We start from the raw sequence: 56,011 nt of genomic DNA, 5'->3' as shown, positions 1-56,011 counted from the left end.
CGCCAATTCGTGTGGCCCCCAATGAGTCGCCGGCAATGCTGTTCACTTCGATGTCTACCGGACGCCCCGCATCGAGCGAGGTGTGCAGGGTGGCAGCTCCGGTCGGCTCGACGGCTACCACGTGATCTTCGGGGCGAGCCGCCGCCACGATTCCGGAGACCAATCCACCACCACCGACCGCGATGCAATACGTGATCGGCCCGGACACCTCGTCTTCGATCTCGAGAGCGATGGTGCCGGCCCCACTGACGATGTCGGGCAGGTCGTAGGCGTGTAGTTCGAGCGCACCACTGGTGCGTGCGATGTCCGCAGCAGCGGCAGCAGCGAGTGCATACCGGTCGCCGACCTTGTGAACGGTTGCACCCAACTCCCCGAGTGCCTTCACCTTTGCTTCGGGCGCCGTCTCCGGCACCACCACTGTGCAGGTGAGTCCCCGCCGTCGTGCTGCCCACGCAGCGCCGATCGCAGCATTGCCGCCGGACGCGATCACCACGCCGGCATCGGGCATGGTGCCGTTGGCTACAGCTCGTTCCACTGCATTGAGACTGCCGCGCACCTTGAAGGAACCGCCGTGTTGGAGGTACTCGAGCTTGAACAGAACCGATACCTCACCGTGTGGCGTCGGCACCGCAGTTCGGAAGATCGGGGTTCGCCGCGCCAGCCCTGCGATACGAGTTCGCGCGGCTTCGACATCCGAGCGCTCAATTGCCAGTGGACCTGCATTGTTGTCGGCGGTGAGAGTCATACACCAACCCTACGGTTCGCAACTTCGACCCGAAGCAGTCGGCCTGCCGTCGTTGGAATGTCTGTTTTTCACCAAAGAGTGCCCGCATCTGACCGAGACAATGACCATCGGGGTGAATAAATTTACTACTACAAGAACAACAGCGTCATCAAGGAAAGGCACACCCCATGTCGAAGATCGCAGTATTCGGTGGAAACGGTTTTGCAGGAAGCGCAATCGCGAAGGAAGCCGCTTCACGCGGCCACGAGGTAACCGTCGTCGCTCGCAGCGCGCAGTCCGGAACCGAGACGAATGTCGTGCAGGGTTCTGTTCACGACAACACGATCGTGGAGCAGATCACGGCAGACAACGACGTCGTCGTCGTTGCCATCCCCGCTCGCGAGATCGACGGCAAGCGCCTGCTCGACGCCGTCACTCCCCTCGCAGATGCCGCAGCACGCAACGGCGCCCGCATTGCAGTGGTCGGTGGAGCCGGCAGCCTGTTGGTCGCCGAGGGCGGTCCGCGCGTCGTCGATACTCCCGATTTCCCGGACGCGTACAAGGGTGAGGCGCTCGCTCACGCCGACGTCCTCGACGCGCTCCGCGCAACTGACAGCAATGTCGACTGGTTCTACGTGAGCCCGGCCGCAGCATTCGGCGCCCATGCCGGCGTCGCTCCGAAGGGATCCTTTCAGGTGGGTGGCGACATTCTGCTGACGGACGCCGAGGGGAACTCCGCCATCGCGGGCGAAGATTACGCACACGCTTTCGTCGACGAGATCGAGACTCCGGCACACCGTCGCCAGCGTTTCACCGTCGCACACTGAACATGAGCAACCTTCGTAGGCGCGCAGCCTGGATGACCGTTCCCGCTGCCGCCGCCCTCCTGCTCACCGCGTGCTCCAACGACGCGGAATCCGCAACGCCCAGCAGTTCTACGACGTCCACGAGCGTTGTCGCCGAACAGGGCGATCAACTCGAATCAAACAAGACCATCGTCACGGATTTCTACGAACTGGCGTTCAACGGCCGTCAGGTTCAGCAAGCCGCAGACCGGTACCTTGGCGACGTCTACATCCAACACAATCCGACCGCCGCCGATGGGGCAGCCGGATTCGTGAGCGGCATAGGTGGTTACGTCGCGGCCACACCCGGATTGCATGTCGAGATCACTCGCGTTTTCGCCGAGGGCGATCTGGTTGCCCTCCAGTCTCACACCACGTCTGCTCCCGGCGACCGCGGCCAGGCCGTATTCGACATCTTCCGCGTCGACAACGGCAAGATCGTCGAACACTGGGATGCCATTCAAGACGTGCCGGAAACGTCCGCGAATCCGAACACGATGTTCGACGGACCCACCTCGTCGCCGTCCAGGACGTCAGAAGTTCTGGAGCGCAACACGGCCAACGCGTTGACGTTCCTGCAGCTCGCCTTCAACGAAGGCAAAGCCGCCGAGGCTGCCGACCAGTTGATCGGCCCGACCTACACGCAGCACAACCCCTCGTTCGCGGACGGTAGGGATGCGTTTGTCACGGCTCTGGCCGGGATCGAACCTGCTACCGGAGACAAGGCCACCACGTTTCCGCGAACGGTAGCCGAGGGCGACTTCGTCTTCGTTCAGACCTTCGCTTCGTCCGGTGAGGGAACGGCCGGCAGCGGCTCGATGGACATCTTCCGATTCGACGAGAACGGCAAGATCGTCGAACACTGGGACGCCGTCCAGGACTACCCGTCGACGACTGCAAGCGGCAACACCGTGTGGGACGACGGTCGCTGAGACGACAACTCCGCACAGTTCAGAGAGGGCTGCGCGATCAGCCGACGTTGATTCGTTCCAGATCGCCGTCGTAGTAGTCCAACAAGCGCTGATCCATCACCCGGCGCCACAGCGGTGGTATCCACGCGATCACGATCATCACTGCGTAGCCGGCCGGGAGTTGCGGGGCTTCGGCTGCGCTGCGCAGGCTTTGGTACCGCAACTTCGGGTTGGCGTGATGGTCGCTGTGCCGCTGCAGTTGGTAGAGAAACAGATTGCTCACGACGTGATCGCTGTTCCAACTGTCAGCGGGGCTGCAGCGAACGTACGAGCCGTCGGCACGCTTGCCGCGCAGCAGACCGTAATGCTCGAGGTAGTTCGCCGCTTCGAGGAAGGTGAATCCGGCAACTGCCTGCAGCAGGAGCCAGGGTGCAACCTCCCAACCGAAGATGCCGATCAGCGTCGCGAAGAGGACAACGCTCATCGCCCACGCGTTGAGGACGTTGTTCTCGAGGCTCCAGGTTCGCTTGCCTTTACGCTGGAGTCGAGCGCTCTCGATGCGCCAGGCAGAACGCAGTCCGCCGAACACACTTCGTGGCAAGAACCACCAAAAGCTCTCGCCGAACCGTGAGCTGGCGGGGTCCTGCGGGGTAGCTACACGCACATGGTGGCCGAAGTTGTGTTCGACGTAGAAGTGCCCGTACAGAGACTGTGCAAGCGCCACTTTCGCGAGCCACTGCTCGACCTTCTCGCTCTTGTGCCCGAGTTCGTGGGCCGCGTTGATACCGACGCCGGCGACTACGCCCACCGTGAACGACATCGCGATCTTCTCCGCGATTCCCATCGGAGCGTTGATCCAGCACCAGCAGGCGAAGACCAGACCGGCGTATTGCAAGGGGAGGAACGCGTAAGTGCACCAACGGTAGTAGCGGTCCTTCTGCAGCCCTGGGATCGCATCGTCCGGCGGACTTTCGCCGTCTTCACCGGCCAGCATGTCGATGATCGGGATGACGATGACCAGCAACCACGCACCGGTCGCCCAGAACAATCCGAGACGGAGGTTGTCGACGAGAAACCAGGAGATGAACGGGCTGAGTGGAATCAGCAATCCGAGCGGCCACAGGTACCTCTTGCGGTCGCGCCAGCGCGGATTTTCGCCGGACGGCGAGTCGGTGTTCTGGACAGCCTTCGATCCGGTATGCCGTGCGTCGGAAGTAGCTGTCATTCGCCGATCTCGCCTTTCATCCCCTCGAACGATTCGCCCCACGCACCGTTCACGCTCAGCAAACCACGACTCACGCGCTGACGGATGTGGCCGCGAACGCACGGTGCTCTACTGGAAACCGACCGGGACACATGTCCGGCACGCGCTCTCCCCCGAGAAGCGACTGTTCACCCCGACAGCTGATCCGGACAAAATACCCCATCGATCTGCGGCAATCGACACCGACACAGCCTTTCGCTGCGCGTCGAAACGTCAAGGGTTTGGCAAGATCAGCCCAGATCCGCCTCAACGAGTAACGGTAACCACCAGTGACAGAAATCATAAGCAGGGGACAGGATCCTCGTCCCAGATAGCAACCAAAAAGACTGCGCGCCCTCAACTGGTCGGTTGCGGGCGCGCAGTCCAAAGGTGAGCAAGCGTCAGAGCGTTGCAAACACCTTCGTTTTCACTTCGTTCAGCCAACCGTTCGCGGTCACGAAATCTGTGACGCTCGACTGCAATCCGAAGACGTGCCCAGCCTGCGCCGCCGGCAGCCTCGTGAAGAGGTTGTCGTCGAGGACCGCCTGAACCGCCGCGCTGGTCGACCCGTCCGCGTTCAGCGGGTACAGCACGACCGTCACACCGTTCATGATGTCGGCCAACTGCTCCATCGGGTAGGACTCGTATCCGGCATCGGTGTAATTGGTCGGAACACCGGGCCCATACACCAATCCGAGTTCGTTGACGACCAAATTGCCGATCGCACCGGTGGGCTGCTGAACCGAGAACGCGCCGGGTGCGTCTCCGAGTGAAATGTGAATCCACTTGTTGTTCGCGATCACGTCCGCGTACTCGCCGCGAACACGTTCGAGATTCGTTTCGTAAGCAGTGCGCGTCGACTCGAGCACGTCGGTCTTGCCGATCGCCTCCGCGATCTCGGTGGTGATCGTCTTCCAGTCGCCCCGGCTCTCGCCCTTGACGATGACAGTGGGCGCAATGCCCGACAGACGGTCGAACGCCGCTTGGTCCACCTCGTCGGCGTCACCGACGATGATGTCGGGATCCGCCGCAGCGATCGCTTCGAAGTTCATTTCCCCGAAAGGCCCGATGGTCGGGAGCCCGTCGACGAAGGCCTGTTGCTCCGGCGTGAATTCACTGATCCACTTGCCGTAGTCCTGCACAGCAGCCGGTTTCACTCCGAGGGACATCAGCTGCCAAGGAGTGTCGTACGACGCGGCGACGACGCGCTGCGGTGAAACCGGAACCTCGATGTCCCCGTACGCCGACGCGACGGTCCGGACGTCAGTCTGCTCGGAATCGGCCGACGACGAGGAACATCCGGTCATCAGCATCGCACCGACAACGGCTGCTGCCGCCGCTGCGATGACTCTGGAACCGAAAGAAGATGATCGAATTGCGCGCACGCAGAACTCCTACAGGGTGATTGTTTAGCCAACCCTAAGTTGATTCTCGGGCGCTACACAAGTCCGATCGAGGCCCTTTGAGTCGCTGTTCGGACTAGTCCTGTAGCCAATCGGCCATCGGCGTGCGCGGATGATCGATCAGGCTTGCGAACTCGCCCGGAGTCACACCCATCGTTCGACGGAATGCCGCGCCGAACGCGCTTTCGGAACGAAAACCCGTCTTCCGCGCCACAAACGAGATGCTTCGACCGAGTGCCAGAAGTTGCATCGCGTGATGAGCCCGCAGTCGCATACGCCATTCCGAGAAGGTCAGTCCCGTCTCAACCGGAAACCTTCGCGTGAGGGTCCTCGTGCTGACTTTCGCGTCGGCGGCCCACTCCTCCACCGATCGGGTGTCGGCCGGGCTGGCAACCAACTGATCTGCGATCTGCCGAAGCCACGGCGTCGTCGGCAGCGGTACATCGAAAATCAGTCGCGGAACGGGTTCGACGAGGTCGATGGCAAACGCCTCGGCTCGCCGACGCTCCGCGTCCGTCAGGTCGTCTCGGGTGAGGTGATCGAGTACTTGTTCGAGCAGCGGCGGGGTGGACAAGGCCACCACACGATCCAACCCGGTCACATCGGATGCCACCAACCACGTGCACGACAATTCGGTGCCGCTGCGCGCCGTCACCTCGTGGGGAACAAAGGAGGGGATCCACAGACTGACCCCGCTCGGCACGGTGTACACGGTCTCCGGAGTACGGACCTCGAGAACACCATCGATCGCCCACAGCAATTCGTGATCGCTGTGGCGGTGCATGTCCCAGGTGTAGTCGGAATCGACCGCCAGCCGATTGGTCGCCAACCGCAGGTAACCGTCGGCGCTGACACGCAGCGGTCGCACCACGCGTTGCCACTCGGACAGTTCGTCGAGTGGACTGCTGAGCGGGTAGTCGATCTGCTCGCTCACCGCAGAGTCGACAGTTCGGGGTGGCCGAACAGGCCGGGTAACCCACCGGTGTGCAGGAAGACCGTTTTTGATCCCGCCGTGATGGCCTTGTCCTTCACGAGTTGGATCAATCCCGCAAAGCCTCGGCCGGTGTACGTCGGGTCGAGGAAGATGCCCTCCGTACGAGCCAAACATCTGATCGCGCCGGCTGATGCTTCCGTAAGCGTCGAATAGCCTTGGCCAACTTGGTTTCGGACGATCTGAAGATCCTCGGCTCGCACAGTAGACCCGGGCATCTCGTCCACTAACCCAGCGACAGTCGACACTGGATCGGCAACAGCCCCGACATCGACGCCGACAACCCTGTCGACGCCCAGATGGGCGACAAGGCCAGCCATCGTTCCGCCCGATCCGAGCACAACCACGACGCGATCCACTCCGGGGAGTTGCTGCTCGATCTCGCGTGCGCAGTCGACGTAGCCCTGCGCGGCCACCGCGCTGGTGCCACCGAAGGGAATGACAAAAGGAACTCCGCCCGAGTCAGCGACGGCCTGCACCGCGGCGTCGACCGCGGATGCCGTGTCCCCACCGGCCCAGACGATCTCAGCGCCCGCGAGTGCATCCAGAACGAGATTTCCCTGCACGGATTCCGGCTCGGCACCACCGAGCACCAGCACACAACGCAATCCCAACCGAGCTGCTGCCGCTGCAGTCAACCGAGCGTGATTGCTTTGCGGTGCACCGGTAGTGATCAGAGTCGTCGCGCCGACCGCCAAAGCCTGAGCGCAGGTGTACTGCAGCTTTCGGATCTTGTTGCCGCCGCCGCCCAGGCCGGTGGCGTCGTCACGTTTGATCCACAGGTCTTCCGGCCCCAATCCGAGTGCCTTCGCGCAACGCGCCAAAGGTTCGACGGGCGTCGGCCAACTGCCCAGGCTGATCGGCTGTACGGCGGAACTGAACATTCGACGAGTCTAGTTCGACCGTGCACCTACAGGCTGTGCTCGAATACAGTCCGTGCTCGCATACAGTCGGGACATGGGAACTTTCACGACGACCACACGTGACGTACCGCTGACCGTCAGCCGACCGGATTCGCCGAGTGAACCGAGACATGCGGTAGTAGTTCTCCAAGAAGCGTGGGGCGTGAACCAACACATCGAGAGCATCCTCGAACGCCTCGCCGACGCCGGCTACCTTGCCGTCGCCCCGCATCTCTACCACCGCGGCGCACAGACCTCCTTCACCGACTTCCCGTCCGCGAAGGATGCGCTCATGGCACTCGACAGCACAAGCATCGGCCACGACGTACGTGCCGCCGTCGACTACAGCCGATCCGAGGGAGCCGACAGAGTCGGCTCCCTCGGATTCTGCATGGGCGGCACCGCGTCACTGTGGTGTGCCGCGGTACCCCTCGTCGATTCCGCTGTCACGTACTACGGCGGAGGTGTCGCCGAGGCCCGGTGGGACGGAATCGCGGCAGGCACCGAACTTGCAGCGCAACTGCAGGTCCCGTGGCTCGGTCACTACGGCGACCTCGATCCGAGTATCCCGCCGGAGAGCGTCGTGCAATTGCGCGCAACCGCGTCCGATCTCGCCCGGGTGTACCGCTATGCCGACGCCGGCCACGCGTTCAACAACGACACTTCGACCAGCCACTACGCCCCGGATTCTGCTGCCCTCGCCTGGACCCGCACTATGGAGTTCTTCACCGAAACCTTATGATTGCCAACGTAAGTCAGGGAACTCGCTTGACCACCGTGCCGGTGATCTCGTCCTGAACCTGTTCAGCCGTTACCGCTCGACTCTGCGCCCGACGTGATCGGGTGAAGTAGTAGATGCCGATCACGGCAAGAACAAACGGCACCCCGAACACCAAGGTCATCTTGAAATCCTCGACCCACAATGTCGTGACGAGGATCGCGACCATGAGGACACCACCCAGTATCGTCCCCACCGGGAAGAACGGAATCGTGAACGAGAGGGTTCGTCCTTCGCTTGCCATCCGCTTGCGAAAGAACCAGTGCGTCACGAAGATCAGCAGCCACGTCGCCATCGCTCCGAACATCGACAACGAGATCATCAACGTGAATGCCTGCTCGGGAAAGAGAACGTAGACGATGGTCGCGACGGCGATGCCCGACGTCGACAGCAGCAAGGCGTTGACCGGCGAGCCGTTGGCCCTGACCTTTCCGAGAACAGCCGGCGCGTCACCAGCACGCGAGAGCGAGAACATCATTCGCGAAGACACGTACAGTTGACTGTTCATCGCAGACAGTGCAGCGATGATCACCACGAAGTTCAGCACGCTGTCTGCGCCCGGAATCTTCACGACCTGCATCACCGTGACGAAAGGGCTTCCACCGCTCAAGATCTTGTCCATCGGAGCAATTGCCAGAATCAAAGCAAGGGTTGCGATGTAGAAGACGAACAGTCGGACGATCGTCACACGGAACGCCTTCTTCACCGCTACCGCCGGGTTCTCCGCCTCACCGGCCGCAATGGCGATCATCTCGATGCTCAAGTAGCTGAAGATCGATACGATCACGGCAAACCACATGCCGGACAGACCATTCGGAAAGAATCCGCCACCGGCTGTGTAATTGTGAAATCCGTAGTCCGGGTTTCCGCTACCGAACACGACGTACGCTGCCATCACGATGAACGCCACGATCGCGAAGACCTTGATCGTCGAGAACCAGTACTCCATCGTTCCGAAGGCCTTGACGTTGAACATGTTCACGCCGATCAACACTCCGGAGAACAACACGATCCACAGCCACGACGGTACGTCGGCGAACCAGAACTGCATGTATTCACCGATCGCGGTGACCTCGGTACCGACCGCGAGGACGATGCATGACCAGTAGAGATAGCGAACGAGGAAGCCGATCAACGGTCCGACGTAGAACTCGGCGTACGCACCGAACGAACCCGATGTCGCATGTGCGACGGTCATTTCGGCGAGGGCACCCATCAGCAGCAGGGCGATCAGCCCGCCGATCGCGTAACTGATGATGACGCTCGGGCCGGCAAATCCGATGGCGAACTTACTGCCGAGGAAGAGTCCGGTGCCGATTGCACCACCGAGCGCGATCATGCTCATCTGCTTGGGGCCGAGTTCGCGTTTGAGACCTGATTCTCGCTGCTGAATGTTTTTGAAATCACTCATGAAAGCTCCTTACGAAAGGCGGTACCTCCCGGTCCGCGGAAACTTGGAAGAATCAGGTGACTGCGTCGCGCTCGCGGAATTCGGGGCGATCCCAGGACTTGTTCTCGAGGATGTCTCGCAACACGTCGACGGCGTTCCACACGTCGGCATATCCGAGATAGAGCGGAGTGATACCGAACCTCAGCACTCCTGGTTCGCGGTAGTCGCCGATCACGCCCCGCGCGATGAGAGCCTTCATGATCGAATAGCCCTCGGGATGAACAAAACTCACGTGCGAGCCACGACGCTCGTGCTCGCGAGGCGTGATCAACTCCAAACCGTAGGCCGCGCAACGCTCCTCGACGAGATCGATGAAGAGATCGGCCAGCGCGAGCGACTTGCTCCGGATGTCGGCCATGTCAGCTTTGAGCGCGACGTCGAGACCACACTCGACGAGCGACAACGACGTGATGGGCTGAGTACCACTCAGAAACCGTCGTATTCCCGCGCCCGGTTCGTAGGCCGACTCCATCGCAAACGGTCGCGCGTGCCCCCACCACCCGGACAGCGGCTGGATTCCGGTGTTCTGATGGCGACGGTTGACCCAGATGAATGCAGGTGAACCCGGACCACCATTGAGGTACTTGTACGTACACCCGACCGCGAAGTCGGCGTCGGCGCCGCCCAGGTCGACTGTCACGGCGCCAGCAGAGTGTGCGAGGTCCCAGATCATGAGCGCGCCACATTCCTGCACTGCTGCAGTGACTTCCGCCATCGCATACAGGTTTCCGGTGCGGTAGTTGACGTGCGACAACATCACCACGGCGGTGTCCGGCCCTACCGCCTCGGCGAGGTCGCCCGGTTTGTCGATCAGGCGTAGTTCGTATCCCTGATCGAGCAGCGAGATGATGCCCTCCGCAATGTAGAGGTCAGTGGGGAAATTGTCGCGCTCGGAGACGATCACCTTCCGGCCGGGATCCTGTGCGGCCGCGATGGACAGCGCGGAGGCCAATGCCTTGAACAGGTTGATCGACGTCGAATCCGTTACTACCACTTCGCCTTCACCTGCTCCCAGCAACGGCGCAAGTTTGTCACCGAGGCGGACCGGGAGGTCGAACCATCCAGCCTCGTTCCAACTGCGAACCAAGCCGTTGCCCCACTCGTCGCCGATCACTCTCGCGGCGCATTCCTGTGCAGCAACGGGACGCGCGCCGAGCGAGTTTCCGTCGAAGTAGAGAACGCCCTCCGGAATCGCGAACTCGCGGCGGAACTCTCTCAGGGGATCCACTGCGTCGGCCTTGACGCAGTCTTCCAACGAAAGGGTGGTTGTCGATGTCATGACGATTCTTCTCCTGCATGTGTCGGCGTTGAGGGTGATGAAGGCAGAGTCCGGAGCACGGCCCGTACCGGGCTGGCATCGAGGTCGAGGAACTTCAGCGGCAGTGCGATCAACTCGTAGTAGCCTTCGTCGACGTCGTCGAGGCAAAGTCCTTCGAGGATCGCGACGCCACGATCGCTTGCCGCGTGGTGCCCGTCCATGGTCTTGCTGTCCATCGGATCGAACGAGGCGCCGTCGATTCCGATCAGAACGCCCCCGCGGTCGGCGAACCAGTGAGTCAGGTCCGGAGAAACGCCGGCGAAGTCGTTGTCCCACTCGCTCGGGTACTTCGGGTAGGTCCTCAGAATCAGCCGTTGCGGCAGATGGCCGCCGAGTCGCTCCACCGTCTCTCCGACGGGCTTGATGCATGCGGCACCGTCGACCCCCGTCATGTCGACCACCAGGGCCTCACCGAGATAGGGCTCGAGGGGAACGGAACCGATGGGCGCACCGTCGATGCGGGTGTGCGCCGGTGCGTCGGCGTGAGCACCGATATGTGGGGTGGTGGTGATTCTGTTGATGGTGACGGCGTCACTGCCGCCCAGGTCTGACGTGACAGCCCGGTTGAAGGCGGTATCACCTGGCCACACGGGCGTCGATTCGGAGATCGGCGGGCTGATGTCGATCACCCGCGCCCCCGAATCGCCCGTGTGTCGGCCGATCCTCGGAACCATCCGGACCCCTTCGTCGCAACAGTCGACTGTGTCGATCTCGACCGTTTGATAATTCGATGTGTTTGGCAAAAGCTAGAATCATCGACGGGCGCGGTCAATAGTTGCTGAATATTTTCGCGACGGCAGGGAGAAATCGGATGATTAATGCGATCGAACGGGCGGCAGCCGCGGCTCGGCCGAATCATGTTCGGCTCGACGACGTCGATACAGCGATTCTCCGCGAACTCGTCCGGGATGCACGCATCCCCAACAATGCACTCGCCGAGAAGGTCGGGATAGCGCCGTCGACCGCTCTGGCGCGGATGCGTGCGCTACGCGAATCGGGCGTCATCAAGGGGTTTCACGCAGACATAGACCTCGAGCTACTCGGCCTCGAGATCTCGGCGATGGTGTCGATTCTGATTCACTCCCACGCCAGGAGCCGGATGACGGAAATTGCCGAGCACCTGAGCGGATTGGATTCCGTTCAGCGAGTGTTCCTGATGAGTGGGGACCGTGATCTCCTGGTGCACGTCTCGTGTGAATCCCCCACTCGGCTTCGCGATTTCGTCAGCGCACACCTCAACGATCCGGCCATCGCCAATACCCAGACCAACTTGATCTTCAGCGAACTGCGTCATGGCGATTGAAATGCCACTCGGGTTGTCCATGCTCTGGGAGTCGGTGGAGCCGGAAGCCGCTCTGGAGGAGCGATTCGGATTCAACAGCTTTGGCGCAGCCACCCATTGGGTCTCGGCGGTACTCGAGCAGATTTGGGGATTGACGGCCCTCGAGTGCTCGCGAATGGCGATCAGTGACCAGAACGCGATTGTGTGGGTTGCGAGCGACCGAGGTGGCCTGGTGGTGAAGTGGTCGCGGGCCACCGCGCGCTTCCCGAAGCTGGAGGCGTCGACGCGGTTACTGAGCACACTCGCCGGGCAGGGTGCGCCCGTTCCGTCGCCAATCACGTCCCTGAACGGATTGGACCGGGAAACACTACCGGCGTGGGAAACACTGGAAGGGCCTTCGTGCGCAGTGTCGTTCACCGTACTGCCGGAGTTGGCGGGAGATTGGTTGGACGTGCAGGACCACGCGGCGGTCCGTTCGGCAGGAGCATGTCTGGCAGAAATACACCGAACGCTTGGCGCCACCCATGTCGACGGATCGGTTTTCTCGTCGCGCAGCACCGGATTGAAGGAGCGCATCGGTGGTTGGCTCGAGAATTTCGACCGCGGGTTCGCGCCTGAGGCAACGCGTAGGCTCGTGTACCTCCTTGCGCGGGTGCCCGAGCTCGATGACCAAACACAACTGGTACACAACGACTTCCGTGCAGCCAACATCTTGACTCGAAACTCTCAGACCACCGGGGTACTCGACTTCGACGACGTGGTGATCGACCACCGGGTGAGCGACCTGGCCAAGGCATGCGTCTATCTGGGCACCCTGTTCACCGATTGGCGACCGACACCGATCGCGGTACGGCAGAGCCTGCGCGCCGGCTACGAATCTGTACGTCCCCTCAGCCGATCCGAGACAGAATGGTTCGAGATCCTCGAGCTGTGGCACGGCCTGATGGCGATCCCGGGTGAGAACGACACCGCCGGTTGGGCATCAGCGTTGTGACAAATGTGGGGACGCCGGTACCGGCGTCCCCACTCCGCTTCTGATCACATCAGGATCCGGCGCGGATCCATTCTTCGAGATGCGGCGCCTCGGTACCGATCGTCGTGCCGTCGCCGTGACCGGTGTGAACCTTGGTCTCGGCGGGGAGCGCGAACAACTTGTCGCGAATGGACCCGATGATGGTCGGGAAGTCGGAGTACGACCGCCCGGTAGCACCGGGACCACCGGAGAACAAGGTGTCGCCGCTGAACAGTTCACCGGCCTCCGGCAGGTAGAGGCACGTCGACCCCGGGGAATGACCGGGTGTGTGGATGGCGAGAATGTCCGTGCCCGCCACAGCAATACGCTGATCATCTTCCAAGCTCAGATGCTTCACCCCGGGGTGAGTCATCTCCCAGAGGACATCGTCGGCCGGGTTCAGGTAGATCGGAGCGTCGAGTTTCTCGGCCAGCTCCGGCGCAACGGTGACGTGGTCGTTGTGGCCGTGGGTGCAGACGATTCCGATCACCTTGCGTCCACCGACAGCGTCGATGATCGGCTGCGCGGTGTGAGCTGCGTCGACGATCACGACTTCGTTGTCGTCACCGATCAGCCAGATGTTGTTGTCGACGTCCCACGTTCCCCCATCGAGGCTGAACGTGCCCGAGGTGACGACGCGATCGACACGCAATGTCACAGGACCACCACCGAACGGAGGACCTCGCCGCGGTGCATCGTCTCGAATGCCTTCTCGACCTCGTCGAGCTTGATGCGCTCACTGACGAACTTCTCGAGCGGCAGACGCCCCTGCTGGTACAGGTCGACCAGAACGGGGAAGTCACGCTCGGGCAGGCAATCGCCGTACCACGACGACTTGAGGGCTCCGCCGCGCGAGAAGAAGTCCACCAGAGGCATTTCCAGCTTCATGTCCGGCGTCGGAACTCCCACCAGCACTACGGTTCCTGCGAGGTCACGGGCGTAGAACGCCTGCTTCCACGTCTCCGGGCGGCCGACTGCGTCGACAACCACGTCGGCACCGAAACCTCCGGTCAGCTCCTGGACTGCTTCGACGACGTCGTCGACCTCGGTGGCATTGATCGTGTGCGTGGCGCCAAGTTCTGTGGCCCACTCCAGCTTTCGGGGATCGCGGTCGATCGCGATGATGGTGTTGGCACCGGCCAGGCGTGAACCCATAATCGCTGCGTCGCCGACGCCGCCGCAACCAATCACGGCAACCGAATCACCGCGTCCGACGTTGCCGGTGTTCATCGCGGCGCCCATGCCGGCCATGACGCCGCAACCGAGCAGTCCGACAACAGCCGGATCGGCCGAGGCGTCGACCTTGGTGCACTGGCCTTCGTGAACCAGCGTCTTGTCTGCGAATGCGCCGATGCCGAGTGCCGGTGTCAGTTCGGTGCCGTCTTCGAGCGTCATCTTCTGCTCGGCGTTGAAGGTGTCGAAGCAGTACTGCGGGCGACCGCGCTTACATGCGCGACACTGCCCGCACACGGCACGCCAGTTGAGGACGACGAAGTCACCCACCTCGACATGAGTGACGCCGGCGCCGACGCTCTCGACGATGCCCGACGCCTCGTGCCCGAGCAGGAACGGGTACTCGTCGTTGATTCCGCCGTCGCGGTAGGTCAGGTCGGTGTGGCACACACCGCACGCTGCAATGGCGACCACTACCTCGTTGGCGCCGGGATCGGGAATCGTGATGGGGACGATTTCGACGGGGGCACCCTTGGACCGGGCGATGACGCCGCGTACCTGCTGTGGCATGGCTTTGCTCCTGGCTTCGTGCGATTGAGGACGTGTCGTCACATGGCGCAGTGTTTTCACATTGCGATATGTGCACTCGTTGAAAGGTTAGCCCGAAGTAGGTGCCCGCAACCCTGGTCGAACTGACTGACCAACCTGGCCGAAAGGACTAGGGCGCGGGTTTCACGCCAGCCTCGGCGCCCGCGGCGGCGGCCGCACCCCGACTCTCGACGCCCAATTTCCGCAGGACCCCGGCAACATGAAACTTGATCGTGCTCTCACTGACGCCGAGGCGCTCCGAGATCGCCTTGTTTCGTCGTCCGGCCACCAGATGCTCGAGTACCTCGAACTCCCGCGGAGCCAGTTCCGTCAGGACGTCGCGGTTCGGTAGGGCGACGGGGGCGTCGAGAGGGATGGTTGCACTGATCCGGTTCCCCCACCCGGGCGTCGACTCGGACTCGACGGCTCCACCCAAAGTCTCTACCCTCGAACGCAATTGGCGTTCCACGTCAACCACGTCGGCTTCACCGCCGCCGTCGTCGCGGATGTCGATCGAGAGCGAAGCCGCGTCGAGCGTCCAGGCCACCCGGATTCGCGAGAGCGTCTGCTGATCCGACAACGCCAAGACTGCGCCGCGGACGACCGCGCGGGCGCCGTGCGCCACTTCGCCGGGTAGCCCGCGCCCGTCGACGGGTGGCTCCACCAATTCCAATGCGATTTCGCGATGCTTGAGCAGCGAACGCAATTCCCCGCGCATCCGAGCAAAAGCCGTGGTGGTGGACTCTTCGGCCAACTCGCGGTGCACGTCGACGGCTGAACGAAGGCCGATCAGGGCCGAGGCCGCAGTCTCCCTGGCCGAGGTTCGCGCACGTGTGTCGTCGAGATCGGCCGAGCGCAGCGTCGCCAGCATCGTTTCGAGGGTGGCCGCGTGCACCTCCGTCATCTCTGCCACGGTGCGCGCACGCTCGGACGACGCCGCCCGCGACTCGGCGAGATATGCGGGGCTCGCGTTCCGGACCTGGAGCTGGATTCCGGTTGCAGTCACTGCGAACAGCGCCTGGATCAATTCGAGAGATGCCGTTTTCACCGGTCCGGGGTGCGGCGTCAGAACGAGGAGCGTATCGGTTCGATCGAGCATCGCAAGCACTTCACGGTCCCGGCCGGCGATAGCGCACTTTCCCCGAAAGATTTGTCCGACAGTGAGATCTGTACGGATGCGGTCGAGTTCGGCGATGGTCACACGATCGACGACGGCTGGATCCCCGGCGACCTTGCGCGGCCTACCGGTGCACTCACGGGTGAAGATCACCAGAGAGGTGTGCGGCGCCATGTCCGCGATCAGCGTCGAGAATCGTCGGCCGATTTCGGGAAGTGGGCCCACCAACACGTCGCGAAGGGCGGTGATCAGTAACGCGTTGTCGGTGGTGCTCACCGTTCAACGATAACCATCCCGTTCACTGATGCAGCGTGGTCTTCATGAGCATGACGTTGTAGTCGGACCAGGTGGTGGCGAGAAAGTAGAGGTCCTGCCCCTGCGACCAGGGGTGCATGTAGGCGCCGTAGAGCCCCGGAACCGCGTCGGTGCCGATCACGACGTCCGGTGCACTCCACGGACCGGTCAGATCCGACGCCGTCCGTAGCACCAGGGCGCCCCACTCGTTGGAGTACATCGCGACGAACTTGCCGAGATAGTTGTTGTACTGCACCGACAGTTCGCTGACGTCCCCGTCGAGAACTACTGCAGCGGCAGCGGGATTGTTGGGGACCCACGCTTTTCCGTCCCAGTATTCGTACGCCGCGACGTCCGCGATGGAGGTTTCCTTCACGCGTGAGAGGCGCCCCTCGCCGAAGCGTCCCGCAGGGGTACCGAAGTTGTAGACGTAACCACCGTCTTTGACGAAGGAACCCATCTGGAAGTTGTCGTTACCCGTCAACGGCAGATTGGGCCGGGACGAGGCCGGTTCGATCTGCCAGGTCTCACCGTTGTCGTGCGAGGACGCGATCTGCGAGAAGTTGGTGACCCACTCGCCCGACCCTCCCCACGAACGAATCGACATGTAGTTGACGTATTGAACGCCGCCCACCGAGATACCCGTCGTCGGAATGCTGCTGGTTTCGACGCCGGTGACTTTCAGACTTCCGATGATCTCGCGAGAATGATTCGGCCGGTCGGTCGGCGAGGAGTCGATGTTCATGCCGTCGGACAGGTTTCCGTCCGAGCTACGGAACAGGACGTTGCTGCGCCAGTCACCGACCACCCCGGAGCACAGGGGGTCAGATCCGATTCCGACGGTGTCACCGAAAGCAGTCAGGACCTGACCTGCGCCGTTGTCCCACATGATGCCGAGATCCGTGCCGAGAACATTGAACCGCTCGACGGTTTGGTTGGGGCTGAGTGCGCCCGTGATGTATTCGACGGCGGACGTGCGCCCCTGCAGTTCCGGCAGTTTGCCGTCCGTGCCGTTGAGCCAGGGAATCGGATTGGTCGGCCCACCTGATTGATCCAAGCTGCCGGTGACGTTGCAATCCCACGGGGACGCTTGCGCCTGGGTCGCTCCCAAGACCGCGGTCGACGCGAGTACACACGTCACTGCTGCTGTCGATATCTTCCGTATCCGGCGCATCGCTCCCCTTTCGCGGGGGAGATCCGGACTCTACGAGGTGTCTTGCTCGACCGGATCGGTTCATCCACCCACGAGAACACAAGGTAACAGGTAAATCGGTCAATCTAGACAAAACGGGCCTATTTGATGGAGATGGATTCCAACCATTTCTCCATCACGGCTTCGGCAATCTCGAGCCCCTGCGACTCGGCAGCACCCAACTGCTCCATGAAGACGCGCGGACCGTCCGCCCCCAACGAAGCATGCAGCGAATCGCGGTACTCGGCCAGTTCCATCCATTCGCGCGCCACCTCGGACGACGCTTCGAGGTGAAACTGAACGGCGTAACTCTGCTTGTACCGGAAAAGTTGATTCGGATACTTGGCAGAGCCTGCGAGCCGCACCGCGCCGTTCGGGATTTCGAAGGTGTCCGAATGCCATTGCATCGCAGGAAAAGTGGAGGGCAGACCTCCCCACACCGGATCTTGCCGCCCCTCGGCAGTCAAGGTGATCTCCTCGACTCCGACTTCGGGCACCGCGCCCGTGTAGACGCGAGCACCCAGCGCTGCGGCGAGCAACTGCGAACCCAGACACACTCCCCACACCGGGACGTCGCTCTCGACCAGATCGCGAATGTACTCGATCTCTGACGTCAGCCACTCGACCTCGCCTTGATCGCCGACGCCCATCGGCCCGCCCATCACGATCACGGCGTCGAACCGTCGATGGTCAGGAAGCGGGTCGGTTCCCAGAAGAACGGTCTGCACATCTCCGTAGCTCTCCAGGACGGGCGCATACGCCGCTGGGGGTTCGCACTGCGCGTGTCGTAGTTCCAGAAAATGCATGCCCGCGGTCCTTTCGCTCCCGATGCCGGCAAGCCTATGACCCTTTCCGCTGCCGGTCGCGGCGGCGTCACGCTTGACAACTACTTGCCATTTCCCGCACCCTAATCAACAAAATGTAGCATCCAATATATTGGATGCCAGAAGGGTGTACTTGTCACATGAGGATGGCCACGAGCGAACCCGTCATCGGAATACTCGGCGGGATGGGCCCCGCCGCTACTGCGGACTTCTACTCCAAACTCGTTGCCCTGACGCCAGGTTCGACGGATCAGGAGCACCCCAAAGTTGTCATCTGGGCCGATCCCACCGTTCCCGACCGGACTTTGGCACTCACCGAGAACGGCCCGGACCCGACCCCCTGGCTGATCCGAGGTGCGCGCGTCCTCCGAGAGTCGGGCGCTACGACGCTCGCCATTCCGTGCAATACCGCCCACGCCTTCCTGCCCGGCATCTCGTCCCAACTTGGGCTTCCCGTCGTCCACATGATCGACGAAGTTGCGCGGCACATTCGGACGCTTGCGCCCGCCGTCACGTCCGTCGGGCTATTGGCCACCACGGGGACGGTCCACACCGGGCTGTATCAACAATGGCTGTCGCAATACTCGATCGACGTCCTGGTGCCCGAACCGGCGATTCAGGACGAATTGGTGATGTCGGCGATCCGAGCAATCAAGAGCGGCAATCTCGGGGACGAGACCGCCGACAAACTCGTCAGGGCCGCTGATCTTCTCGCCGAATCGGGCGCGCAGGTCGTCGTGGCCGGATGCACCGAGATTCCGCTCGGACTGCCCGCCGACGCCACAACCTGTCAGATCATCGATCCGGCAACAATTCTCGCCCGCGCCCTACTCCGGCAGGTTGCGGATGCCCGGAAACACGCGTCACTGGCCGACCTGGGCTGACCTGCGACAAGCAACGTGCAGAGTACGATATCCAGTATGTTGCGTGGCGGTAAACCGGTTGAGCGAGCACGAATGAGCGACATCGCTCTCGAACGCATTCGCGAAGCGATCGTCACCGGCGAACTGGCGCCGGGCTCGAAGATCAAGGACAGCGAACTCGCCGAGTATCTGGGATTGAGCAGAACTCCGGTCCGCGAAGCGCTCGCAAGGCTGGTCGACACCGGACTCGTCGAAGCGAAACCCGGAGCCTACACACGCATCACCACCCTCGATCGCGGCGACGTCGAGGCAACACTCGCGGTCATCGAAGCTCTCGACCAACTGGCCGTCGTCACCGCCGTACCGAACCTCACCGACGAGATGATCGGGGCGATGCGCTCCGCCAACAAGGACTTCGCCGCTGCCGTCAAGCGAAACGACATAGGCCGAGCCCTGACCGCAGACGATCGCCTACACAGCGTCATCATCGACGCTGCTGCAAATCCACTGTTGAAGAAGCTGATCCACCAGGTTCACCCGCAAATTCACCGCATCTACTACCGCAAGTTCTCGAGCCTCCTCGGCAGCCAGGACTCCGTCGACCATCACAACAAGCTGATCGCCCTGTGCGCCGACCACGATGCCGAGGCAGCAGCGACGCTGTCGGCCGAACATCGACGCCATCTCGGTGGGCTGATCGGTGAACTCTTCGACGCTGACGAGTTCGCACTCTCGGATTGACCGTCCCCCGACTGCAAGTTTCGGCGCTTGCCTATATTGGCCATTGCCGATATAAATGACTGGTGCATGCGTTCGACGTTCTCGGAGACCCCGTTCGGCGACGAATCATGGAACTCCTGTCCGGCGGCGAGCGCTCGGCGGGTCAGATCGCCGAAGTCGTGGCAGCGGAGTTCGGGATCTCGCAACCGACCGCGTCCGGGCACTTGCGAGTGCTCCGAGAAAACGGATTCGCCACGGTCCGCAGCGAAGGCACCAGGCGTCTCTATGCCGTCGAGCCCGCGCCATTGCAGGAAGTGGACCAATGGCTCGACGGATTCCGGCAGTTCTGGAGCGGCCCTCTCGACGCACTGGCCACAGAACTCGCACGCGGGAAACGACGCGGCTCGAAGCGGAGCAGATCTTCACCATCGAATTCTTCCGACGAAGGAGACTCACAATGACCGAGATCGCCAACCAGGACGCCAGCCTCAACGCGGTAGAGCGGAGCATGGGCAACCGCGACATCGCGGAAGGTGCGGCTCGAACAGCCGTACTCAAGCGCCGCTACGACGCCTCGGTCGACGACGTCTGGAACGCCATCACCACCCCTGACCGGATCAACCGCTTCTTCCTGCCGGTGAGCGGAGACTTCCAGGTGGGCGGCTCGTACGCTTTCGAAGGCCAGGCAAGTGGCGAGATCCTGGCTTGCGACGCTCCACACCTGTTGCGACTGCAGTGGACCCCACCCGGCGATCGCGGATACAGCGATCAGGTCGAGATCCGGCTGACCGCAGACGGCCCCGACGCCACCTGGCTCGAGTTGGAGCACGCCTCCGTAGCCGACGTCTTCCGCAACGACCCGGACACTGGCTGCTACGGCGTCGGAACCGGATGGGAAGGCCCTCTTCACTACCTGGGCGAATACTTGCGCGGCACTCTCCCCGATGCGCCGAGCACCGAGTGGTACACCTTCGATGAAGCAGAGGAGCTTCGCCTCGCCAACTTCCGAGGGCGGGAGTGGGCAAAGATCGAGACAGAGCACGACGGCCGGTAACGCCCAATTCTTCGAAAACGGTCACAGGATGGCCGTTTGCTTTGTATCGTGACCGAGCTGGACGTATGTCCAGCAGTTTTGGTGGCTTTCTTTCGTGCCACAACTGCTTCGGTCCACGAGAAGAGAGCTCCACATGGCGCCACAACCCGTAGTCGACAACGCGGCAACGACGCGACGCACGCACATCATCCGGACAGTTCTCGCTGTCCTCGTCATCGCACCGCTGTCGATTGCGGCGTTCTACATGTGGGCACTGTGGGATCCGGGCGACACGGTCAACCGCTTGCCCGTCGCCATCGTCAACGCGGATGCGGGCACGGAACTCGACGGAACACGCCTGCAAGCCGGCGACGAAGTTGTTGCCGCGCTCGTCGAGAGCGGAGACGTCGCGTGGAAGGTAGTTTCCGAGCAGGAAGCCGCCGACGGCGTCAACGACGGCACCTATTACTTCTCCGTCGTCATTCCGAAGACTTTCAGCGCGGACGTGGCCAGTGCCGCATCGGGTTCGGGCCGCAAGGCCGAGCTCGACGTTCTGTACAACGACTACAACAGTCTGGTCGCCGGCCCGGTCGGTGAAAGCATCATCGCTCAGGTGCGCTCGGCAGTCTCCGAGTCGATCGGCGAGCAGTCCATCGACCAAGTGCTGGTCGGGTTGGGCGAACTCGGAACAGGATTCGGTGAAGCAGCCGCGGGCGCGCAACAACTGTCCGACGGGTCCTCCGAGGCACTGGCCGGAACCAACGAGCTCTACGCCGGGAGCAAGGAACTCGCAACCGGCATGGGTGAAGCCAATCAGGGCGGCAAGGAGCTGGCCGCCGGAGCCGGCGAGCTGGCCACTGGAGCTGGCGAAGCTGCTGCAGGTTCGGGCGAGTTGAGCAGCGGACTCAACCAGTTGGTCGGGGGCACCGACGAACTCGGCGCTGGAGCTCGTCAGATCAGCGAAGTGGTCGACATGGTCACCACCCCGGTACTCGACCTCGCGGGGTCCTCCGACGCCGTCGTCGGTCAGATCGATGCCCTCACCTCGATGCTTCGGAACTCGACCGATCCGGTCTCCACCGGACTCGTCGAAGCGCTCGGCGGACTGCGGGCCTCCCTGACCGCACAACCCTCGGACGACGACGTGATCGGTCAGCTCGGTCAGCTTCGCGACGGTGCGCGGGAGATCTCGCGGCAGCTCACCGACCCGAGCAGCGACTACCGTGGCGGGCTTCTTGCCGCGGCTGCCGGTGCGGGTGAACTGAACACGGGACTAGGCCAACTGTCCGACGGCGCAGGCCAACTCGCTACCGGCGCACAGGAACTCTCTACCGGACTCGGGCAGTTGGACACCGGAAGTATCGCGCTCCGTGACGGTCTCGGGCAGCTATCGGCCGGCGTCGGCGAGCTCGACGCGGGCAGCGCAGAACTCGCCACCGGTTTGTCCGACGGCGCCGCCCAGGTGCCGCAGTTCTCGGACGACGAACGAGCCACCACAGCCAATCTGCTCTCGTCCCCGGTTGCCGTCGACGCGCGGAACAACTACCCCGCAGCCGGTTTCGGGCCGGGAGCCGTCCCTGCCGTGATCTCGGTGGCGCTGTTCCTGTGCGGAATTCTCACCTGGTTCGTTGTCCGCCCACGACACGGACGTTCGCTGAACTCGCACACGAGTGTGGTGCGCGAGGGGCTGCGCCGCTACCGCATTCCCGCCCTGGTCACCTTGGTCGCGGCGCTCGTGTTGTCGGTGGTGTCACTGACCGTGGCACACGTCGAACCGCCGAGCGTCCTGGCGATGATCGCCGTGATGATCCTGGTGGGTGCCGCCGCGGTCAGCTCGGGCAGGCTCTTCACCGTTGTGTTCGGTGCCGTCAACGGAACCTTCATCGCCCTGGGCGCCTTGATGATTCAGATCTTCGCCTTCGGCGCGGTGTATCCCATCGAACAGATGCCGACCGTTCTGCAGTGGCTGCACGCTCTGATGCCACTGACCTGGGCGCGCAACGCCATGCGCATGGTCCTCGTCGGCTACTACGGCCCGAAATTCTGGGTGGCAGTATTCGCTCTGGCTGCCTTGGTGATCGGTGCCGTCCTGTTCACCATCTGGTGGCGCCGCCGACAAGAACCGCCGACAGACGCCGAGGACGACGCGCCGATCACCGAGGAGATCGTGTACCTCCAGCAAACGCAAGCGTGAGTCGGATCAGCGAACGAGCGTCGTACGCATCAACATGACGTTGTAGTCGGCCCACGTGGTGGCAAGGAAATACAGTTCCGAACCGCTGGACCACGGGTGGATGTAGGCAGCGTAGATACCGGGAACCTCGACCAGATTGACCAGTGTTTCCGGCGCTGTCCACGGACCGACAGGACTGGGCGCGGTACGCATCACGATCGAACTGAACGCGTCGGCGTACATCGCGACGAACTTGCCGAGGAACTCGTTGTACTGAACGGAGACCTCACCGATGCGGCCGTCCATGACGGGTACGGCCGCAGCTGGATCGGCGCGAATCCAGCCGTTTCCGTTCCAGTACTCGTAGGCGGAAAGTTGAAGGATCGAATCCTCGGGGACGCGAGAAAGCCGAACCTCGCCGGATCGTCCCGCGGGGGTTCCGTAGTTGTAGACGAACCCGCCATCCTTCACCATCGAGCTCATCTGAAAGTTCTCACTACCGGCAACAGGACCTACACCGGTGGGAAGAACACCACCGATGTTGGGGCGCAGCGTTTCCGGATGCGTGGCCCACGTTTCGCCGTTGTCCGAGGAAGTGGCAATCTGTGAGTAGTTCGTGCTCCACTGCCCGGCCTCACCCCAGTTACGCACCGACATGTAGCTCAGATACTGCACACCGTTCACCGCAATGCCGCTGGTGGGGATACTGGACGCCTCGACGCCCGGAACCTTCAGACCGGCAATGATCTCGCGTGCCTGACCGGCGCCGTCCATCGGCGCGCTGTCGATGCGCATACCGTCGGCCAGCACCCGATCCGAGCTGCGGAAGAGTACATTGCTTCGCCACTCGCCCACCAAACCGTCGCAGGCGGGGTTGCGACTGAGCCCGGTGGTGTCACCGAAAGCGGTTAGAATCTGACCGGCACCGTTGTCCCACATGATGCCCAGATCCGTGCCCAGAACATTGAAGCGATCGACCGTCTTGTTGGGACTGTATGTCCCGGTGACTTTTTCGATCGCGGTAGTACGCCCGGACAGGCCCGGCAACCCTCCGGTGTTGCCGTTGAGCCACGGCGCCGCATTGGCCGGCCCTCCGGCACTGCCGACACCACTCACTCCGACGCATCCCGGCGCCGCCGTCGCCGGCGAAGCCACCGCCGTGACGGCAGCGGCCGCAATCGCAGCAACTGTTCCGAACACTCCCAACGATCTCCCCGCGCGAAACATGACTCCCCCAAGGCCGGGATTGTTGGTGTTGTTGTCGTCGTTCCCCCCGAACCTCGGACAATCTAGCAACCTCAGTCACAGATAACCCAATCGGACAAAGACACGAAAAGGCCTGAAAGTCATAGTAGTTCAGACTTTCAGGCCTTTTCGGACAGAGAAGATCAGTCAGACGGTCAGCGCGCTCCGCTCGCACCGCCGTCGAGTGGGATCACCGCGCCGGTCAGATAAGCCCCGGCACGCGAAGCCAGGAAAATTGCAAGACCTGCAGCGTCCTGGGGAGTTCCGACCCGGCCCAACGGGACCGAGTCCGCCACAGCCTTTGCGCTCTGCTCGTCCTCCAGGAGGAATGCCATCATCTTCGACGGAAACGGACCCGGCGCAATGGCGTTGACCGTGATCTGTTCCCCCGCAAGCGTCGCCGCCAACTTGCGCGTCAACATGTGTACCGCAGCCTTACTGGCACCGTACGAGAAGTTTTCCGAGCCCGACACCACAAGTCCGTCGATCGATCCGATATTGATTACGCGCGCGGGATCTTCGGCCTTGGCCGCAGAACGCAACTGCGGCAACAGCTTCTGTGTCAAGAGGAAGATGGCTTTGACGTTGATGTCGAAAATCTTGTCGAAGCCGGCGGCCGGAAAATCGTCGACCGGAGCTCCCCACGTCGCACCGGCGTTGTTGACCAGTACGTCGAGCGTCGGCGAAATCTCGGCGACCTTCGCAGCGAGGCTCTCGATCCCCTCGTCCGTGGACAGATCGGCCGGATGCGAGATGCAGGTGCCGAACTCCGAAAGCTCCCGCGCGGCTTCGTCACAGGCTTCGGCTTTTCGAGCCGAAATGACGACCGTCGCACCGCCTTCGACAAATCCGCGAGCGATCATGTATCCGATGCCACGTGATCCACCGGTGACCACAACGGTCTTGCCACTGACGTCGAACAGTCCCTCGATCAAGCTCATGCGACCTCGAAAAGCCCGGCAGCACCCATGCCGCCGCCGATGCACATGGTCACGACCACGAGCTTGGCTCCGCGCCGTTTTCCTTCAAGAAGTGCATGGCCGACCAGACGAGCACCCGTCATTCCGTACGGATGGCCGACGGAGATACCGCCACCGTCGACGTTGTACTTCTCGGGATCGATCCCGAGCTTGTCACGGCAGTACAGGGCCTGAGAGGCAAAGGCCTCGTTGAGTTCCCAGAGATCGATGTCGTCGACCTTCAGCCCGTGCAGATCGAGCAGGCGGGGAATCGCGAACACCGGCCCGATGCCCATCTCGTCGGGAGCGCAACCCGCGACGGCCATGCCACGGTAGATACCGAGAGGAGCCAACCCGCGGCGTTCCGCCTCGCCTGCCTCCATCAGCACGGAAGCGGAGGCACCGTCCGAGAGCTGAGACGAGTTGCCCGCAGTGATGGAGGAATTCGCACTGACAGTACCGTCGGCCAGAACCGGTCGCAGACTCGCCAGACCTTCCAACGTGGTGGAAGCGCGGTTGCCTTCGTCCCGGGTCAGCGTCACGGACTCGCTGCGGATCTCACCCGTCTCCTTGTCCTGCACCTGCTTGATCGAGGGCAGCGGGACGATTTCGAGATCGAACCGACCTGCGTTCTGAGCTGCTGCGGTCCGCTGCTGCGAGACGAGCGCGAATTCGTCCTGCTGCTCGCGGGTCACTCCGTAGCGCTCGGCGACGATTTCGGCCGTGTGCAGCATCGGCATGTAGATCGACGGCTTGTTTTCCTTCAGCCACGGATCAGCCGCGCGGAAGTTGTTCATGTGATCGTTCTGTACCAACGAGATCGATTCGACGCCGCCGCCGACCGCGATCTGCATTCCGTCGTCCACGATCTGCTTGGCTGCGGTTGCGATGGCCATGAGCCCGGACGAGCACTGACGGTCGATCGTCATTCCGGAAACCGAGTCCGGAAGCCCCGCCCGCAGTACCGCTTGCCGCGCGACGTTGCCGCCGGAAGATCCCTGCTGCAACGCAGCGCCGAGAATGACGTCCTCGACCTCGCCGCCTTCGAGTCCCGCGCGCTGAACTGCATTCGAAATGGCATGTGCAGCGAGCTCTTGAGCCTGAGTGTTGTTGAACGCGCCGCGGTACGCCTTACCGATCGGGGTACGGGCAGTGGAAACGATGACAGCTTGCCTCATCGGGGAAACCTTTCGTCGAACACGAAGTGCTGTGCGCCTTTATTAACCGCCGGGGGTTAATAAAGGCGCACAGCAGAGAATCAGGGCTGGAACACGACGCGACCGACTGTGGTGCCGTCGCCGAGGCGGCCGATACCGTCGGCCACGTCCGTCAACGACAACCGCTCACTGATCAGTGGTTTGACCAGACCGGCATCGGCGAGCCTGGTGAGCTCGACGTGGCAATCGTCGATGGCCTGCTGGTTGTAGGCCTTGTACAGCCCCCAGTGCAGACCGATGATCGAATAGTTCTTGATGAGAGCATGATTGAGTGCCGGCTGCGGAATCGTGCCGCCCGCGAAACCGATGATGACGATCCGTCCCTCGAAGGCGATGCACTTGGTGGACTTCGCGTATGCGTCACCGCCGACCGGATCGAAGACGACATCGGCGCCCTTGCCGCCGGTGAACTCCTTGACCGCTGCCACGAAGTCCTCACTGTGACGGTCGACCACGAGGTCTGCGCCCAGCTTGCGCGCGTACTCCGCCTTGTCCGGCCCACCGACGACACCGATCACCTTGGCGCCTGCCGCCTTGCCGAGTTGCACTGCAGCACTGCCCACACCACCCGCAGCGGCGTGAACCAACAAGGTTTCACCTTCGAGCAGTTGAGTGCGCCGGTGCAGAGCGAACCACGCCGTCTGGTAGCCGATGCTCAGTGCGGAGGCTTCCGCGTCGTCGAGAGCCGACGGCGCCGGGAACGTGTTGTTCTGATCCAGCACCGAGTACTCGGCGAATCCACCGGACGGCAGACTCGGATTACCGATCACCCGGTCCCCCACCGCGAACTTGGTCACCGATTCACCGACCGAGACCACTTCACCACACAGTTCGACGCCGGGGGTGAAGGGCAGCGGCGGCTTGATCTGGTATTCACCCCGGCACATGAGGACGTCGGGGAAGTTGGCCGGAGCGGCCAGCACCTTCACCAACATCTCCGTCGCACTGGGGGTGGGATCCGCGGTTTCCTCCAACGCGAGTACATCGCGGGGTTCGCCGAGTTCGTTGACGCGCCAAGCCTTCACAGCAATTCTCCAGACAGATAGTGGGTGGGATTCAGGACGAGATCGGGAGGTCGACCAACTCGGCGAGGCGTGCCCGATGCTGATATGCGGTTCCCAGCGACAACTGATCGCTCTTCGCCCGTTTGAGGTAGAGGTGCGCCGGATACTCCCACGTCATTCCGATACCACCGTGGAGTTGGACGCATTCCTCGGCGGCATGAACCGCGACGCCGCTGCAGAATGCCTGGGCTACCGTCGCCGCGATCGCCGCATCGTTGTCGCCGCGTGCATAGGTGTCCGCCGCATAGCGTGCTGCCGCGCCCGAGGAACTGACTTCGAGCCAGAGATCGGCCAGGCGGTGCTTGATCGCCTGGTACGAACCGATCGCCCGGCCGAACTGCTTGCGCTCCTTCACATACGCGAGAGTCGTTTCGAGGCACCACTGAGCTACAGCGAACTGTTCGGACGCCAGAAGTGCGCTTCCGCAGAGCAACGCTTCCTCAACCGCTTGCGCCGCATTGCCGCCGTCGACCCGGACCGACGGCGACCCCGAGAACTCGACGTCCGCCAAACGGCGCGTCATGTCCAGGGACAGAACGGGCGTGACGGCAGCGTCGGCGATCCGAACGGTGTGCAACTCCAGACCGCTCTCACCGGCAACCGGGACAACAAGAACATCGGACTCGGCGACACCGGCAACCGTTGTGACACTGCCGACGAGTCCACTCGCCGTCACCTTGACAGAGGGTGTGAAAGTTCCTGGTGCAGTGGACAACGGGACGACCAGAGCAGCCGTCGACTCCCCGGTGGCCAATTGACCGAGCACCTCGGTCTCACCTGCCTTCAGCAACGCCGTCGTCGCCAGCACCGCGCTGGTGAAGAACGGAACGGGCGCGACCGCACGTCCGATCTCCTCCATCACGACCGCCGCCTCACGCGTCGACGCACCTGCCCCGCCCAGTTCCTCGGGTACCAGCAGTCCCGCCAAACCGAGTTCCGACGCCAGCGACTTCCACAGCCCGGTGAAGTCGGCGGACACGTCGTCGTATGCCGTGACCACGGTGTCGGCGCCGGCACGCTCGGTCAGCAGTCGTCTGACGCTGGCTCGCAGATCTTGTTCGGTCTCGGAGTACAGCAGATCAGCGCTCATCGGGGTAGGTCCTTCCAGGCGATGTCCTTGTCGACGCGATGCTCGGGTGGCAGCCCGAGTACGCGTTCTGCGATGACGTTGCGCAGGATCTCCGACGTTCCGCCCTCGATCGAATTGCCCTTGGCTCGCAGGTACCGGTATCCGGGTTCACGCCCGGTGAAGTCGACGGAATCCGGTCGACGCAGTGTCCAGTCGTCGTAACGCAGACCGGCTTCGCCGTGCAACTCGAGGTCGAAACCCGAAATCTGTTGGGCCAAACCGGCAAAGGCGAGCTTCATTCCCGAGCCTTCGGGGCCGGGCTGGCCGGCGGCGAGCTGCTGACGCAGTCGCTCCCCGGTCAGACGCGCAACTTCGGATTCGGTCCAGAGCCGCATCAACTCGTCGTGCATTGCCGGATTACGCAACTCGGGCTCGTCGCGCCAGGCCTGAGCGACCTTTCCGATCATGCCGCCCTCACGCGGTGCGCCCGAACCGATGGCAACACGCTCGTTGTTCAGGGTGGTTGTCGCAACCTTCCATCCCTGACCTTCGGCTCCGAGGCGATTGGCGTCCGGAATCCTGACGTCCGTGAGGAATACCTCGTTGAATTCGGCCTCGCCGGTGATCTGACGGAGCGGCCGGACGTCGACGCCCGGGTCGGTCATGTCGCAGATGAAGTAGCTCAGACCCGCGTGCTTCGAGCGTGACGGATCGGTCCTGGCCACCAGAATCGCCAGCTGCGCGTTCTGCGCACCCGACGTCCACACCTTCTGCCCGTTGACTATCCAGTCGTCGCCGTCGCGGACGGCACGGGTAGCGACGGCCGCGAGGTCCGAACCTGCGCCCGGTTCACTGAACAGCTGGCAGTAGACCGTCTCCGCAGTCCACAACGGGCGCAGGAACTTCTGCTTCTGCTCCTCGGTACCGAAGGCAGCGATGGTCGGTGCCGCCATGCCCAGTCCGATCCCGTTCTTGCCGGTGGCCGGGCCGGGTGCACCGGCAGCCTCCAGCTGAGCGTTCACCTGCCGCTGAAAGCTCTGCGGTACACCGAGTCCCCCATGACCTTCGGGGAAATGAACCCACGCCAGTCCGGCGTCGAATCGTGCGCCAAGGAAATCCGATACCGACACACTGCTCGGATCGTTTTCCGCGAGAAGCACGTTCACCTTGTCGGTGATGTCACGCGATACTGCCTCTTCGTCGAAAGCCATGCCCATTCCTTCGGTTCGAGCGGTGAGCGGACTGTCAGTCCTTGGGCCCACCGGCGACGTAGACGACCTGACCGGAAACGAAGCCCGCGCCTTCACTGACGAAGAACGACGCGGTGTGCGCGATGTCCTCGGGCTGACCGACGCGGTTGACCGGAATCTGCGAAGCGGCAGCGGTCTTGAAGTCCTCGAAGCCGACTCCCATGCGCTCTGCCGTTGCGGCGGTCATCTCGGTTTCGATGAATCCGGGGGCAATGGCGTTGGCGGTGACGCCGAACTTGCCCAGCTCGAAGGCCAACGTCTTGGTGAATCCCTGCATGCCGGCCTTGGCTGCGGAGTAGTTGACCTGTCCGCGGTTGCCGAGAGCCGACGTGCTCGAGAGGTTCACGATGCGGCCGAACTTCGCTTCCACCATGTACTTCTGCACCGCACGCGACATGAGGAACGCTCCACGCAGGTGGACGTTCATCACCGAATCCCACTCGGCAACGCTCATCTTGAACAGAAGGTTGTCGCGAGTGATGCCGGCATTGTTGATCAGCACGGTAGGTGCACCCAGTTCTGCGGCAACACGATCCACCGCTGCAGCAACCGAGGCCTCGTCGGAGACGTCAGCGCCGACGGCCAAGCCCTGGCCGCCTGCAGCCTTGATCGCGTCGACGGTTCCGGCACACGCCGCTTCGTCGAGGTCGAGCACGGCGACGGCAAAACCGTCTTCCGACAGTCGCTTCGCCACGGCCGCACCGATTCCGCGTGCTGCGCCCGTGACAATTGCGGTTCTACGTTCCTGGCTCACTGGCCCTCCATACTTTCGTGATTCGACGGACACCGGACGATCTCGTCAGATCCCGGCCTGATCTGCAATTTCCCTGGCTTTGGCGACCAAGGCGTCAATACGTTCCACGGTGGGAGTTCCGCTCTCGGCGGCATTCTGCGGTTCGTCGCGGGCGCGACGCATCACGCCCTCGGCGATCACGGCAATCTTCCACAGCCCCAAGGTGTGCCAGAACTTCAGCGCAGCCGGATCCCGTCCGGTGGCCTCGAGATAGATCCGGGAGATCTCCTCTCGCGAGGGGAATCCGGGGAGCGCCGACGCCGGAAAATCGCCGCCGGTGTCCTCCCCAGCCGCCGGCCAGTACGCCAACAAGCTTCCGACGTCCGCCAACGGATCACCGAGTGTGCACAGTTCCCAGTCGAGGGCCGCGACAACTTCGCCGTTGCTCGCCGAGGTGATCACATTGCGTAGGTGAAAGTCGCCGTGCACCAACGTGGTTTCAGTGTGATCCGGCTGGGCCGCAATGAGTCGTCGGGTGAGATCGTCCAGATCAGGGCATTCCCGCGTCTTCGACTGTTCCCACTGACCACCCCACCGCTTCAGCTGCCGCGCGGCGTAGGGCTTGTGACTTGCCAAGTCGTCGAGACCTGCCTGCTTCAGATCCACGGCGTGAATCTTCGCGAGCGTCTGAGCCAGCGAGATTCCGATTGCCCTGCGACGCTCTTCCGACAACGCCTCGGCAAGAGGCATCCGGTCGACGACTTCGCCGTCCACGAATTCCATGAGAAGCAGCGGAACTTCGGTGACGGACGGATCCTCGGTCAACCCGAATACTCGCGGCGAAGGCACGTCGGTGGATTCGAGAGCGCTCAGGATGCGAGCCTCACGCGCCACGTCGTGAGCCGAGGCGAGAAGGTGACCGAGCGGTGGGCGTCGTAGAACCCAACGGTTACCGTCCTGATCACGAACCAGGTACGTGAGGTTGGACTGCCCCAAACCGATTCGATCGAAGGACAGCGGCCCGGTGAAGTCGATCCCCAGGCCTGCAATCCACCCGGTAACCGCCTCGGTATCGAGTCCCACTACTCCGACGCTAGCCACCGACGGACGCTCCCTGCCGGAACGGGAGTGCGTCACCCAACAACTGGCCACCGTCGATGGTCATGATCTCGCCGGTGATCCACTGGGCTGCATCCGAAACCAGGAAGGCGATGGCCGCGGCCACGTCCTCGGGTTCACCGATGCGTCCGAGAGCGGTCGACGCGGACACCGCTTCTTCATGTTCTTTCCACAGAGCTTCGGCGAGTTTGGTTCTCACCACTCCCGGAGCAACGGCGTTGACACGGATCTTCGGTGACAACTCGAGCGCCAACTGCTTGGTGATGTGGATCAGAGCAGCCTTCGACGCGTTGTACGTACCGATCCCGGCCTCGAACGCCATGCCGCCGATCGAGGCGGTGTTGACCACGGAACCACCGTGCTCGCCCATCCAGGCCCGCGCTGCCAGGCCGGTCCACAGGACTGGAGCCCACACGTTGACGTCGAAGGTCTTGGCGAAGCGCGAGTGATCCTGGTTGATGATCGGCCCGAACGACGGGTTGGTGCCCGCGTTGTTCACCAAGATGTCGAGACTGCCGAAACGCTCGATCGTCTGCTCGACGCACGTGCGTGCAGCATCCTCGTCCGTCGCGTGAGCGCCGACGCCGATCGCGTTGCCGTTCACCTGTGCGGCAGCCGCATCTGCGGATTCCTGTGAGCGCGAAGTCAGTACGACGTTTCCGCCCGCCGCCGCAATCGCCTGCGCGGTAGCGAGGCCGATGCCCCGCGATGCGCCGGTGACGATTGCCGTCTTACCTGTGAGATCCAGTCCTGCCATGTCAGTTCGCCTTGACTTCGCGGTACTTGCGCAGTTCCTGCTTGGCGATGGCGCGCTTGTGCACCTCGTCCGGGCCGTCGGCCAGGCGAAGGGTGCGCATGTGAGCGTAAGCCATCGCGAGCGGGAAGTCGTCCGTGACGCCGCCGCCGCCGTGAACCTGGATGGCGCGGTCGATGATCTTGAGCGCGATGTTCGGCGCCGCAACCTTGATGGCTGCGATCTCGGTGCGCGCTTCCTTGTTGCCCACCGTGTCCATCATGTGAGCGGCCTTGAGCGTGAGGAGTCGAACCATCTCGATGTCGATACGAGCCTCGGCGATCCAGTCCTGGATATTCGCGTTGTCACTGACGGGCTTTCCGAAGGTGATGCGGGTGGATGCGCGCTTGCACATCAGTTCCAGTGCGCGCTCGGCCATTCCGATTGCACGCATGCAGTGGTGGATGCGGCCGGGTCCGAGGCGAGCCTGGCTGATCGCGAATCCTTCGCCCTCGCCGGCGAGAATGTCCTTGGCCGGGACGCGCACGTCCTCGAAGGTGATCTCGCCGTGTCCTTCACGGTCCTGGTAGCCGAAGACCGGCAAGTTGCGCAGGATCGTGACGCCGGGAGCATCGATCGGAACGACCATCATCGACTGCTGACGGTGGGTGGCGGCATTGAAGTCGGTCTTGCCCATGACGATCAGAACCTTGCAGTTCTGATGCAAAGCGTTGGAAGCGAACCACTTACGGCCGTTCAGTACGTACTCGTCGCCGTCACGGTCCATACGAAGCTGGATGTTGGTGGCGTCGGAACTGGCAACCTCGGGCTCGGTCATCGCGAAAGCAGAACGGATTTCGCCTTCGAGAAGCGGCTTGAGGTACTTCTCCTTGTGCTCGTCGGTGCCGAAGAGCGTGAGCACCTCCATGTTTCCCGTGTCCGGAGCGGCGCAGTTGGTGGCTTCGGAAGCCAGGTGGCTGCGGCCCATGATCTCCGCGAGCGGTGCGTATTCCAGGTTGGTCAGGCCGGGGCCCCATTCGGGATGCGGGTGAAAGAGGTTCCACAGCCCGCGCGCCTTGGCTTCCTTCTTCAAGTCGTCGATGATCGGCGGCTGGAAGTGCGGGTTACCGGACTCACGCATCTGCTCTTCGTAGACCGCTTCGGCCGGATAAACGTGCTTGTCCATGAAATCGAGCAGTTCGGCCTGGTACTTCTTGGTGCGATCCGAGAACTCAAACACTGACATGTGAACTCCTGACAGAGAGGGAAGGAAAATTGGGGGCTCGATGTTCGAGATGGCTGTTGACGCCTTCGACGACATCCGGGCCGTGAAATGCATTCAGCATCAGCGATTCCGCACGCCTGGCGGAATCGGTGAAGGTCGAGTGCGCGTCGGCACTCATCTGAGACTTGATGACGGAGAGGGACGTCGGCGAGCAGTTGGCCGCGATGTCCTCGGCGTAAGCAATCGCCGCATCCAGAGCGTCACCGCCGGTGACCAGGTGGTCGATCAAACCGATGCGGTACGCCTCGTCGGCATCCACCATCCGGCTGGAAAGCAGCAGATCGACTGCTCGACTGTGACCGACCAATCGGGGCAACATCCAGGAGATGCCGTACTCCGCAATGAGGCCTCGACGCGCGAACGCGGTAGTGAATCGTGCTGCACTCGAACCGAAACGAACGTCGCAGTACAGAGCCTCGACCATTCCGAGGCCTGCGGCGACGCCGTTGACGGCAGCGATCAGCGGCTTGCGGATGGTGGTCGGGAAATCACGATCTCGCGGTCGGACCAGATCACTTTCGGAAACGCCGCCGACGTTCTTCAGATTGCCGAGGTCAGCCCCCGAGCAGAATCCGCGGCCCGAGCCGGTGACTACAATTGCTCGGACACCGGGATCTTCGTCTGCTGCGGCCAAAAGGTCGTAGTACTGATCTTCGAGCTCGTTGGTCCACGCGTTGAGAACGCGGGGCCGATTGAATGTCAGAACCAGCACCGCGCCTCTCTGCTCGGAGAGGACGAGTTCCTCGGTCATCGCGTTCCCGCGAGCAGCGACGCCTGGTACCGACGCATCCCGCGCAGCCAACGGTCGTAGTCGGCGCCCTTCTGCCGGTACATGTCCAGCACGTTCTTGTGCGGAAGGATGAGGAATTCCTCGGCATCTACTGCGGCCAGAACGATTTCGGCGCATTCAGCCGGCTCGAGAACGTTGCCGGCGGCAAGCACGGCTCCGGTTGCGGCCTTGCCGACCGGATCGCCGGAATTCTCGCCTTCGTAGAGAAGCTTGGTGTTGACGCCCATCGGACACAGGCAACTGACGCGAACACCCTGATCTCCGTAGGTGATCGAGAGCCACTCCGCAAATGCGACCGCGGCATGTTTGGTCACCGAGTACGCGGCCGAGCCGACCTGGCTGAGCAAGCCGGCCGCAGAGGCGGTGCTGATGAAGTAGCCCTCCCCGCGCTCGGTCCAACCGGGGACGAGGAGCCTGGCAGCGCGAATGTGAGCGCGAACGTTGACGTCGATCGTCGTGTCCCAGACGTCCTCGCTGATGTCGAGGCCCATGCCTCCGGTGACGCCGGCATTGGCGAAGTAGAGGTCGACCGGGCCGAATTCCTTCTCCGCCTGCGCGATCAGGCCTGCAATGACCGTCTCGTCGGAGACGTCGCCACCGGCAGACACGGCCGCTCCGGGATACTCCGCGTTGATCGCCTCGGCTACCGCTGACGCCGCAGCTCCGTCGAGGTCGGCCACTACGACGCGAGCGCCCTCGGCAGCCAGTCGCTCGGCCAGCGCACCGCCGATCCCCCCGCCGCCACCGGTGACAATTGCTACCTTCTGGGCAACCTTCATGAGCGATTCCTCTCGCTTGCGTCATACCTACGCGCTGACAGTGATCCACGTCTCCCCTCATGTATAGTTGAATCCGGCGTCAGTTTCAACCGTCGAATCGCGACGGTCACCCGAACGGCCCGTTCCGTCCTCCTGAACTGCGAGTAAAGGGATAACGATGACTGAAAACCAATTGCCCGTCCGCCCGTCCACCTTCGCCGAGCTCGAGAAGCTCATCGGCCAGGAACTTGGCCCGACGGAGTGGTACGACATCACCCAGGAGCGCATCAACGCGTTCGCCGAAGCCACAAACGATCATCAGTGGATTCACGTCGACCCGGAACGAGCCGCATCGAGCCCGCTCGGCAGCACCATCGCGCACGGACTCTTCAGCCTCTCGCTGGGCCCGCAGTTCTCCTACCAACTCATCCACTTCGACGGCTTCGCCCACAGCCTCAATTACGGCTACGACAAGGTTCGCTTCCCCGCTCCCGTTCCTGTGGGATCCCGGGTCCGCATGCGCGCAACCGTCGTGTCCGCAGAGCAGTTGCCCGGCGGAATCCAAGTGAAGATGAGCCAGGTGGTCGAGCGTGAAGGTTCCGACAAGCCCGTGGTCGTCGCCGAATCCGTCGCTCGCGTCGTCGAGAAGAGCTGAATCGAGAAGGGCTGAACCTGCATACCCCGGCCGCTCCGAGCCTCCCGGCCCGGGGCGGCCCCTCGTCAGAGACGGTCAGGAAATTTGAGAGCGTTCGCCCACAGATCGGTCACCGTGGCGACAATCTGATCGAACTCCGGCGAACGCCCGTCCACCTCACCCTCACGGAGGGTGAACAGACTGTAGGCGAGTCGACTCACCATGCCGGACAGAGCAATCGACGCCGTCATCGGATCCAGCGTCGTGTCCGCGATGCCGCGGGACTGCAGATCTGCAATCCCGCGGGCATTACGGCGTATGAACGCATTGGCCCGCTCGCTGCGGAACTTCCGGAACTCCGGATCGATGTGAGCAACCTGCTCCATGAGCCCCATCAACTTCGCATTGCGTTGGTATGCGGCCAGATACGCTCGATTGCTCGCCTCCAGCACGGCGTACGGATCGTCCGCGCCCGCAACGCGTCCCATGCCCGGATGCATCATGTCGTCTCGCGCGACCTCGAGGACGGCGGCGAACACCTCTTCCTTGTTCGCGAAGTACGTATAGAACGATCCCGTAGCGCAGCCGGCTTCTTTGGCGATGTCGATCAGACGGGCATCGAGATAGCCACTACGCTCGAAAACCTTACGGGCAGCGGCAACTAATGCCGCACGCGTGCGGGTACCCCGCTCGGTGGTCGGTCGATCACGGAGCAGCGCTGGCGGAGCCACCGGTAAGGCGGCAATTCGCGATTCGTCGTCGAGCACGGTGCGCTCCTCATCCTTCCGAGTCAACATCATTTTCGGGACAATCCCAGCAGACTCGATGTTGACGCCGGATTCAAGTGTACGCTCTGGTGAGACCCAGGACACACAATCGGTCGATTCCTCCCGAAAGGCAGAACCATGGTTAGCGTTCTCGACCCGGTGACCCGTCACGCGGAAGCCACTCCGGACAATATTGCAATTCGCGGCACGGATAATCATTGGACATACCGGCAGCTTCACGACGCATCTCTGGCGTTCGCCGGCCGCATTCGCGACGAAGGGTTGAGCGTCGGCGACCGCGTTCTGCTCGCAGCGCCGTCGGTGCCGGAATTCATCGTGGCGTACATGGGAATTCAGGCCGCAGGTTGTGTCGTGGTACCGATCAACACGATGTCGGCGCAACCCGAAGTCGAGTACGTTCTCGACGACGCGGAGATTTCCCTCGCCATCGCGTGGCATCAACTCGGGTCCGCAGTCCAGGATGCAGGGAGTGCGCGGGGCGTCCGGGTGTGGACGCTCACCGAAGAATCGGCGAAGGCCGATCATGCACCCGCAACTGTGGTCGACCGTGCGGCAGCAGACACCACGGCGATTCTCTACACCTCCGGCACCACCGGACGCCCGAAGGGCGCTCAGCTGACCGTCGGGAATTTGTTGTCCGCCGGTGAGATCGGCGCCGAGAGCAGCCGCGGAAACCCTTCGGACCGAACCGGAACCGGACTGCCGCTCTTCCACATCTTCGGCCAGGGCTCGGTCATGATGGCAACCTTCACCGGCGGCGGATCACTGTCCCTGCTCGCCCGGTTCGACCCCACCGCCATGCTCGATCTGGTGCGCCGGGACAAACTCACCGTCATGGCCGGCGTCCCCACCATGTGGAATGCCATGCTGCACGCCGCCGCCGACGTGGACAGCTCCGACTTCGAGCAACTGCGGATCGCAATCTCCGGTGGCGCATCACTTCCCGGTGAAGTTGCTCGCGCCTTCGAAGCACGGTTCAACTGCACGATCCTCGAGGGCTACGGCCTGACCGAGACGAGCGCATTCGGAACTTTCAACAGCATCGACCGCGTTGCAAAGATCGGATACACCGGCCGCGCCGTACCGCGGACCGAGGTCGAGGTTCGTGATCACGACGGAAATGTCTGCGAGGCAGGCACAGTGGGCGAAGTATTCATCAAAGGACCGACGGTCATGAAGGGCTACTGGAAGCGCCCTGACGACACGGCCGCCGTCCTGTCCGACGACGGATGGTTCCGCACCGGAGACCTCGGCGAGACCGACGCCGACCGTGACCTTCGCATCGTCGACCGAGTCAAGGACCTCATCATCCGTGGTGGATACAACGTCTATCCAGGCGAGGTCGAAGAGGTGCTCTACCAGCATCCCGACATCGTCGAGGCCGCGGTGATCGGCATACCCGACGACTACTACGGCGAGGAGGTCGCGGCAGTGGTGGCCGTGCGCCCAGGCTCCGACCTCGAGGCAGACGCCGTCACCTCGTGGGCTCGGGAACGTCTGTCCGCCTACAAGATTCCGCGGGTGGTCCAGTTCATCGACGCCCTCCCGAAGGGTTCGACGGGGAAGATCCTCAAGCGATCGATCGACCGCACCGAACTCCTCGCCCAGAAGCAGAACTGAAAAAACAGGTGAGCCCCGGCGAGATTTCGCCGGGGCTCACCAATCCATTCGCTCAGAGAGCGTCGAAGTACTCGATCTGCGGGGCGCCGGCGAGGAACGGCGCCATCGCCTTTCCTGCAGCCTGGAAATGCTCGGACGTTCCGTGTGCCTTGATGGCAGCGCCGTCCTGGTACAGCTCCATGAACTTGTAGGAATTCGTATCTGTCTTCGAGCGGATCAGTTGATACAGAATTGTTCCGGGCTCTTCTGTGCGCACCTTCTCGGCGAGTTCGGCGATTACGGCTTCGAACTGCTCGCCGCTTCCGTCCTTGACGGTGATATCCGCGATGACAGCAATCATTCATTCCTCCAAAAGTGTTCCGGCAATATCCGAGTGTTCCAGCAGTGTCCACGTGTTACCGAGAAACCTACAGTTTCACCGCGTGGGCAGTAGTCCGAACGTCGATTCCAATTGTCTGCGAGTGCTTTCCGCGTCAGTGTGAAGAATGCCGGCGATCCCCAACCGCGCCGCACCGTCGAGGTTCTGTTGCAGATCGTCGATCATCACGGCGTCGTCTGGCGCGACGCCCAGACGCTCACACGCAATAGTGTAGATCTGACGAGAAGGCTTACGAATCCCGACTTCCGACGAGATCACCACCTCATCGACCAACTCCTCGAGGACAAATCCCGCATAACAATCACGCCCGAAAGCATTCGACACGAGCGCAACAGGGTGTCCCGCCGCCCGAACATCTGCGAGCAGAAGCACCATCTCCTCGTCTCGAATCAGCCCGGCCTGCATCCGGTCCACCAATCCGGCGCTGTCGACGACGGCGCCGTGTGCTCGTAGCCGTTCCCCGAATCCGACCTCGAAGGCCTCCTGGTCGATCTTTCCGGATTCGTGATCGGAGAGCAGCTTCTTCGAGACGTCGTCGCGGGAGAGCAGGGTCAACGGAAGTCGTGGGTCTCCCCCAAGCGAGGCCCCGAAATCTTCGAAGGCCTGAAGAACACTGGAGGTGAGAACTCCACCGAAATCGACGAGCACTGCCGTACGCGTAGGTGTCATTGCTCTATCAGACACCAAACATGAACCCGGCGTCAACATCAGTTTTGGCGCAGCGAGAACTGTAAAGTGTTGATCCACAACCGGTTGACCGTATCGAGCAGACCGTCGAAGGTCACTCCAGCCGCGCCGTCCTCGCCGCCGCGGGATACGAAGTACCCGAACGCAAGTCGACTGATCATCCCGGAGAGTGCCCGAGACGTCAGGAGCGGATCCAGGTTCGCGTCCGCCAGACCGGCTTTCTGCAGCTTCTCGATACTGCGCGCGTTGCGTCGAACAAACGCGTCAGCGCGCTCGAGGCGGAGAACCCGGAACTCCGGATCGATGCTTGCGACCTGCTCGAGCAGTCCCATCAGCTTCGCGTTCCGTCGGTACGCCTCGAGGTATGCACGGTTACTCGCCGCGATGACGTCAGCGGGATCGGCGCCTTTCGGAGTGTGCGGCATTCCCGGATGCATCATGTCTTCTCGCGCCAACTCCATCACTGCTGCGAAGATCTCTTCCTTGCTCGCGAAGTAGGTGTAGAAGGTGCCGGCCGAGCACTGGGCCTCCACCGTGATGTCGATCAGACGCGAGTCCAGATAACCGGTCCGCTCGAAGACGGTGCGAGCCGCATCGATCAACGATCGACGCGTACGCAAACCACGCTGAGTGGAGGGAAGTTCCCGTGACACTGTCGACGAAGCATCTTCGGAGCCTGTGCGTGCTGCAGCCATGCTCCAGTTATACGTCAGACGCCCGCCACCGGTGACCGGTAGCGGGCGTCTGTTCGAAACCGAAGGTACTACTTGGCGTAGAGATGCGCGCCGGGAATGGCGTTCGGATCGTCCCGAACTTCCTTCGGGTTGGTCTCTTTCAGTACCCAGGCGCTGAAGAAGGTCACCAAACCCATGAGTGCTACGAACACGGCAACCCACGTCGTGGTTCCGGTCTTCGCGATAAGCGCGGTCATGATGAACGGGGTTCCACCACTGACCGTGATCGCGGCCAACTGGTAGGCCAACGATGCTGCCGAGTAACGCACGTTGGGTGCGAACAGCTCACCCATGTATGCCGCGATCGGCCCGTAGGTCATCGACTGGAACACACTGCCGACCGTGACTGCGATGAAGAACAGCGGCAGGGACTTGGTGTTGATCAACCAGAAATACGGGAATGCCCACACCACGATCGCCGCGGCGCCGATCAGGATCATCGGACGACGACCGATCTTGTCCGACATCTTCCCGGACCACAGCACCACTCCGACTGTCAGCAACGCACTCAGGAGCGAAATGATGAGCAGTGAGTTCCGCTTCAACCCCAGTTCGGTTGTGCCGTAGCTGAGCACACCGGCGATACTGATGTAGAACAGCGCATTGGTGGCGGCCAGAAGTCCGCAACCGAGCAGAATCTTGCGCCAGTGATCCTTGAGCGCCTGAGCTAGTGGAGCCTGAACGACGACATCCTTCTGATTCTTCTTTGCATCTTCCTGCAGCTCGAGGAACTCCGGCGTGTCCTCGACCTTCGTCTGGATGTACAGAACCACCGGGAAGAGCAGCGCGCTGGCGAAGAACGGAACCCGCCAACCCCAGCTCAGGAATGCTTCGTTGGAAATGGTCGCGGTCGCGACGAGGAAGACCAAGTTGCCCAGCACTACACCGAACGACACACCCATCTGACCGAAAGTGCCTGAGAATCCACGCTTCTTGGGACTCGCGGATTCAGTGAGGAGAAGGACGATTCCGCCCCACTGGCCACCGCAGGCGAGGCCTTGGATGAATCGCAGTGTCACCAGAAGAATCGGAGCGACGACGCCGATTGCCGAAGCACTCGGAATCGCGCCGATCAGGAACGTCGCGACAGCCATCAGCAACAGGCAGGTGACGACGGCGGGCTTGCGTCCGTACTTGTCGCCGAAGTGTCCGGCGACCAAACCACCGATGGGACGGGCCACGAAGCCGGCCCAGAACGTACTGAACGAGAGCAGTGTGCCCATCAGTGCGGATGAATCGGGGAAGAACACATGCGGAAAGACCAGTGCCGCAGCCGTTCCGTACAAGAAGAAGTCGTACCACTCGATGGAACTGCCGAGCAGTCCCGCGCCGAGAAGTTTGCGGTGCGCCTTCTTCTTCTTCCGTTCCTGATCGGACAGGCCCCCTGCCTGCGTGCTCGAATCCACTGCCGATCTCGTCATGGGTTACTCCTCGATGGGTCGGACGCTCGTCGCGCCGGGAGCTGAGAAAGTGAAACCGGGCCAGAAGTAGAAACTGACACCAACTTCAACTCTGCGGCGTTGCGATCAGTCTGCGATACAAAAAGAGTGATGTCAATCACTGAAATACATTGCCGCATAAGGGACTAAATCCCCTATCGATGCTCGCCGATCACCACGACGAATGGCCGGCTCACCCAGTCGGCGGCCGGCAATTCGTTTGTCAGGTGGATCTAGCTCGGTACCCGCAGTTCGCGACGGAGAATCTTTCCGCTCACGGTCTTGGGCAGGTCGTTCATGATCTCGACGATGCGCGGATACTTGTATGCTGCAAGTCTTTCCTTGCAGAACTCGACCAGATCCTCGGTGGTCGCTTCGGATCCTTCCTTGAACGACACGAAGGCCTTCACGGTTTCACCGCGGTACGGATCCATGACACCGACGACGGCGGCTTCCCGCACGGCAGGGTGTTCGTAGAGAACATCTTCCACTTCGCGCGGCCACACCTTGAAGCCCGAGGCATTGATCTGATCCTTCATCCGGTCGACGACGTAAAACCAACCGTCACTGTCCATGAATCCGATGTCGCCGGTGTGAAAACGACCGCCTGGCATGGCATGTGCAGTTTCCTCCGGCTTGTTCCAGTAACCGAGCGCGACCTGCGGACCGGAGACCACGATCTCGCCGTACTCGCCGATCGATACCGGCTTGTCGTTCTCGTCCACTATCTCGGCGTACGTGTTCGATACCGGAACACCGACGGCAACGGCGCCCGACGACGGATCCACCGGCGCTTCACGCGAATTCGGTACCACGATTGCCGGGCTGTTCGTCTCGGTCAGCCCGTAGCCGTTGTGAATGTAGTGACCGAACTTCGCCCGGAACGCTTCCAACGCTGCGTGCGGGATCGGCGCGCCACCTGAATACACCGACTCGAGACTGCTCAGCGATTCCTTCGAGACTGCCGCGCTGTCCGTCCACGCGATGAATACGGTGATCGCACCGATGATCGCGGTGGCCCGATGCTCCGAAATCGATTCCGCTGCAACAATGGGGTGGAATCGGCAGGTCAGAATCGTGGGCGCGCCGGCCAGGAGTGGAGCCGCGACGTGCCCGATCAACCCGGTGATATGGAACAGTGGCGCCACCGCGAACATCGCGCCGCCGGGGCGCAACCCCAACCAGTCCCGATAGATCTGTGCTGCGAACACGACATTTGCGTGTGTGTTCATCGACCCCTTCGGCGGGCCGGTTGTCCCTGACGTATAGGGAAGGTAGGCAAGGTCTTCCGGGGACAGATCGACCTTCTCGGGCTTCTGCCCTCGATGAGCCTCGATCAATTCCAGTAGATCCGGAAATCCATCATGACGAATCCTGGACGCCGAACCGAAGATTCGTTCATCGTCGCGCGACTGGAAATCCAGTTCCGACGTGGTGACGACCCGTCTCACTGCGGTGCCCTCGGACGCAGTCGCCACGGTCTCGGCCGAGGACTCGAGACAGATGACTGCTACCGCGCCGCTGTCGGCGAATACGGTGGCCAGCTCACGGTCCCGGTACATCGGATTGACCGGAACCACGACGGCGCCGCGCTTCCAGACCGCGACCGTCGCGATCACGAACTGCGGAACATTCTGCAGGACAAAGGAAACTCTGTCACCGAAACCGATTCCGTCCTCGGCGAGGGCTACGGCAAGCGCGTCCGACATCTCGTCGAGCTCGGCAAAGCTGACGGTCCTGTCGAAGTACCTGATGATCGGGGCGTCGCGATCGCGATCCAGCGACGCACGGAACATCGTCAGGGCATCGGCATGCTCGATGTCCACGTTCGGCGGAGTGTCAGCGTCGTAGTTGGCGAGCCAAGGCTTGCTCTCGTACACGTTGGTCATAGCTCAGCTCTCGAAGTACCGACGTGGGTTGTCCACCAGCATGGTGTTGATCTGATCCTCGGTGACGCCACGTTCGAGCAGCGTGGGGATGACCTGATCGCTGATGTGGGTGAAGTTCCAGTTCGGTACCGCGGCAGCCTTGGCTTCACTCGAGAACCAGTCGATGAAGCATGAGGCATCATGTGCCAGAACCATTTTCTCGGCATAGCCGCGGCGCGCCAGTTCCACGACGGTGTTCACCCGCTCCTCGAACGGGAGCAGAACATCGAGACCGAAACGGTCCATCCCGAGTAGCGAGCCTGCATCGGCCAGCTCACACAGGTAGTCCAGGTCGGTGGAATCACCCGAGTGCCCGATGACCACCTTGGTCAGATCCGCACCCTCCTCGGCCAGAACCTTCTGCGCAACGAGGCCCGATTCCGTGTGCGGGTTGGTGTGGACCGTGATCGGTACACCGGTTTCGACCTGTGCCTGACCGACAGCTCGCATCACCCGCTCGACGCCGGGAGTCAGACCAGGTTCTTCGATGGCGCACTTGAGGAACGACGCGCGGATGTCGGTGCCGGCAATGCCGTCCTTGATGTCCTTCACGAACAGATCGACCATCGGCTCGCGAACGTCGAACAGCAAACCTGGTCCGGTGTAATGGAATTGGAACGGGATGTCGTTGTAGGTGTAGACGCCGGTCGCGACGATGATGTTGAGGTCGACCTGCTCGTTGATCCGGGCGATACGCGGGATGTAGCGACCGAGTCCGATCACCGTGGGATCGACGATCGTGCTGATCCCTCGTGATTTCAGTTCGGACAGCTTGGTCACTGCATCGGCTACGCGAGCCTCCTCGTCCCAAGGCTCCGGGTAGTCGGGATAGTTCTGACGCATCTCCTCACCCAGAACGAAGACATGCTCGTGCATCAACACCTTTCCCAGATCGGCTGTGTCCACCGGCCCACGAACGGTTTGTACTGAACTCATCGATCGAACCCCTGACTGTGATCGCCATCACTAACATGAGACAATGAGCTAGTGTGTCTCACGTCGCTTGGTTCGTCAATAGGCTCGGATCCACCCGAGGCCCACCTCTGTTCGACCGCCGAAATTGTGCAGTACCGGACAACCGGAGAGAATGTCCCGATGCCTACCGACCTCGAACGCCGACGCGCGATCGACACCGCCGCGAGCATGTACCTCGCGGAGGAACCACTCGACATGTCACTGCTCGCCGAACGTCTCGGAGTAGGCCGCGCGACGCTCTACCGCTGGGTCGGTAACCGCGACGAACTGCTCGGAACAGTGCTGGCCGAGGCCACCGAACGGACATACCGGAAGGCGATGTCGCAGGCGTCGGGGCAAGGTCCGGAGTACATCCTCGACGTCTTCGGTCGCGTCATGCGATCGGTGGAATCGTCGACCGAACTGCGAGCGCTGACCAAACGTGAACCGATGGTGTTCATCAAACTCGCGATGATGCCCGGTTCCATCGAATCGATATCCGCCTCCATCACCGCCGAAATCCTGCAATCCCAGGTCGACGCCGGCCAACTGACGATCACGCTTTCGCCACAAGTGCTGGGCGAAGCTCTCGTTCGCATCTGCGACGTACACCTCTACGCGCCTCTACTCGGGCGGGAAAAAGCGGAGATCGAGACGGCCCTCGACCTGATCGCACTGCTTCTCGGCGTCACCCGTAACTAACAGGAAAACACGGGCACATCAGCAAGCGTTACCGCATTCGACGTCGAACCCACCAACCGTATGCTCGCATCCCGCACTCGACGCCAACGTGATTGCGGATGGCTGTAAATGGGGCGAACGAATCAATCTCGTGTCGGCTTTCGACGGGGCGAAGTCCTCCGATCCATCGTCACGATGTGAGTGCCCGCCGCCCTGTTCGCTCCACGAAGCCAACAGGGCGGCGGTAGTCACCACTCGAATCAGTGCCGCCTCGACTGAATAGGCGAATACGGTGATGGATCCAGATCCGGATCGAGCCCGTCCACGATGTCGCACAACATCTGTGCGGAACCGCAAGCCATCGTCCAACCCACGTGGCCGTGCCCTGTATTGAAGTAGAGGTTGTCCAGTCTGCCTCGGCCGATCAACGGAGGCCCATCCGGAGTCATCGGACGAAGGCCCGTTCGATACTCGGCCGTGTCCCAATCGAGGGCATCTGGGAACAATTCGTTGCCGGCTGCGATGATCCCCTTGAAGTCCTTCGGCGACTGACTCCGGTCGTATCCTACAAACTCCGCGGTTGCTGACATTCTCACCTTGTCCCCGAATCGCGACCAAGCGACCAGAGTTCTTTCGTCAATGCCCCCGACGGTTGGTGCACGTTCGGCATTTTTCACTCGCGCGGTGAGGGTGTACCCCTTCGCCGGGTATACGGGCAGACGAAATCCGCTGTTTCGCGCTAGAAGTGGACTCGATGCACCCGCAGCCAGCACATATCCGTCCGCGCGGACACGACGAGCGCCCACGACGAGCGAGTCGACAGACGCGCCGTCGGTTTCGACTCGATCGACAGCCTCACCGAGGTGAAAGGTCACACCCAAGCGTTCGCAGGATGCTGCCAAACCCAGCGAAAAGCGATGTGGATCACCAGTTCCATCTGAGCGGTCGTGAATCGCTCCTGCGAACTCGGCTCGGCTGGAAGCGAGAGCTGGTTCCACAAGCGGAATCTCGGAGCTACTCAACACTTCCTGAACTCGTCCGTGATCTGCCAGAAGCCTGGAGTTCCCGACCGCCTTTCCAAGCTCTTTCTCGTCGCGATACAGATAGAGGACACCACCGTCAGTTTTCCAATACTGAAGTTCCTCTCGAACGGCGATCTGTTCCATGAGTTGCTGGCTGTACTTCGCGAGCGCGAGCTTGGAGAGCGTATTCGAACGAGACCGCGACGGAGTACATTCACGCAGGAAACGCGTGCCCCACCGCAACAACGGGATGTCCACTCGGGGAACAACTCGGATCGATGTTTGTGCGCCTGCCATAGATCGAACGAGCATAAGCGGGGCGGATGGCGACGCCCATGCATACGAGTGCCCCGGTGCAATCAAACCTGCTGTGCTGGAGGATGTATCGGATGCCACCCCACTCCGTCGATCATAGACGTGCACTTCATGTCCGCGCTGCGCCAGCGAGTAGGCTGACGCGACCCCGACCACCCCCGCGCCGATAATTGCGATCTTCATCGGATACCACCACTTCCGCGAACCGCGGTGGCCGAAATTTCGACCAGCAGTCGCGAATCCAACAACTGCGCGACAACAGTGGCACGCGCCGGCCTGATGTCGGCAAACCAGTGGGACCACTCTCGATTGAAGTCGTCCGCGTAGGCTGCGTCTGCCAGATAGACCGTTGCCTGCACTACGTCTGCAAGCACTGAACCGACCCCGACCAGAACGTCCGCCAACCGCGAAATACATTGCGCTGTCTGCGCGGTCACATCGCCTTCGTGAACGACGGCGCCGTCGTCGTCGAACGAAACCTGGCCGGAAACATACACGAGTTCGCCGGCCGCAACTGCAGACGGATAGACCGACGACAAAGTCGTAATTCCGGCAACATCGAAAGTCTCACGCATTGTCGTTCTCCTCGTCATGCAGAACCTCTTGAACATAGAACTTCCAGCCGAGGAATCCCACCCAGAGAGTCACCACGATGACTGCCACCGGGACACCATAGAGAAGCAGTTCGAGAATCATGCCGGATCTCCTTGCAGGACAGGTGCTACCGGATGTGGACGGCGTGGATACTTGGTATTGGTCGACACCGCGACAACAACAAATACGAGCAGGTTGGCAATGACGCCAGGGATCAGCCCGTCCAAGCCGAAGGGTGATTCGAGCACCCACTGCCACATTGCGGTGACAACAGCGCCGGCTCCGATCGCCGAAAGCGCAGCGGGTGTCGATCGGACTCCGAAGAGAACCGCACCGAACAGTGGGACGATCACTGTGGGAGCCCACAGTGTGTAGCTGTAGAGCAAGGCATCCACGATGGATGGGACGCTGAGTGCGAAGATCGTGGCTCCTGCCCCGACGACGACGCTGGTAATACGCTCGACGGTCAATCGTTTCTTGGCAGGTAGTTCGGATTCGGTCAACGGCTGATAGATATCTTTGGTCAGCACTACTGCCGTCGAATTGAGATATGAACTAGCCGTGGACATCACAACCGCCAGCAGCGCTGCAACGACCAATCCGAGCACACCAACGGGCATCAAGTTCATGACCACGGTGGGCAGCGCCTGATCCGACTCGATATCGGGATACAGCACCATGGCGATCAATCCGATGGACGCCGCAGTGAAGAAGAAAAAGAAGGAAAAGAAGCCGGCCAGCGCGTAGCCCTTTCTTGCGTGACGGGAATCCGGAGTCGAGAAGGTTCGTTGCGCGTACGGGGGTACGAGGGTCTCCCCCAACAGGAGCGCAGCAAACAAGGTGAGGAACTGAACTGGGGTGTAGTCACCCATGAAAGTCAGATGATCGCTCGGCACCAACTCGACGAGGGCAGATGGGCCACCGACAGCGTCAAGACCGATCAGGAGCGCTACTGGGAGCAGCACACCGAGGAAGACGAACTGCAACATGTCCGTCTGAATGACCGCCCACGCGCCACCGAAAGACGAATACAGCACCACGACGCCCATACCGATGATCACGGATGGAACGACCGGCACGTCCAAGGTCGCATTGACCACCGTACCGATCGCCAATGCCTGAGCACCGAGGATGCCTGCGCACAGGACGACCGAAAGGACTCCGGTGACCAAGCGTGCGGGCTTGCCGTAGTGGGTTTCCATGACGTCGCCGAGGGTGTGGGCGCCGATGTAGTTTTTGAGTTTCGGTGCAACGAAGTAGCCGACCAGCACGGTCTGAACGCCGAAGGCACAGAAGGCGAACATGTAGACGTACCCGTCGCGCATAGCAGCGCCTGCCATGCCGAGCGAAGCGCCGCCGCCCAGAAAGGCGGCAGCGAGGCTTCCGAAGAAGACGGGCCAGACGATCCGGTTACCGGCAACTGCAAAATCGTCTGGTGATTTGACTCGACGCATCGTCTGCACTCCGATGAGGACAAGCAGCCCGAAATACACGCCGAGGAGGATCCAATCGAGGATGGCCATGTGAACTCCTAGTTGAGGATTGGCCAATCTTATGAACGGGATATGACGCAAGTCACTGGCAATCAGCCCTAAGATCGCCGTCGAATTGCACAGTTTTTCAGGCACATTGCACAGACGATTCTCTTCCGAGTAGATCAGGCTCGAGAGAGACTCAAGACATGTTAAGCAACGCTCTCGCCCAGCAGATCGCAAACGACATCACCGACGTGATCGGTCACAACGTCCTGATCACGGACGGAGCGGGGGTCGTTCTCGGCAGCGGTGATCAACAACGCGTTGGTCAGTTCCACGAAGCGTCAGTCGAAGTGATTCGCAACCGAAAGCCGATTACACACACTGCTGAGGATGTTCGTGATCTCGTGGGCAGTCTCCCTGGGGTCACAATCCCCCTGGTGATCGACGGCGATGTCGTCGGAACTGTCGGCCTCTCTGGTTCACCAGACAAGGTTGAGCAATTCGGGTTGGTCGTCAAGCGCCAGACAGAGATCCTCATGCAAGAAGCAGAACGAATCGGATCACGCCGAACGCGGGAACGGTCAATCGAGGAGTTGCTGCGTGACATCGTCGAATGGCACCGCTCGACGCTTGGTGTCCAACCAGTCGAACGTCGCGCGCAAATGTTGGGGTTCGACCTCCAGCGGCCACGCGCCGTAATTCTCGTCAGCTACATCCCGTCCGAAATCGACTCGCTACCTTCGAATGTCGGACCGGACAAGGTGGTGAACGTGTTGGCCTCCACCTTCAGTTCACCTGCTGACATGATCGCTCCGCTGGCTCGATCGATGATTGCTGTCTCCACGGAAGTCGAGGCCGAATCAACTACACGGGATTCGACAGTCATCTCCAGATGCCGCACTTTCACGGCCGACTCCAGAACGAGGGCATGGAATATCAGAATCGGCCTGGGATCGCGGGCCTCTGGTGTCGAAGGGCTCAACTGTTCCGCCCGCGATGCATATGACGCCATTCAACTGGGCACCCATCTCGACCCCAGAGGCCAGTTGTACGACATCGAGAATTTTCGTGTACACCAGGCACTTTCAGTGATACCGGATGACAGTAGGCAGCGTCTCACTCAGGCAGTTCTCGGCAAGTTGCCCAAACAATCGGACTGGCCCGCGCTGCGGGACACGATGATCGCGTGGGGCGATTCCGGTTTCAACTCGAGCACGGCGGCCGCAAGTCTGCACATTCACCGGAACACACTGAACTATCGACTCGACAAAATCGCTCGCGCGGTGGGGCGCCCTCTCAGCGAATCAGGAACGGCAATTTCCCTCTACCTGGCATGTTTGATGAGAAGATGAGTGCCGAATCCTCAGCTACCGTGACCGTCAGCGGGTTCGCCGAGTCTGTGATTGTCTCCCGCACCCAGCAGGCACACTGAACAACACCCGACCGCGGAACCCGCCTGCAACAAACTCAGGGAGTGGGTGGGCTTGCCGACAAGACGAACTCCACCAACGCGTCCGAGTTGTTGGCGTACATGTGAGGTTGATTCGAATCGAGTGTGATCGCTTCACCGCTGAGCACCTCATACGTTCCGACACCAACAGTGACGGTAAGTGTGCCCGTGAGGACGTAGGCACATTCGACTGCCGGATGTGACCACGGCTCATCGCTGGAACGTTCTCCTGGCTTCAGCTTGGCCTTCAGCATTTCGAGCTGCCCGTTGCCTGATGTCAGACGTTCGTACTGGATGCGACCGGCCGGCGTACTTATTCTGGATCGCTGCCCCGGCTTGCTGATGTGCACCAGACCCGCCACCGGGTCTTCGAACAACGCGGAAATCGACTGGCCGAATACCGGGGCCAGGGCACGGAGAGTCTTCAGGCTCGGCTCGGTGACCCCACGCTCCACTTGACTGAGCAGCGTTGGAGACAACCCCGTCTCGGCAGCCAAGCCGCGCAGAGTCATGCCGTGCTCGGTTCTGAGTTCCCGCAGCTTCCCGCCAATCACCTCCGCACCCTATCCCAGCGGATCGGTAAAGATTTCTTGTGCATTTTTACTGCACATCTTGACGATTCGGTCACAGCGTGACTACCCTCCATTTTGCAGCCGTCACGCTCACAAAATCAGCGCATACTCAGGCAAAAAGAGTTCGCTGACTCAAATTTCTCGCCATAGTGTCGAATAATTTTGTGCGGCCACACTGCCGAAGAACTCCTGATCTCTGTCCTATTTGTACATTTATTTGCACACTCCAGCGTCATGCAAGATCCAGTCGGCGAAGCCGCGACGAGAGGGAACCTCATGGAGAACGACACCCGCCTGCAATTCCGAGGAGGCTGGATGATGGCGTTCGTTCCCATCGTCGCCTTCCTCGCGTTCTGCGTCCTGTTCTTCGTCGTGTTCAAAGCATTCGACATGACAGCCTTGGCGATGGGTGGGTTTGTCTCTCTTCTGATCGGTGCCCTGTTCGCGAAGCCGTACGGCAGCTATTGGGACGCCGTCATGAAGGGCGTCGGCAGCCCGACATCGGTGTCGATCGTGCTCATCCTCTTCACCGTCGGCATGATGTCCTCCCTGATCAAGGCCACCAACGTCTCGGGTGGCTTCGTCTGGATCGCCGACACTCTCGGCATCGGCGGTGGAACGTTCACGCTGTTTGCATTCATCTCCGTCGGCATCATCTCCATGTCGACGGGATCATCGATCGGCACCATGTTCACGGCGTTCCCGATCTTCTACCCGGCCGGCGTGCTTCTGGGCGCGGACCCCGCCATCCTGGCCGGCGCAATCGTTTCGGGCGCAATCTTCGGCGACAACATCGCGCCGATCTCCGACACGACGATCATTTCGGCGTCGACGCAGCGATTCCGCCGCAAGGAAGGGTCGGCCGACATCGGCGGAGTTGTCGCCAGCCGCGCGCGCTTCGCATTGACAGCCGCGGCTCTGAGCGCCGTAGGCTTTCTCGTTCTCGCCTCGGTCAACAAGCACGACTCCGCGGACGGCGCCGAGGAACTGCTGGAGAGCACCATGTCAGTGAAGTCGCTGGTCATGCTCATTCCGGTCGCAATAATGTTGGTCGTCGCGCTGCGAACGAGAAACATTTTCAAAGCGGTCACCGTCGGGCTCATCACCGGCATCCTCACCGGGTTGGCCGCCGGCCTCATCGTTCCCACCGACATCGTCGGTGTAACCGACGGTGTACCGACCGGCTTCCTCGCCGCCGGAGTGACGAACATGCTGGGCACCGTGGCCCTCGTCTTCGCGGTCTTCGGAATCATGGGAGTTCTCACTGAAGCCGGAGTACTGGAACGTCTTGTCGAAGCAATCAGCCGCGGCCGGTTGTCCGACACCCCACGCGGAGCGGAAATCGCTATCGGCCTGGGAGTCTCGGTCACGACGCTTCTGTTCGGCGGCGTCAATTCCGCTGCGATGCTGACCTTCGGCCCGGTCGCGGACGAGATCGGATCTCGTGTCGGGTTGCACCCGTACCGCAGGGCGGTCGTCATGGATTGCTTCGCGATGGGTATCGCCTGCATCGTGCCGGTCCTGAGTGCGTACCTGTTCATCGGTGCACTTCTCACCAGTGGATACGACACTGCACCGGCGCTGTCCACCACACAGATATTCCTGGCGATGCTCTATCCCCTGGTGATGACCGTCGTCATGTTCGTCGCCGTTGGAACCGGCTGGCACCGCCGCTTCGAGGGCGCGGACGGTGTCGCCGTCAAGGATCCCGATCACGCGTACCTCGCCGCCAACCAAGTCGCGTGACGCACGATCGAACGCCAGATCAGTTTCCACACAATATTTCGCTCCGATGCCGAAGGTCGGTCATGAACAGAAACACAGTCGGCTGGACCGGCTACATTCCCGCGATCACCACTCCTTTCACCCGAGAAGGCGCCCTCGATCTCGATGGGTTCGGCGAGCAGATGGGGTGGCTCACTCAACAGAGAATGCACGGCGTGATCCTGGCCGGCACCAGTGGCGAATGGTTTTCGATGAATGCCGACGAGCGTAGGCAACTCTTCGTCGAGGGCGGCAGACATCGCAGCGACAACCTCGTCGTCATCGGAGCCTGCAACGCTTTCACCCAGCAGGAAGCGATAGTGCACGCCCGCGCCGCCGAGGACGCAGGTCTGGACGGAATCCTCGTCACCCCGCCCCCTTACGTGGTGCCGAACCGTCGTGAGATCGTCAAGTTCTACACCGACATCTCCGATGCCACGGATCTACCGATCTGCGTGTACAACTGGCCGCGTGGATGCATCGTCGACCTCGACACCGATATCCTCACCGAACTGGCCGAGATCGAGAATGTCGTGGCGATCAAGAACTCGACGGGCAACTTCGCAGGCTTTCTCGCCGGCATGTACGCACTCGAAGATTCCGTCAGGTACTTCGGGATGCCGACAAGTGCACTCGGCGCGGATCTCGCTCTTCTCGGTCACGGTGACGGGCTGATGGGGTCCGGTGGCGTGCTCGGATCCGATCACCCCGACTTCTGGCGTGCCATCGCCGATGGTGACCGCGAACGAGCACTCGAGTTGGGTGCGCGTGATCGCGTGGTCATGGAAAGCTGGTTCACCCCGGACTACGGCGTCCAGTTCGGTAACCAGCAGGCCATCATGAAGACCGCATTGCGTCTGCAGGGCATACCAGCCGGCTACGTCCGTGATCCCCTACTCGAACTGACGGCGGAGGAAGTCAAGATCATCGCCACCACTCTGGAATCTCTGGACATCGAGACGACACCGTTGCCGTGAAAAGCTCATTCGATGTCGTGATCGTCGGCGGCGGTCTTCTCGGTTGTGCGGTGGCGTGGATGCTCGCCCGAGAAGGCGCCGACGTCCTGCTCGTCGAACGCGACCAGGTCAACCAGCACGCTTCCGGGCAGAATGCGGGCAGTCTCCACTTCCAACTCGAGTATCGGATGATCGAAAAGGGAATCGAGGCAGCCAAACAAGCTGCCGAAGCCATGCCCCTCCACCTCGAGGCTGCGCGCTTGTGGGCAGGACTCGCAGAAGAAGTCGGCGAGCCTCTCGGGTTGGTGCAGCGCGGTGGACTGATGCTCGCCGAGAACGCCGCCCAGGCCTCGTTGCTCGAGACCAAGGCCGAGATCGAGCGATCCTGGGGACTCGACGTCGACGTACTCGACGGCAACGAGGTGCGGACCATCGCACCGTACCTGTCGGAATCCGTTGTGGCAGCGTCGTACTGCCCTATCGAAGGTAAGGCAGATACTCGCACCGCAGGCCCCACCATGGCAAGGGCAGCAATCCGTCTGGGCGCGACCGTCCGTACCCGGACCGCAGTCACCGATCTTCACCGCAACAGCTCGTCCTGGTCCGTGACGCTGTCGGACCGGAACAGTGGGGAGAGCCCTCGGGCGCAGACAGTCACGGCGGAGTCGGTCATCTTGACCGCCGGTGTGTGGACGACAGAACTGGGCAACATGCTCGGCGGCTATCTGCCCACCATCCCTTTGGCCTTGACCATGACGGTCACTGCGAAGACCGAGAAGTTCATTCCCCACCTCGTCCAGCACGCCGGTGCCCGGCTCTCGCTCAAGCAGTCCCTCGACGGCAACGTGTTGATCGGCGGGGGTTGGCCGGCACGACTGGTCACCCATGCCGACGGGACTCCGGACTTCTCGGTCCGTCCGGAGCTGCTTCGTGCCTCCGTTGCCGGAAACGCCAGAGCTGCAACGGCAGTCGTTCCACGCGTCGGCCCACTACCGGCTCTGCGTACCTGGGTGGGCACCACGACGGTCACACCGGATCAGCTGCCCCTGGTCGGTCCCGTTCCCGGCGCGCCCGGAGCATTTGTCGCGACGGGCGGATCTGCCTTCACTCTCGGGCCGAGCTTCGCCCAGGTACTCGCAGAACTGGCGCTCGGGCGAAAGCCCGGAATCGACCTCACGCCATACGATCCGAGTCGATACGAAAGGGGAGTCGGTGTCTCCTAGCCGAAAGCTGCCAACCCGACGAGGAAAAGACCTCGACATCACTTTCGACGGCCGAGTCGTGCCCTGCCACGAAGGTGACACAGTCGCCGCCGCGCTTCTTATCGCCGGAATCCACGAATTCGGCACCACCAGGGACGGGGACCCGCGGCAGCCGTTCTGCAACATGGGGACGTGCTTCGACTGCGCGGTCACCATCGACGGTCGCCCTCTGATTCGCGCCTGCATCACGCCGGTCCGCAACGGGATGGACGTCACCTCCACGAAGGGATATTGAATGTACGACCTCGCCGTGATCGGTGCCGGACCTGCAGGCATGGCCGCAGCCCTGGCGGCTGCCGACGCAGGATTGAATGTCGTCGTCGTGGACGAACAAATTCGCGCGGGTGGTCAGATATTTCGTCAGCCACCAGTCGAATTTCCGGATGCGGCACTGAAACCCACCGCGGGGTACGGCTGGGCGATCGAACTCTTGGAGCGCTTCGAAAACCACGAAGACATCGAACACCTGACCTCCACAACGGCATACGGAATTCTTCGCGACCGTGACAACGACGAGATCTCGTTGAAACTCGCAGTTTCCGGCCCAACGGTCAGCGGCGTGATCTCCGCGCGACGCCTCCTGATCGCCACCGGTGCCTACGATATGCCGGTCACCTTCCCTGGCTGGACGTTGCCCGGCGTCATGACCGCAGGCGCTGTGCAAAGCCTTCTCAAGAGTCAGCATGTCCTTGCCGGGGAGGATCTTGTACTCGCCGGATCACACCCGCTGCTCGTCGTCGTGGCCGACCAACTTGTCGCCAAGGGTGCTCGCGTCTCCGAACTCGCATTCGCGCGGGGAATTCCCGGCCCACGTGAACTTGTCGCTGCCCGCCGCGCGATTCCCGGTCACACCGATCTCCTCGCCGAATCCGCGCTGGCTGTAGCACGACTCGTCTCACGCGGTGTCAAGGTCAGCACCCGAACGATAGTCACCGGAGCCTTCGGTGACCGAGCGGTCGAATCGGTCGAACTTGCGCGAGTGGACCGAGATTGGAAGGTCTCGAACCGTCGACGTCGTCGTGAGGCGTCGACGCTCGTACTCGGATACGGATTCTCACCGTCGACCGAACTCGCCAGACAAGCAGACTGCCGCATGGTCTGGAGTTCGCCCAAGGGCGGTTGGGTTGTCGCACACGACGAGCGGATGGAGAGCAGCGCTCCCGGAATTTTTGTCGCCGGTGAGCCGACCGGGGTTGCCGGAGCAGACCAAGCCCGTGCCGAGGGGCACCTCGCTGGACTGTCGATCGCGCGTGAACTGTCAGCCCCCCGCACACCATCGGGCGCAACATTCGCCGCAGCCGACAAGGGCGTCAGCCGGGCGGAGCAGTTCTCCACCGTCGTCCAGACGATGTTCGAACCGAAACGCGAGGCCCTGGCGACGCTCGCCACGCCCGACACCATCATCTGCCGCTGCGAACTCGTCACACGCACATCGGTGGATGCGACGCTCGAGGACAACCCGTTCGTGTCCACCGCCAGCGCAGTCAAGCTGCAATGCCGAAGTGGCATGGGACCATGCCAGGGACGCTACTGCGAGGGCACGGTCGGCGCGCTCGTCGCGAATGCCCGCGGGACGAATCTGGCCGAGGCCGGGCACTTCACCGCGCATCTCCCTGTGAAACCTGTTCCGGTCGAAGCGCTTACAAGGCTGGACCAACTCGACTCCTGACAACCGTCGAACGGCCCTCTCTTGTCC

At 61.9% G+C, this 56,011-nt stretch carries 56 protein-coding genes (1 of these 56 running past the window's edge); 19 read left to right on the top strand and 37 right to left on the bottom strand.

What is annotated here, in order from left to right; genetic code table 11:
• Positions 1-745, bottom strand: the 5' portion of a protein-coding gene (locus DBV08_RS16615; RefSeq protein ID WP_124568137.1) for a serine/threonine dehydratase. The gene continues 227 nt to the left of window position 1, outside the view; only the first 745 of its 972 coding nucleotides appear in the window; its start codon is at positions 743-745; its stop codon lies beyond the left edge, outside the window.
• Positions 746-912: 167 nt separating this feature from the next.
• On the opposite strand from DBV08_RS16615, the gene DBV08_RS16610 reads away from it, so the two are divergent.
• Both DBV08_RS16610 and DBV08_RS16605 read left to right on the top strand, forming a co-directional pair.
• The gene (locus tag DBV08_RS16610) at positions 913-1,551 is read left to right on the top strand and encodes an NAD(P)-dependent oxidoreductase (RefSeq protein WP_124568136.1); all 639 of its coding nucleotides are present in this window, start codon (positions 913-915) and stop codon (positions 1,549-1,551) included.
• A 2-nt stretch (positions 1,552-1,553) separates the two neighbouring features.
• On the top strand, positions 1,554-2,501 hold the full coding sequence (locus DBV08_RS16605; RefSeq protein WP_124568135.1) for a nuclear transport factor 2 family protein: 948 nt from the start codon (positions 1,554-1,556) through the stop codon (positions 2,499-2,501).
• Between the two features lie 37 nt (positions 2,502-2,538).
• Here the strand turns inward: DBV08_RS16605 and DBV08_RS16600 are convergent, their stop codons facing one another.
• The 4 genes from DBV08_RS16600 to DBV08_RS16585 form a co-directional block, all read right to left on the bottom strand.
• Positions 2,539-3,705: an alkane 1-monooxygenase gene (locus tag DBV08_RS16600; protein WP_124568134.1), complete on the bottom strand. Its 1,167-nt coding sequence runs from the start codon at positions 3,703-3,705 to the stop codon at positions 2,539-2,541.
• A gap of 419 nt (positions 3,706-4,124) precedes the next feature.
• Entirely contained in the window at positions 4,125-5,108 is a 984-nt protein-coding gene (locus tag DBV08_RS16595) for an ABC transporter substrate-binding protein (protein ID WP_124568133.1), read from the bottom strand.
• Positions 5,109-5,202: 94 nt separating this feature from the next.
• Positions 5,203-6,060, bottom strand: coding sequence for an AraC family transcriptional regulator (locus tag DBV08_RS16590; protein ID WP_095972741.1), 858 nt, complete (start codon positions 6,058-6,060; stop codon positions 5,203-5,205).
• Entirely contained in the window at positions 6,057-7,001 is a 945-nt protein-coding gene (locus DBV08_RS16585; protein ID WP_124568132.1) for a pyridoxal-phosphate dependent enzyme, read from the bottom strand. The genes DBV08_RS16590 and DBV08_RS16585 overlap by 4 nt, the downstream gene beginning before the upstream one ends.
• 73 nt (positions 7,002-7,074) lie before the next feature.
• Here DBV08_RS16585 and DBV08_RS16580 point away from each other — a divergent pair, with 73 nt between their 5' ends.
• Positions 7,075-7,761, top strand: a complete 687-nt coding sequence (locus tag DBV08_RS16580; RefSeq protein WP_124568131.1) for a dienelactone hydrolase family protein — start codon at positions 7,075-7,077, stop codon at positions 7,759-7,761.
• A 13-nt stretch (positions 7,762-7,774) separates the two neighbouring features.
• On the opposite strand, the gene DBV08_RS16575 is transcribed toward DBV08_RS16580, so the two are convergent.
• From DBV08_RS16575 to kynB, 3 genes are read right to left on the bottom strand one after another with little or no spacing between them, the layout of a single operon-like run.
• Positions 7,775-9,208 carry an amino acid permease gene (locus DBV08_RS16575; RefSeq protein ID WP_019745676.1) on the bottom strand — a complete coding sequence of 478 codons (1,434 nt, stop codon included), beginning with the start codon at positions 9,206-9,208 and terminating at the stop codon, positions 7,775-7,777.
• 52 nt (positions 9,209-9,260) lie between these two features.
• On the bottom strand, positions 9,261-10,526 hold the full coding sequence (gene kynU, locus DBV08_RS16570) for a kynureninase (RefSeq protein ID WP_124568130.1): 1,266 nt from the start codon (positions 10,524-10,526) through the stop codon (positions 9,261-9,263).
• Positions 10,523-11,239, bottom strand: a complete 717-nt coding sequence (gene kynB, locus DBV08_RS16565; RefSeq protein ID WP_124568129.1) for an arylformamidase — start codon at positions 11,237-11,239, stop codon at positions 10,523-10,525. The genes kynU and kynB overlap by 4 nt, the downstream gene beginning before the upstream one ends.
• A gap of 137 nt (positions 11,240-11,376) precedes the next feature.
• On the opposite strand from kynB, the gene DBV08_RS16560 reads away from it, so the two are divergent.
• Positions 11,377-11,868, top strand: a complete 492-nt coding sequence (locus tag DBV08_RS16560) for an Lrp/AsnC family transcriptional regulator (RefSeq protein WP_124568128.1) — start codon at positions 11,377-11,379, stop codon at positions 11,866-11,868.
• Positions 11,858-12,841, top strand: a complete 984-nt coding sequence (locus tag DBV08_RS16555) for a phosphotransferase enzyme family protein (RefSeq protein ID WP_260395619.1) — start codon at positions 11,858-11,860, stop codon at positions 12,839-12,841. Before DBV08_RS16560 ends, DBV08_RS16555 begins: the two co-directional genes overlap by 11 nt.
• A gap of 49 nt (positions 12,842-12,890) precedes the next feature.
• Here DBV08_RS16555 and DBV08_RS16550 read toward each other — a convergent pair whose 3' ends face one another.
• The 5 genes from DBV08_RS16550 to DBV08_RS16530 all read right to left on the bottom strand — a co-directional run bounded on the left by DBV08_RS16550 (position 12,891) and on the right by DBV08_RS16530 (position 18,029).
• Positions 12,891-13,517 carry an MBL fold metallo-hydrolase gene (locus tag DBV08_RS16550; RefSeq protein ID WP_007730862.1) on the bottom strand — a complete coding sequence of 209 codons (627 nt, stop codon included), beginning with the start codon at positions 13,515-13,517 and terminating at the stop codon, positions 12,891-12,893.
• Positions 13,514-14,602: an S-(hydroxymethyl)mycothiol dehydrogenase gene (locus tag DBV08_RS16545; protein ID WP_124568127.1), complete on the bottom strand. Its 1,089-nt coding sequence runs from the start codon at positions 14,600-14,602 to the stop codon at positions 13,514-13,516. Before DBV08_RS16545 ends, DBV08_RS16550 begins: the two co-directional genes overlap by 4 nt.
• A gap of 148 nt (positions 14,603-14,750) precedes the next feature.
• Positions 14,751-16,013, bottom strand: a complete 1,263-nt coding sequence (locus tag DBV08_RS16540) for a response regulator transcription factor family protein (RefSeq protein WP_124568126.1) — start codon at positions 16,011-16,013, stop codon at positions 14,751-14,753.
• A 22-nt stretch (positions 16,014-16,035) separates the two neighbouring features.
• Complete coding sequence (locus tag DBV08_RS16535) at positions 16,036-17,205, bottom strand: DUF4185 domain-containing protein (RefSeq protein WP_124568125.1); 1,170 nt, start codon at positions 17,203-17,205, stop codon at positions 16,036-16,038.
• A 119-nt stretch (positions 17,206-17,324) separates the two neighbouring features.
• Entirely contained in the window at positions 17,325-18,029 is a 705-nt protein-coding gene (locus DBV08_RS16530) for a type 1 glutamine amidotransferase (RefSeq protein ID WP_260395618.1), read from the bottom strand.
• Positions 18,030-18,187: 158 nt separating this feature from the next.
• Between DBV08_RS16530 and DBV08_RS16525 the strand changes: the two genes are divergently transcribed.
• From DBV08_RS16525 to DBV08_RS16505, 5 genes are all read left to right on the top strand, one after another.
• Positions 18,188-18,931 (top strand): aspartate/glutamate racemase family protein, encoded by a 744-nt coding sequence (locus tag DBV08_RS16525; RefSeq protein ID WP_260395617.1) that lies wholly within the window; start codon positions 18,188-18,190, stop codon positions 18,929-18,931.
• A 36-nt stretch (positions 18,932-18,967) separates the two neighbouring features.
• A complete protein-coding gene (locus tag DBV08_RS16520) occupies positions 18,968-19,651 on the top strand; it encodes a GntR family transcriptional regulator (RefSeq protein ID WP_095972758.1) in 684 nt (227 codons plus the stop codon).
• A gap of 62 nt (positions 19,652-19,713) precedes the next feature.
• Positions 19,714-20,091, top strand: coding sequence for a helix-turn-helix transcriptional regulator (locus DBV08_RS16515; protein ID WP_124568124.1), 378 nt, complete (start codon positions 19,714-19,716; stop codon positions 20,089-20,091).
• Positions 20,088-20,684 carry an SRPBCC family protein gene (locus DBV08_RS16510; RefSeq protein WP_124568123.1) on the top strand — a complete coding sequence of 199 codons (597 nt, stop codon included), beginning with the start codon at positions 20,088-20,090 and terminating at the stop codon, positions 20,682-20,684. Before DBV08_RS16515 ends, DBV08_RS16510 begins: the two co-directional genes overlap by 4 nt.
• A gap of 133 nt (positions 20,685-20,817) precedes the next feature.
• Positions 20,818-22,857, top strand: a complete 2,040-nt coding sequence (locus DBV08_RS16505) for a YhgE/Pip domain-containing protein (protein ID WP_124568122.1) — start codon at positions 20,818-20,820, stop codon at positions 22,855-22,857.
• 6 nt (positions 22,858-22,863) lie between these two features.
• Here DBV08_RS16505 and DBV08_RS16500 read toward each other — a convergent pair whose 3' ends face one another.
• The 12 genes from DBV08_RS16500 to DBV08_RS16445 form a co-directional block, all read right to left on the bottom strand.
• Complete coding sequence (locus DBV08_RS16500; RefSeq protein WP_095972762.1) at positions 22,864-24,063, bottom strand: DUF4185 domain-containing protein; 1,200 nt, start codon at positions 24,061-24,063, stop codon at positions 22,864-22,866.
• Between the two features lie 173 nt (positions 24,064-24,236).
• Positions 24,237-25,022 (bottom strand): RhlG family 3-oxoacyl-ACP reductase, encoded by a 786-nt coding sequence (locus DBV08_RS16495; RefSeq protein ID WP_095972763.1) that lies wholly within the window; start codon positions 25,020-25,022, stop codon positions 24,237-24,239.
• Positions 25,019-26,218, bottom strand: a complete 1,200-nt coding sequence (locus DBV08_RS16490) for an acetyl-CoA C-acyltransferase (protein ID WP_124568121.1) — start codon at positions 26,216-26,218, stop codon at positions 25,019-25,021. Before DBV08_RS16490 ends, DBV08_RS16495 begins: the two co-directional genes overlap by 4 nt.
• A gap of 80 nt (positions 26,219-26,298) precedes the next feature.
• The gene (locus tag DBV08_RS16485) at positions 26,299-27,282 is read right to left on the bottom strand and encodes an NADPH:quinone oxidoreductase family protein (protein WP_095972765.1); all 984 of its coding nucleotides are present in this window, start codon (positions 27,280-27,282) and stop codon (positions 26,299-26,301) included.
• A gap of 31 nt (positions 27,283-27,313) precedes the next feature.
• On the bottom strand, positions 27,314-28,411 hold the full coding sequence (locus DBV08_RS16480; RefSeq protein ID WP_124568120.1) for an acyl-CoA dehydrogenase family protein: 1,098 nt from the start codon (positions 28,409-28,411) through the stop codon (positions 27,314-27,316).
• The gene (locus DBV08_RS16475) at positions 28,408-29,601 is read right to left on the bottom strand and encodes an acyl-CoA dehydrogenase family protein (protein WP_124568119.1); all 1,194 of its coding nucleotides are present in this window, start codon (positions 29,599-29,601) and stop codon (positions 28,408-28,410) included. Before DBV08_RS16475 ends, DBV08_RS16480 begins: the two co-directional genes overlap by 4 nt.
• Before the next feature lie 34 nt (positions 29,602-29,635).
• Positions 29,636-30,394, bottom strand: coding sequence for a 3-oxoacyl-ACP reductase FabG (fabG, locus tag DBV08_RS16470; protein ID WP_019745698.1), 759 nt, complete (start codon positions 30,392-30,394; stop codon positions 29,636-29,638).
• A gap of 45 nt (positions 30,395-30,439) precedes the next feature.
• Positions 30,440-31,474: a phosphotransferase family protein gene (locus DBV08_RS16465; protein ID WP_185564665.1), complete on the bottom strand. Its 1,035-nt coding sequence runs from the start codon at positions 31,472-31,474 to the stop codon at positions 30,440-30,442.
• Complete coding sequence (locus DBV08_RS16460) at positions 31,467-32,249, bottom strand: SDR family oxidoreductase (RefSeq protein WP_095972768.1); 783 nt, start codon at positions 32,247-32,249, stop codon at positions 31,467-31,469. The genes DBV08_RS16465 and DBV08_RS16460 overlap by 8 nt, the downstream gene beginning before the upstream one ends.
• Position 32,250: 1 nt before the next feature.
• Positions 32,251-33,471 (bottom strand): acyl-CoA dehydrogenase family protein, encoded by a 1,221-nt coding sequence (locus DBV08_RS16455; protein ID WP_019745701.1) that lies wholly within the window; start codon positions 33,469-33,471, stop codon positions 32,251-32,253.
• Complete coding sequence (locus DBV08_RS16450; RefSeq protein WP_124568118.1) at positions 33,458-34,261, bottom strand: enoyl-CoA hydratase-related protein; 804 nt, start codon at positions 34,259-34,261, stop codon at positions 33,458-33,460. The genes DBV08_RS16455 and DBV08_RS16450 overlap by 14 nt, the downstream gene beginning before the upstream one ends.
• Complete coding sequence (locus tag DBV08_RS16445) at positions 34,258-35,079, bottom strand: SDR family oxidoreductase (RefSeq protein ID WP_124568117.1); 822 nt, start codon at positions 35,077-35,079, stop codon at positions 34,258-34,260. The genes DBV08_RS16450 and DBV08_RS16445 overlap by 4 nt, the downstream gene beginning before the upstream one ends.
• 157 nt (positions 35,080-35,236) lie before the next feature.
• Here DBV08_RS16445 and DBV08_RS16440 point away from each other — a divergent pair, with 157 nt between their 5' ends.
• Entirely contained in the window at positions 35,237-35,713 is a 477-nt protein-coding gene (locus tag DBV08_RS16440; RefSeq protein ID WP_003942878.1) for a MaoC family dehydratase, read from the top strand.
• Between the two features lie 65 nt (positions 35,714-35,778).
• Here the strand turns inward: DBV08_RS16440 and DBV08_RS16435 are convergent, their stop codons facing one another.
• The gene (locus tag DBV08_RS16435) at positions 35,779-36,492 is read right to left on the bottom strand and encodes a TetR/AcrR family transcriptional regulator (RefSeq protein WP_206029810.1); all 714 of its coding nucleotides are present in this window, start codon (positions 36,490-36,492) and stop codon (positions 35,779-35,781) included.
• 105 nt (positions 36,493-36,597) lie between these two features.
• Here DBV08_RS16435 and DBV08_RS16430 point away from each other — a divergent pair, with 105 nt between their 5' ends.
• Positions 36,598-38,100, top strand: coding sequence for a class I adenylate-forming enzyme family protein (locus tag DBV08_RS16430; protein ID WP_124568116.1), 1,503 nt, complete (start codon positions 36,598-36,600; stop codon positions 38,098-38,100).
• Positions 38,101-38,152: 52 nt separating this feature from the next.
• On the opposite strand, the gene DBV08_RS16425 is transcribed toward DBV08_RS16430, so the two are convergent.
• The 6 genes from DBV08_RS16425 to DBV08_RS16400 form a co-directional block, all read right to left on the bottom strand.
• Entirely contained in the window at positions 38,153-38,440 is a 288-nt protein-coding gene (locus DBV08_RS16425; RefSeq protein ID WP_095972772.1) for a putative quinol monooxygenase, read from the bottom strand.
• A gap of 75 nt (positions 38,441-38,515) precedes the next feature.
• Positions 38,516-39,148, bottom strand: a complete 633-nt coding sequence (locus tag DBV08_RS16420; protein ID WP_185564662.1) for an HAD family phosphatase — start codon at positions 39,146-39,148, stop codon at positions 38,516-38,518.
• A gap of 38 nt (positions 39,149-39,186) precedes the next feature.
• Complete coding sequence (locus tag DBV08_RS16415; RefSeq protein ID WP_124568115.1) at positions 39,187-39,861, bottom strand: TetR/AcrR family transcriptional regulator; 675 nt, start codon at positions 39,859-39,861, stop codon at positions 39,187-39,189.
• Positions 39,862-39,929: 68 nt separating this feature from the next.
• Entirely contained in the window at positions 39,930-41,321 is a 1,392-nt protein-coding gene (locus tag DBV08_RS16410) for an MFS transporter (protein WP_003943131.1), read from the bottom strand.
• Positions 41,322-41,572: 251 nt separating this feature from the next.
• Positions 41,573-43,228, bottom strand: a complete 1,656-nt coding sequence (locus DBV08_RS16405) for an AMP-binding protein (RefSeq protein WP_124568114.1) — start codon at positions 43,226-43,228, stop codon at positions 41,573-41,575.
• A gap of 3 nt (positions 43,229-43,231) precedes the next feature.
• Positions 43,232-44,203 carry a phosphotriesterase gene (locus tag DBV08_RS16400; RefSeq protein WP_095972776.1) on the bottom strand — a complete coding sequence of 324 codons (972 nt, stop codon included), beginning with the start codon at positions 44,201-44,203 and terminating at the stop codon, positions 43,232-43,234.
• Positions 44,204-44,362: 159 nt separating this feature from the next.
• Here DBV08_RS16400 and DBV08_RS16395 point away from each other — a divergent pair, with 159 nt between their 5' ends.
• Positions 44,363-44,923, top strand: a complete 561-nt coding sequence (locus DBV08_RS16395; RefSeq protein ID WP_003943195.1) for a QsdR family transcriptional regulator — start codon at positions 44,363-44,365, stop codon at positions 44,921-44,923.
• Positions 44,924-45,162: 239 nt separating this feature from the next.
• Here the strand turns inward: DBV08_RS16395 and DBV08_RS16390 are convergent, their stop codons facing one another.
• From DBV08_RS16390 to DBV08_RS16380, 4 genes are read right to left on the bottom strand one after another with little or no spacing between them, the layout of a single operon-like run.
• Positions 45,163-46,422 carry a D-amino acid dehydrogenase gene (locus tag DBV08_RS16390; protein ID WP_124568113.1) on the bottom strand — a complete coding sequence of 420 codons (1,260 nt, stop codon included), beginning with the start codon at positions 46,420-46,422 and terminating at the stop codon, positions 45,163-45,165.
• Positions 46,419-46,814 (bottom strand): RidA family protein, encoded by a 396-nt coding sequence (locus DBV08_RS16385; RefSeq protein ID WP_095972779.1) that lies wholly within the window; start codon positions 46,812-46,814, stop codon positions 46,419-46,421. Before DBV08_RS16385 ends, DBV08_RS16390 begins: the two co-directional genes overlap by 4 nt.
• Positions 46,807-46,935: a hypothetical protein gene (locus DBV08_RS32890; protein WP_260395616.1), complete on the bottom strand. Its 129-nt coding sequence runs from the start codon at positions 46,933-46,935 to the stop codon at positions 46,807-46,809. Before DBV08_RS32890 ends, DBV08_RS16385 begins: the two co-directional genes overlap by 8 nt.
• Positions 46,932-48,356 carry a sodium:solute symporter gene (locus DBV08_RS16380; protein WP_124568112.1) on the bottom strand — a complete coding sequence of 475 codons (1,425 nt, stop codon included), beginning with the start codon at positions 48,354-48,356 and terminating at the stop codon, positions 46,932-46,934. Before DBV08_RS16380 ends, DBV08_RS32890 begins: the two co-directional genes overlap by 4 nt.
• A gap of 158 nt (positions 48,357-48,514) precedes the next feature.
• Here DBV08_RS16380 and DBV08_RS16375 point away from each other — a divergent pair, with 158 nt between their 5' ends.
• On the top strand, positions 48,515-49,663 hold the full coding sequence (locus tag DBV08_RS16375; RefSeq protein ID WP_095972781.1) for a sugar diacid recognition domain-containing protein: 1,149 nt from the start codon (positions 48,515-48,517) through the stop codon (positions 49,661-49,663).
• A gap of 115 nt (positions 49,664-49,778) precedes the next feature.
• Here DBV08_RS16375 and DBV08_RS16370 read toward each other — a convergent pair whose 3' ends face one another.
• Positions 49,779-50,315, bottom strand: a complete 537-nt coding sequence (locus tag DBV08_RS16370; protein ID WP_095972782.1) for a helix-turn-helix domain-containing protein — start codon at positions 50,313-50,315, stop codon at positions 49,779-49,781.
• Between the two features lie 294 nt (positions 50,316-50,609).
• Here DBV08_RS16370 and DBV08_RS16365 point away from each other — a divergent pair, with 294 nt between their 5' ends.
• The 5 genes from DBV08_RS16365 (at position 50,610) to DBV08_RS16345 (ending at position 55,984) form a co-directional block, all read left to right on the top strand.
• Entirely contained in the window at positions 50,610-52,079 is a 1,470-nt protein-coding gene (locus DBV08_RS16365) for a Na+/H+ antiporter NhaC family protein (protein ID WP_124568111.1), read from the top strand.
• A 62-nt stretch (positions 52,080-52,141) separates the two neighbouring features.
• On the top strand, positions 52,142-53,074 hold the full coding sequence (locus DBV08_RS16360; protein ID WP_124568110.1) for a dihydrodipicolinate synthase family protein: 933 nt from the start codon (positions 52,142-52,144) through the stop codon (positions 53,072-53,074).
• Positions 53,071-54,276, top strand: a complete 1,206-nt coding sequence (locus DBV08_RS16355) for an FAD-binding oxidoreductase (RefSeq protein ID WP_124568109.1) — start codon at positions 53,071-53,073, stop codon at positions 54,274-54,276. Before DBV08_RS16360 ends, DBV08_RS16355 begins: the two co-directional genes overlap by 4 nt.
• The gene (locus tag DBV08_RS16350) at positions 54,266-54,550 is read left to right on the top strand and encodes a (2Fe-2S)-binding protein (RefSeq protein WP_124568108.1); all 285 of its coding nucleotides are present in this window, start codon (positions 54,266-54,268) and stop codon (positions 54,548-54,550) included. Before DBV08_RS16355 ends, DBV08_RS16350 begins: the two co-directional genes overlap by 11 nt.
• Complete coding sequence (locus DBV08_RS16345; RefSeq protein WP_124568107.1) at positions 54,551-55,984, top strand: NAD(P)/FAD-dependent oxidoreductase; 1,434 nt, start codon at positions 54,551-54,553, stop codon at positions 55,982-55,984. It abuts the gene before it with no gap.
• The last annotated feature ends 27 nt before the right edge of the window (positions 55,985-56,011 follow it).

The organism is Rhodococcus sp. KBW08 (assembly GCF_003852455.1).
Taxonomy (GTDB): domain Bacteria; phylum Actinomycetota; class Actinomycetes; order Mycobacteriales; family Mycobacteriaceae; genus Rhodococcus_F; species Rhodococcus_F baikonurensis.
Note: the sequence above shows the minus strand (reverse complement) of the source record. Positions and strands in the feature narration are given on the sequence as shown.

What these genes read in the sequence shown, in the direction of transcription:
- DBV08_RS16580 (WP_124568131.1), top strand. Translation starts at nt 7,075, where the DNA reads ATGGGAACTTTCACGACGACCACACGTGACGTACCGCTGACCGTCAGC.
- DBV08_RS16400 (WP_095972776.1), bottom strand. Translation starts at nt 44,203, where the DNA reads ATGAGTTCAGTACAAACCGTTCGTGGGCCGGTGGACACAGCCGATCTG.
- DBV08_RS16385 (WP_095972779.1), bottom strand. Translation starts at nt 46,814, where the DNA reads ATGCGTGAGACTTTCGATGTTGCCGGAATTACGACTTTGTCGTCGGTC.
- DBV08_RS16415 (WP_124568115.1), bottom strand. Translation starts at nt 39,861, where the DNA reads ATGGCTGCAGCACGCACAGGCTCCGAAGATGCTTCGTCGACAGTGTCA.
- DBV08_RS16345 (WP_124568107.1), top strand. Translation starts at nt 54,551, where the DNA reads ATGTACGACCTCGCCGTGATCGGTGCCGGACCTGCAGGCATGGCCGCA.
- DBV08_RS16410 (WP_003943131.1), bottom strand. Translation starts at nt 41,321, where the DNA reads ATGACGAGATCGGCAGTGGATTCGAGCACGCAGGCAGGGGGCCTGTCC.
- kynB (WP_124568129.1), bottom strand. Translation starts at nt 11,239, where the DNA reads ATGGTTCCGAGGATCGGCCGACACACGGGCGATTCGGGGGCGCGGGTG.
- DBV08_RS16440 (WP_003942878.1), top strand. Translation starts at nt 35,237, where the DNA reads ATGACTGAAAACCAATTGCCCGTCCGCCCGTCCACCTTCGCCGAGCTC.
- DBV08_RS16535 (WP_124568125.1), bottom strand. Translation starts at nt 17,205, where the DNA reads ATGCGCCGGATACGGAAGATATCGACAGCAGCAGTGACGTGTGTACTC.
- DBV08_RS16505 (WP_124568122.1), top strand. Translation starts at nt 20,818, where the DNA reads ATGGCGCCACAACCCGTAGTCGACAACGCGGCAACGACGCGACGCACG.
- DBV08_RS16420 (WP_185564662.1), bottom strand. Translation starts at nt 39,148, where the DNA reads ATGACACCTACGCGTACGGCAGTGCTCGTCGATTTCGGTGGAGTTCTC.
- DBV08_RS16600 (WP_124568134.1), bottom strand. Translation starts at nt 3,705, where the DNA reads ATGACAGCTACTTCCGACGCACGGCATACCGGATCGAAGGCTGTCCAG.
- DBV08_RS16605 (WP_124568135.1), top strand. Translation starts at nt 1,554, where the DNA reads ATGAGCAACCTTCGTAGGCGCGCAGCCTGGATGACCGTTCCCGCTGCC.
- DBV08_RS16500 (WP_095972762.1), bottom strand. Translation starts at nt 24,063, where the DNA reads ATGTTTCGCGCGGGGAGATCGTTGGGAGTGTTCGGAACAGTTGCTGCG.
- DBV08_RS16425 (WP_095972772.1), bottom strand. Translation starts at nt 38,440, where the DNA reads ATGATTGCTGTCATCGCGGATATCACCGTCAAGGACGGAAGCGGCGAG.
- DBV08_RS16430 (WP_124568116.1), top strand. Translation starts at nt 36,598, where the DNA reads ATGGTTAGCGTTCTCGACCCGGTGACCCGTCACGCGGAAGCCACTCCG.
- DBV08_RS16455 (WP_019745701.1), bottom strand. Translation starts at nt 33,471, where the DNA reads ATGTCAGTGTTTGAGTTCTCGGATCGCACCAAGAAGTACCAGGCCGAA.
- DBV08_RS16560 (WP_124568128.1), top strand. Translation starts at nt 11,377, where the DNA reads ATGATTAATGCGATCGAACGGGCGGCAGCCGCGGCTCGGCCGAATCAT.
- DBV08_RS16435 (WP_206029810.1), bottom strand. Translation starts at nt 36,492, where the DNA reads ATGATGTTGACTCGGAAGGATGAGGAGCGCACCGTGCTCGACGACGAA.
- DBV08_RS16395 (WP_003943195.1), top strand. Translation starts at nt 44,363, where the DNA reads ATGCCTACCGACCTCGAACGCCGACGCGCGATCGACACCGCCGCGAGC.
- DBV08_RS16575 (WP_019745676.1), bottom strand. Translation starts at nt 9,208, where the DNA reads ATGAGTGATTTCAAAAACATTCAGCAGCGAGAATCAGGTCTCAAACGC.
- DBV08_RS16480 (WP_124568120.1), bottom strand. Translation starts at nt 28,411, where the DNA reads ATGAGCGCTGATCTGCTGTACTCCGAGACCGAACAAGATCTGCGAGCC.
- DBV08_RS16490 (WP_124568121.1), bottom strand. Translation starts at nt 26,218, where the DNA reads ATGAGGCAAGCTGTCATCGTTTCCACTGCCCGTACCCCGATCGGTAAG.
- DBV08_RS16545 (WP_124568127.1), bottom strand. Translation starts at nt 14,602, where the DNA reads ATGCCACAGCAGGTACGCGGCGTCATCGCCCGGTCCAAGGGTGCCCCC.
- DBV08_RS16375 (WP_095972781.1), top strand. Translation starts at nt 48,515, where the DNA reads ATGTTAAGCAACGCTCTCGCCCAGCAGATCGCAAACGACATCACCGAC.
- DBV08_RS16525 (WP_260395617.1), top strand. Translation starts at nt 18,188, where the DNA reads ATGAGGATGGCCACGAGCGAACCCGTCATCGGAATACTCGGCGGGATG.
- DBV08_RS16555 (WP_260395619.1), top strand. Translation starts at nt 11,858, where the DNA reads ATGGCGATTGAAATGCCACTCGGGTTGTCCATGCTCTGGGAGTCGGTG.
- DBV08_RS16460 (WP_095972768.1), bottom strand. Translation starts at nt 32,249, where the DNA reads ATGGCAGGACTGGATCTCACAGGTAAGACGGCAATCGTCACCGGCGCA.
- DBV08_RS32890 (WP_260395616.1), bottom strand. Translation starts at nt 46,935, where the DNA reads ATGATTCTCGAACTGCTTCTCTATGGTGTCCCGGTGGCAGTCATCGTG.
- DBV08_RS16495 (WP_095972763.1), bottom strand. Translation starts at nt 25,022, where the DNA reads ATGAGCTTGATCGAGGGACTGTTCGACGTCAGTGGCAAGACCGTTGTG.
- DBV08_RS16520 (WP_095972758.1), top strand. Translation starts at nt 18,968, where the DNA reads ATGTTGCGTGGCGGTAAACCGGTTGAGCGAGCACGAATGAGCGACATC.
- DBV08_RS16450 (WP_124568118.1), bottom strand. Translation starts at nt 34,261, where the DNA reads ATGACCGAGGAACTCGTCCTCTCCGAGCAGAGAGGCGCGGTGCTGGTT.
- DBV08_RS16390 (WP_124568113.1), bottom strand. Translation starts at nt 46,422, where the DNA reads ATGAAGATCGCAATTATCGGCGCGGGGGTGGTCGGGGTCGCGTCAGCC.
- DBV08_RS16365 (WP_124568111.1), top strand. Translation starts at nt 50,610, where the DNA reads ATGGAGAACGACACCCGCCTGCAATTCCGAGGAGGCTGGATGATGGCG.
- DBV08_RS16445 (WP_124568117.1), bottom strand. Translation starts at nt 35,079, where the DNA reads ATGAAGGTTGCCCAGAAGGTAGCAATTGTCACCGGTGGCGGCGGGGGG.
- DBV08_RS16510 (WP_124568123.1), top strand. Translation starts at nt 20,088, where the DNA reads ATGACCGAGATCGCCAACCAGGACGCCAGCCTCAACGCGGTAGAGCGG.
- DBV08_RS16475 (WP_124568119.1), bottom strand. Translation starts at nt 29,601, where the DNA reads ATGGCTTTCGACGAAGAGGCAGTATCGCGTGACATCACCGACAAGGTG.
- DBV08_RS16530 (WP_260395618.1), bottom strand. Translation starts at nt 18,029, where the DNA reads ATGCATTTTCTGGAACTACGACACGCGCAGTGCGAACCCCCAGCGGCG.
- DBV08_RS16405 (WP_124568114.1), bottom strand. Translation starts at nt 43,228, where the DNA reads ATGACCAACGTGTACGAGAGCAAGCCTTGGCTCGCCAACTACGACGCT.
- DBV08_RS16585 (WP_124568132.1), bottom strand. Translation starts at nt 7,001, where the DNA reads ATGTTCAGTTCCGCCGTACAGCCGATCAGCCTGGGCAGTTGGCCGACG.
- DBV08_RS16380 (WP_124568112.1), bottom strand. Translation starts at nt 48,356, where the DNA reads ATGGCCATCCTCGATTGGATCCTCCTCGGCGTGTATTTCGGGCTGCTT.
- kynU (WP_124568130.1), bottom strand. Translation starts at nt 10,526, where the DNA reads ATGACATCGACAACCACCCTTTCGTTGGAAGACTGCGTCAAGGCCGAC.
- DBV08_RS16610 (WP_124568136.1), top strand. Translation starts at nt 913, where the DNA reads ATGTCGAAGATCGCAGTATTCGGTGGAAACGGTTTTGCAGGAAGCGCA.
- DBV08_RS16360 (WP_124568110.1), top strand. Translation starts at nt 52,142, where the DNA reads ATGAACAGAAACACAGTCGGCTGGACCGGCTACATTCCCGCGATCACC.